Annotated in this window: 52 protein-coding genes, 2 pseudogenes and 2 riboswitches; of the genes and pseudogenes, 27 read left to right on the top strand and 27 right to left on the bottom strand. The window is 68.1% G+C overall.

Annotated elements, in window-relative coordinates; translation table 11 throughout:
• Positions 1-105: 105 nt before the first annotated feature.
• From FHP25_RS36690 to FHP25_RS36705, 4 genes are all read right to left on the bottom strand, one after another.
• Positions 106-798, bottom strand: coding sequence for a PIN domain-containing protein (locus FHP25_RS36690; RefSeq protein WP_178134066.1), 693 nt, complete (start codon positions 796-798; stop codon positions 106-108).
• A gap of 521 nt (positions 799-1319) precedes the next feature.
• Positions 1320-2033 carry a maleate cis-trans isomerase family protein gene (locus tag FHP25_RS36695; RefSeq protein WP_178134067.1) on the bottom strand — a complete coding sequence of 238 codons (714 nt, stop codon included), beginning with the start codon at positions 2031-2033 and terminating at the stop codon, positions 1320-1322.
• Entirely contained in the window at positions 2030-3382 is a 1353-nt protein-coding gene (locus tag FHP25_RS36700; protein WP_147851969.1) for an amidase, read from the bottom strand. Before FHP25_RS36700 ends, FHP25_RS36695 begins: the two co-directional genes overlap by 4 nt.
• Before the next feature lie 18 nt (positions 3383-3400).
• The gene (locus FHP25_RS36705; RefSeq protein WP_218578876.1) at positions 3401-4093 is read right to left on the bottom strand and encodes a GntR family transcriptional regulator; all 693 of its coding nucleotides are present in this window, start codon (positions 4091-4093) and stop codon (positions 3401-3403) included.
• 261 nt (positions 4094-4354) lie between these two features.
• On the opposite strand from FHP25_RS36705, the gene FHP25_RS36710 reads away from it, so the two are divergent.
• The 8 genes from FHP25_RS36710 (at position 4355) to FHP25_RS36745 (ending at position 12948) form a co-directional block, all read left to right on the top strand.
• Positions 4355-5884, top strand: a complete 1530-nt coding sequence (locus FHP25_RS36710; protein ID WP_147851971.1) for an amidohydrolase family protein — start codon at positions 4355-4357, stop codon at positions 5882-5884.
• On the top strand, positions 5881-6990 hold the full coding sequence (locus FHP25_RS36715; protein WP_218578878.1) for an ABC transporter ATP-binding protein: 1110 nt from the start codon (positions 5881-5883) through the stop codon (positions 6988-6990). Before FHP25_RS36710 ends, FHP25_RS36715 begins: the two co-directional genes overlap by 4 nt.
• 71 nt (positions 6991-7061) lie before the next feature.
• Complete coding sequence (locus tag FHP25_RS36720; protein ID WP_218578880.1) at positions 7062-8057, top strand: extracellular solute-binding protein; 996 nt, start codon at positions 7062-7064, stop codon at positions 8055-8057.
• 143 nt (positions 8058-8200) lie between these two features.
• Entirely contained in the window at positions 8201-9055 is an 855-nt protein-coding gene (locus FHP25_RS36725; RefSeq protein WP_218578882.1) for an ABC transporter permease, read from the top strand.
• Entirely contained in the window at positions 9045-9854 is an 810-nt protein-coding gene (locus FHP25_RS36730) for an ABC transporter permease (protein ID WP_147851974.1), read from the top strand. The genes FHP25_RS36725 and FHP25_RS36730 overlap by 11 nt, the downstream gene beginning before the upstream one ends.
• 6 nt (positions 9855-9860) lie before the next feature.
• The gene (locus tag FHP25_RS36735) at positions 9861-10772 is read left to right on the top strand and encodes a polysaccharide deacetylase family protein (RefSeq protein ID WP_147851975.1); all 912 of its coding nucleotides are present in this window, start codon (positions 9861-9863) and stop codon (positions 10770-10772) included.
• Positions 10773-10785: 13 nt separating this feature from the next.
• Positions 10786-12207: a dihydropyrimidinase gene (hydA, locus tag FHP25_RS36740; protein WP_147851976.1), complete on the top strand. Its 1422-nt coding sequence runs from the start codon at positions 10786-10788 to the stop codon at positions 12205-12207.
• A gap of 24 nt (positions 12208-12231) precedes the next feature.
• Complete coding sequence (locus FHP25_RS36745; protein ID WP_147851977.1) at positions 12232-12948, top strand: aspartate/glutamate racemase family protein; 717 nt, start codon at positions 12232-12234, stop codon at positions 12946-12948.
• Here FHP25_RS36745 and FHP25_RS36750 read toward each other — a convergent pair.
• Positions 12914-13978: a tellurite resistance/C4-dicarboxylate transporter family protein gene (locus tag FHP25_RS36750; RefSeq protein ID WP_147851978.1), complete on the bottom strand. Its 1065-nt coding sequence runs from the start codon at positions 13976-13978 to the stop codon at positions 12914-12916. The genes FHP25_RS36745 and FHP25_RS36750 overlap by 35 nt on opposite strands.
• A 148-nt stretch (positions 13979-14126) precedes the next feature.
• On the opposite strand from FHP25_RS36750, the gene FHP25_RS36755 reads away from it, so the two are divergent.
• A complete protein-coding gene (locus tag FHP25_RS36755; RefSeq protein WP_147851979.1) occupies positions 14127-14909 on the top strand; it encodes a hypothetical protein in 783 nt (260 codons plus the stop codon).
• Positions 14910-15066: 157 nt separating this feature from the next.
• Here FHP25_RS36755 and FHP25_RS36760 read toward each other — a convergent pair whose 3' ends face one another.
• The 5 genes from FHP25_RS36760 to FHP25_RS41175 all read right to left on the bottom strand — a co-directional run bounded on the left by FHP25_RS36760 (position 15067) and on the right by FHP25_RS41175 (position 18241).
• Complete coding sequence (locus tag FHP25_RS36760) at positions 15067-15672, bottom strand: hypothetical protein (RefSeq protein ID WP_147851980.1); 606 nt, start codon at positions 15670-15672, stop codon at positions 15067-15069.
• Complete coding sequence (locus tag FHP25_RS42520; RefSeq protein ID WP_273701384.1) at positions 15669-16199, bottom strand: UGSC family (seleno)protein; 531 nt, start codon at positions 16197-16199, stop codon at positions 15669-15671. Before FHP25_RS42520 ends, FHP25_RS36760 begins: the two co-directional genes overlap by 4 nt.
• Positions 16196-17653 (bottom strand): thioredoxin family protein, encoded by a 1458-nt coding sequence (locus tag FHP25_RS36770; RefSeq protein WP_218578885.1) that lies wholly within the window; start codon positions 17651-17653, stop codon positions 16196-16198. The genes FHP25_RS42520 and FHP25_RS36770 overlap by 4 nt, the downstream gene beginning before the upstream one ends.
• 93 nt (positions 17654-17746) lie before the next feature.
• On the bottom strand, positions 17747-18058 hold the full coding sequence (locus tag FHP25_RS36775) for a type II toxin-antitoxin system RelE/ParE family toxin (RefSeq protein ID WP_147851981.1): 312 nt from the start codon (positions 18056-18058) through the stop codon (positions 17747-17749).
• Positions 18059-18064: 6 nt separating this feature from the next.
• Positions 18065-18241 (bottom strand): hypothetical protein, encoded by a 177-nt coding sequence (locus FHP25_RS41175; protein ID WP_178134069.1) that lies wholly within the window; start codon positions 18239-18241, stop codon positions 18065-18067.
• A gap of 285 nt (positions 18242-18526) precedes the next feature.
• Between FHP25_RS41175 and FHP25_RS36780 the strand changes: the two genes are divergently transcribed.
• From FHP25_RS36780 to FHP25_RS36810, 7 genes are all read left to right on the top strand, one after another.
• The gene (locus FHP25_RS36780) at positions 18527-18859 is read left to right on the top strand and encodes an AtpZ/AtpI family protein (RefSeq protein ID WP_147851982.1); all 333 of its coding nucleotides are present in this window, start codon (positions 18527-18529) and stop codon (positions 18857-18859) included.
• Positions 18860-18890: 31 nt separating this feature from the next.
• Entirely contained in the window at positions 18891-19622 is a 732-nt protein-coding gene (locus FHP25_RS36785) for a F0F1 ATP synthase subunit A (RefSeq protein ID WP_147851983.1), read from the top strand.
• A gap of 100 nt (positions 19623-19722) precedes the next feature.
• Complete coding sequence (locus tag FHP25_RS36790) at positions 19723-19926, top strand: ATP synthase subunit C family protein (protein ID WP_408068568.1); 204 nt, start codon at positions 19723-19725, stop codon at positions 19924-19926.
• A 70-nt stretch (positions 19927-19996) separates the two neighbouring features.
• Positions 19997-20488, top strand: coding sequence for a F0F1 ATP synthase subunit B family protein (locus FHP25_RS36795; protein WP_147851985.1), 492 nt, complete (start codon positions 19997-19999; stop codon positions 20486-20488).
• 1 nt (position 20489) lies between these two features.
• Complete coding sequence (locus tag FHP25_RS36800) at positions 20490-21032, top strand: F0F1 ATP synthase subunit B family protein (protein WP_147851986.1); 543 nt, start codon at positions 20490-20492, stop codon at positions 21030-21032.
• 139 nt (positions 21033-21171) lie between these two features.
• Positions 21172-21672, top strand: a complete 501-nt coding sequence (locus FHP25_RS36805; RefSeq protein ID WP_147851987.1) for a paraquat-inducible protein A — start codon at positions 21172-21174, stop codon at positions 21670-21672.
• A gap of 95 nt (positions 21673-21767) precedes the next feature.
• Positions 21768-22106, top strand: a complete 339-nt coding sequence (locus tag FHP25_RS36810) for a hypothetical protein (RefSeq protein WP_147851988.1) — start codon at positions 21768-21770, stop codon at positions 22104-22106.
• 140 nt (positions 22107-22246) lie between these two features.
• Here the strand turns inward: FHP25_RS36810 and FHP25_RS36815 are convergent, their stop codons facing one another.
• On the bottom strand, positions 22247-22807 hold the full coding sequence (locus tag FHP25_RS36815; RefSeq protein ID WP_147851989.1) for a MarR family winged helix-turn-helix transcriptional regulator: 561 nt from the start codon (positions 22805-22807) through the stop codon (positions 22247-22249).
• A gap of 91 nt (positions 22808-22898) precedes the next feature.
• On the opposite strand from FHP25_RS36815, the gene FHP25_RS36820 reads away from it, so the two are divergent.
• The 3 genes from FHP25_RS36820 (at position 22899) to FHP25_RS36830 (ending at position 25069) form a co-directional block, all read left to right on the top strand.
• Positions 22899-23627: a hypothetical protein gene (locus tag FHP25_RS36820; RefSeq protein ID WP_218578887.1), complete on the top strand. Its 729-nt coding sequence runs from the start codon at positions 22899-22901 to the stop codon at positions 23625-23627.
• Positions 23628-23806: 179 nt separating this feature from the next.
• A complete protein-coding gene (locus tag FHP25_RS36825; RefSeq protein ID WP_147851990.1) occupies positions 23807-24280 on the top strand; it encodes a TlpA family protein disulfide reductase in 474 nt (157 codons plus the stop codon).
• 174 nt (positions 24281-24454) lie between these two features.
• Entirely contained in the window at positions 24455-25069 is a 615-nt protein-coding gene (locus FHP25_RS36830) for a hypothetical protein (protein WP_147851991.1), read from the top strand.
• 227 nt (positions 25070-25296) lie between these two features.
• Here FHP25_RS36830 and gcvPB read toward each other — a convergent pair whose 3' ends face one another.
• The 4 genes from gcvPB to gcvT all read right to left on the bottom strand — a co-directional run bounded on the left by gcvPB (position 25297) and on the right by gcvT (position 29999).
• Entirely contained in the window at positions 25297-26892 is a 1596-nt protein-coding gene (gene gcvPB / locus FHP25_RS36835; protein ID WP_147851992.1) for an aminomethyl-transferring glycine dehydrogenase subunit GcvPB, read from the bottom strand.
• Positions 26892-28238 carry an aminomethyl-transferring glycine dehydrogenase subunit GcvPA gene (gcvPA, locus tag FHP25_RS36840; protein WP_147851993.1) on the bottom strand — a complete coding sequence of 449 codons (1347 nt, stop codon included), beginning with the start codon at positions 28236-28238 and terminating at the stop codon, positions 26892-26894. Before gcvPA ends, gcvPB begins: the two co-directional genes overlap by 1 nt.
• A gap of 247 nt (positions 28239-28485) precedes the next feature.
• On the bottom strand, positions 28486-28863 hold the full coding sequence (gcvH, locus tag FHP25_RS36845) for a glycine cleavage system protein GcvH (protein ID WP_147851994.1): 378 nt from the start codon (positions 28861-28863) through the stop codon (positions 28486-28488).
• Between the two features lie 11 nt (positions 28864-28874).
• Positions 28875-29999, bottom strand: a complete 1125-nt coding sequence (gene gcvT, locus FHP25_RS36850; protein ID WP_147851995.1) for a glycine cleavage system aminomethyltransferase GcvT — start codon at positions 29997-29999, stop codon at positions 28875-28877.
• 51 nt (positions 30000-30050) lie between these two features.
• Positions 30051-30156, bottom strand: a riboswitch (glycine riboswitch).
• Position 30157: 1 nt separating this feature from the next.
• Positions 30158-30253, bottom strand: a riboswitch (glycine riboswitch).
• Positions 30254-30502: 249 nt separating this feature from the next.
• Here gcvT and FHP25_RS36855 point away from each other — a divergent pair.
• On the top strand, positions 30503-31078 hold the full coding sequence (locus FHP25_RS36855; protein ID WP_147851996.1) for a TetR/AcrR family transcriptional regulator: 576 nt from the start codon (positions 30503-30505) through the stop codon (positions 31076-31078).
• 89 nt (positions 31079-31167) lie between these two features.
• Here FHP25_RS36855 and FHP25_RS36860 read toward each other — a convergent pair whose 3' ends face one another.
• Both FHP25_RS36860 and FHP25_RS36865 read right to left on the bottom strand, forming a co-directional pair.
• Positions 31168-31707: a hypothetical protein gene (locus FHP25_RS36860; RefSeq protein WP_147851997.1), complete on the bottom strand. Its 540-nt coding sequence runs from the start codon at positions 31705-31707 to the stop codon at positions 31168-31170.
• Positions 31708-31752: 45 nt separating this feature from the next.
• Entirely contained in the window at positions 31753-31992 is a 240-nt protein-coding gene (locus FHP25_RS36865; protein WP_147851998.1) for a CDGSH iron-sulfur domain-containing protein, read from the bottom strand.
• A gap of 105 nt (positions 31993-32097) precedes the next feature.
• Here FHP25_RS36865 and ispH point away from each other — a divergent pair, with 105 nt between their 5' ends.
• The 3 genes from ispH to rnhA are packed head-to-tail and all read left to right on the top strand — an operon-like array spanning position 32098 to position 34495.
• Positions 32098-33051, top strand: a complete 954-nt coding sequence (gene ispH / locus FHP25_RS36870; protein WP_147851999.1) for a 4-hydroxy-3-methylbut-2-enyl diphosphate reductase — start codon at positions 32098-32100, stop codon at positions 33049-33051.
• A complete protein-coding gene (locus FHP25_RS36875) occupies positions 33051-34010 on the top strand; it encodes a homoserine kinase (RefSeq protein ID WP_147852000.1) in 960 nt (319 codons plus the stop codon). Before ispH ends, FHP25_RS36875 begins: the two co-directional genes overlap by 1 nt.
• On the top strand, positions 34007-34495 hold the full coding sequence (gene rnhA / locus FHP25_RS36880) for a ribonuclease HI (protein WP_147852001.1): 489 nt from the start codon (positions 34007-34009) through the stop codon (positions 34493-34495). Before FHP25_RS36875 ends, rnhA begins: the two co-directional genes overlap by 4 nt.
• A 243-nt stretch (positions 34496-34738) precedes the next feature.
• On the opposite strand, the gene FHP25_RS36885 is transcribed toward rnhA, so the two are convergent.
• The 3 genes and pseudogenes from FHP25_RS36885 to FHP25_RS36895 form a co-directional block, all read right to left on the bottom strand.
• Positions 34739-35221, bottom strand: coding sequence for a peroxiredoxin (locus tag FHP25_RS36885; RefSeq protein WP_147852002.1), 483 nt, complete (start codon positions 35219-35221; stop codon positions 34739-34741).
• Between the two features lie 134 nt (positions 35222-35355).
• Positions 35356-35838 (bottom strand): annotated as a pseudogene (locus FHP25_RS36890) (redoxin family protein).
• A 466-nt stretch (positions 35839-36304) separates the two neighbouring features.
• Positions 36305-37657 carry a Rieske 2Fe-2S domain-containing protein gene (locus FHP25_RS36895; RefSeq protein WP_147852003.1) on the bottom strand — a complete coding sequence of 451 codons (1353 nt, stop codon included), beginning with the start codon at positions 37655-37657 and terminating at the stop codon, positions 36305-36307.
• 97 nt (positions 37658-37754) lie between these two features.
• Here FHP25_RS36895 and FHP25_RS36900 point away from each other — a divergent pair, with 97 nt between their 5' ends.
• Both FHP25_RS36900 and FHP25_RS36905 read left to right on the top strand, forming a co-directional pair.
• Entirely contained in the window at positions 37755-38573 is an 819-nt protein-coding gene (locus tag FHP25_RS36900) for an IclR family transcriptional regulator (protein ID WP_147852004.1), read from the top strand.
• A gap of 225 nt (positions 38574-38798) precedes the next feature.
• Positions 38799-39068 carry a hypothetical protein gene (locus FHP25_RS36905; RefSeq protein WP_147852005.1) on the top strand — a complete coding sequence of 90 codons (270 nt, stop codon included), beginning with the start codon at positions 38799-38801 and terminating at the stop codon, positions 39066-39068.
• An 81-nt stretch (positions 39069-39149) separates the two neighbouring features.
• Here the strand turns inward: FHP25_RS36905 and FHP25_RS36910 are convergent, their stop codons facing one another.
• The 3 genes from FHP25_RS36910 to FHP25_RS36920 all read right to left on the bottom strand — a co-directional run bounded on the left by FHP25_RS36910 (position 39150) and on the right by FHP25_RS36920 (position 41966).
• The gene (locus FHP25_RS36910; RefSeq protein WP_147852006.1) at positions 39150-39515 is read right to left on the bottom strand and encodes a type II toxin-antitoxin system VapC family toxin; all 366 of its coding nucleotides are present in this window, start codon (positions 39513-39515) and stop codon (positions 39150-39152) included.
• Positions 39509-39724 carry a ribbon-helix-helix domain-containing protein gene (locus tag FHP25_RS36915; RefSeq protein ID WP_147852007.1) on the bottom strand — a complete coding sequence of 72 codons (216 nt, stop codon included), beginning with the start codon at positions 39722-39724 and terminating at the stop codon, positions 39509-39511. The genes FHP25_RS36910 and FHP25_RS36915 overlap by 7 nt, the downstream gene beginning before the upstream one ends.
• Positions 39725-39836: 112 nt before the next feature.
• The gene (locus tag FHP25_RS36920; protein ID WP_147852017.1) at positions 39837-41966 is read right to left on the bottom strand and encodes a protein-disulfide reductase DsbD family protein; all 2130 of its coding nucleotides are present in this window, start codon (positions 41964-41966) and stop codon (positions 39837-39839) included.
• Between the two features lie 193 nt (positions 41967-42159).
• On the opposite strand from FHP25_RS36920, the gene FHP25_RS36925 reads away from it, so the two are divergent.
• Positions 42160-42750, top strand: coding sequence for a YqgE/AlgH family protein (locus FHP25_RS36925; RefSeq protein WP_147852008.1), 591 nt, complete (start codon positions 42160-42162; stop codon positions 42748-42750).
• A gap of 408 nt (positions 42751-43158) precedes the next feature.
• A complete protein-coding gene (locus FHP25_RS36930; RefSeq protein WP_147852009.1) occupies positions 43159-43902 on the top strand; it encodes a PhoH family protein in 744 nt (247 codons plus the stop codon).
• A gap of 34 nt (positions 43903-43936) precedes the next feature.
• On the opposite strand, the gene FHP25_RS42795 is transcribed toward FHP25_RS36930, so the two are convergent.
• The 4 genes and pseudogenes from FHP25_RS42795 to FHP25_RS36950 all read right to left on the bottom strand — a co-directional run.
• A complete protein-coding gene (locus tag FHP25_RS42795) occupies positions 43937-44077 on the bottom strand; it encodes a DUF3500 domain-containing protein (protein ID WP_147852018.1) in 141 nt (46 codons plus the stop codon).
• Entirely contained in the window at positions 44056-44478 is a 423-nt protein-coding gene (locus FHP25_RS36940) for a DUF3500 domain-containing protein (protein WP_147852010.1), read from the bottom strand. The genes FHP25_RS42795 and FHP25_RS36940 overlap by 22 nt, the downstream gene beginning before the upstream one ends.
• Before the next feature lie 74 nt (positions 44479-44552).
• Positions 44553-45197 (bottom strand): redoxin domain-containing protein, encoded by a 645-nt coding sequence (locus FHP25_RS36945; protein ID WP_147852011.1) that lies wholly within the window; start codon positions 45195-45197, stop codon positions 44553-44555.
• A 61-nt stretch (positions 45198-45258) separates the two neighbouring features.
• Positions 45259-45465 (bottom strand): annotated as a pseudogene (locus tag FHP25_RS36950) (IS630 family transposase); the annotation flags it as partial.

A 45465-nucleotide genomic window follows, 5' to 3' on the forward strand; every position in this document is an offset into this window, starting at 1 on the left:
CAAAAAATCGGTCTGACGATCAACTTGGCGGAAATTACTCATCACAACCACGCTGGCTCGAGCCAATATCAACCCTCGATAATGAATCTCATTCCAGCTCTCGGCTCAAGTCCGACAGGCTGCTAGGTTGTCGAGATCTCCCGCGAACTCTGCTTTCAGCAGGTCTACGAGCGAGATCCAGTACACTGAGCGGGTACCGTCGAACAATGGCTGAAGATCGGGATGGGGGGTGCGCTGGTCGTCCGCAGGATGGCTGAAGTCGCGAGTGTTATGAGTCACAAAGGCGAACCGGCTCCGCTTCGATTTCGCGTCTACGATCTCAGAATAGGTCTCAATCAAGACCGCATCGCCAGCGCTGTTCTTCGAACGATGGTATGGTGCCGTTCCGGTGAGTGCGCGCTCGGTGACCCTCTGCTTGATCGCCTTGGTGGTCGACTTCTTGATTCCGGTGGCCAGCAACTCCTCGATCCATTCGATGGAGTCGTTGACCGCTTCGCCCTTCATCGAAATCCGCTGGTCGACCTCGTTGAGTGACTTCAGGGTCTCCGCCTTGTAGTCATCTTCGGCGAAACGGCCGACAGCCTCACGGACAAGTTTGAAGTGCGCCTGCAAGCTACGCTGCGCGTCCTCGGCAACGCGCGCCTTGTTTCGTGCAAACTCATCCTTGACCACGTCCGGCACGATAAACGCAATCTGATGACTCTTTACCAACTCCAACGCGGCTTGGATGAGCGTTTGCTGCCTGTAATCCTTCGCAAGGTCTAGCCAGACACAGGTATCGACGAGGATGCGGAGCATGGAGTCATTCCTTTTGTATCGCCAAATCCAGCAGGCCATGTATGGCTAACAAAATGACCAAGACACGCAATAATCGTTACGTCCCGTAGTGGTATCAGGGAGGATTCTTTGACTCTATTCGTATCTCGACCTGAGCCCGCATCAGCACACGTTATCGGATGGTCGCGTGGGAACCGCTGTCCGTGCGACGCCTTCATGGTTCGACAGGCTCACCATGAAGGCTATTTTGATGCGGAGTTCGTCCATGCCGGCGGCAGAGCAATTGGCGTCATCAGGACGCACGGTGCGCCGTTCGCGGGAGATCCCTCGCTGGCGCTCGGGATGACGGGAGGGTCGGTGGGCGGCTGCTTCCGTCGTGCGTGTTCGCTGGGGAGGCGCATGACGCGCCACGGAGTGGCGCGCCCCCAGCGTCTGTCCGCTCGGCCGGGTGCTCGATGGGATGCGCCGCTTGCGTTGAAACGTCCCCCATCCGGCGCTTCGCGCCACCTTCCCCCGCAAGCGGGGGAAGGTAGTCGATCAGCTCACAGCGCGAAGATGCGGCCGAATTCGCTGAGGCCGTCCTTCGGCTGGTGCAGACGGTCCAGGGCGCCCCACAAGGTCGCGGCGATCGAGTCGATGACGGGGATGTCCAGGCGGGCTTCCAGGCGTGGGGCCAGCGTCGTTGCGTCCATGTTGGTGCAGACGACGGCGATGGCGTCCGGCTTCTCGGCCGCCACGGCGAGGGTCATCGCCTCGATGTCGGCGAGGGGGACGGCGCAGAAGGAGAAATTGTCCTGCAGGCCGGCGTGGCGTTCGCCGACGCAGGCGAAGCCGGCCCGGGTGTAGTTGTCGACGATGCGCGCCTGGACATCGCTGCGGTACGGCGTCACCAGTCCGATGCGCGTCGCGCCCAGCCGCGCGAGCAGCGTGTTGATCGCCAGGATCGCCGTCGTGGCGCTGATGCGGGTCGTGGCCTCGATCAGGTCGACGAGCTGCCGGTCGCGGTCGAAGCCCAGCCAGCTGGCGGACGTGCCGTTCCAGGCGATGGCGTCGACCTTGGCGTGGGAGAGCAGCTCGGCCGCCTGCAGGATCGGGGCGGTGTCGAACTGGCCCAGCGCTTTAGGCGACAAGGCGATCTCGGTCACCGGGAAGCGCGCGAAATGCGCGCGCACATCGGCCAGGTGCGCCAGCATGCCGTAGGTCGCCGGCTCCAGCGCGGTGTTGGACGACGGCGTCAGCATCCCGATCCGGATCATGGGAAGTTCTCCCGGAACGCCGCCGGCGGCCGGAAGCCGAATCCCTGCCGCCGTTCGAGCGCCGATGCAAAGGCCAGAAGATCATGGTCGCGCCCCGGCGCGGCGATCAGCTGGATGCCGATCGGCAGCCGATCGCCTTGCGGCCAGTAGGGCAGCGACAGCGCCGGGCAGCCGGTCAGGGTTATGATGGCGGTGATCGCCAGGTAGTCGATCAGGCTCTCGAGCGGCCGGCCATCGATCTCCGTCACCTCGCCGGAGTTGACGCCGAACGGCATCACGGCGGCGGCCGGCGTGACAAGGACGTCGTGACGCTCGAAGAAGGCGACGAAGCGGCGGAACAATGCCGATCGCTCCGCCTCGGCGGCGAGAAAGGCCGATGCGGCCAGGCCCTCGCCGCGGGCGATGTTCCAGCGCACGGTGGCCGCCAGCTTATCGCCATGCTTGCGGGCGAGCGGGCTGAGGTTGTGGTGGATATGCCCGGCGCGCAGCGTCGCGAAAGCGGCCATGGCGCCGGCGCAATCCGGATGATCCTCGACAAGGCCGCAGCTGCCGGCGCTCAGCGCCGCGGCGGCCTCGTCGAAGCGCATGCGGACATCGCGCGCAACAGGCGCGACACCGAGATCGCGCGACACGGCGATCCGCGTCAGCGCCGCCGGAGCGGACGAAGCGGCGCGCCATGACATCGGATCGCGGGCATCGGGCCCGGCGAGCGCGTCGAGAAGCCGGCCGGCAGCGGCGGCGTCGCGGGTCAGCAGGCCGGCGGTCGGCAGGCTGTCCCAGGCGATGGCGCGCGTGGGGCTGGGCAGCAGGCCCGCGGTCGGCCGCAAGCCCACGACGCCGCAGAAGGCCGCCGGGGTGCGCACGGAGCCGCCGAAATCCGTCCCGATCGCCGCCGGCACGAGGCCGGCCGCGACCGCCGCCGCCGAGCCGCCGCTCGAGCCGCCGGAGCTGAGCGAGAGGTCGTAGGGATTGGCGGTCGAAGGACAGATGGCATTCGCGCACAGCGCGCCGAAGCCGAACTCGGGCGTGTTGGTCTTGCCGATGATGACCGCGCCGGCCGCTTTCGCGCGCGCGACCAGAACGTCGTCCTTCTCCGGGACATGATCGCGGAACGCGGCCGAGCCGCAGGTCGTTCGAAGCCCCGCCGTGTCGAGAAGGTCCTTGACGCCCAGCGCCAGGCCGAACAGCGGCCGCCCGCGCGCGCCCTCGGCGTCGAGCGCCTTGGCCTCGTCCAGCGCCGTCGGCGAGAGCGAGATGAAGCTGTGAAGCTGGTGGTCCTGGGTCCGGCACCGAAGCTGCGCCGTCGCGACGGCCTCCTGGGCCGATGCCGGGCGTTGCGCGTTTCGCATCAGCGTGCCTCCACCGGCTCAGCCGGCGCTGCGATTGACGGGAACGACGCCGATATCCTGGAAGATGGCGACGATGTCGTCCGGGTCGGGCGCCGAGCTGCCGAGCTGAAGCCGCAGCTCGATCTCGTCGAGGTGCCTGTTCATGGCCGCCAGCGCGCCCGCCTTGTCGCCGGCAAGAATCAGGTCGGCGATTCCGGGGTGCGCATCCGGCGAGCAGTCGGGCGAGCCGGGCACCTCGAAGGTCGCGATCGCCAGCGACGTGCGCAGCATCAGCTCCTTGGCGAAATCGAGCAGGACGCCGTTGCCGGCGAGCTCGGCGATGAGGACGTGGAAATCCGCGGTCAATGTCAGCGACGCCCAGCGGTCGTTGCGGTCATGGCCGGTCTCGCGCGCGATGTGCCGGCGCAACCTGCCGCGCGCGTCGTCGTCCAGGTTGTCGATCACCGCCGACAGGGTGGCGGTCTCGAGCATGCGCCGCGCGGCAAAGATGTCGCGCGCCTCCTGGACCGACGGCCGATAGATGAAGGCGCCACGATTGGGGTAGTGCGTCACGATGTGGCGCGACACCAGGTGGCCCAGCACCTGCCTGATGTGGATACGCGTGGTTGAGAAGACCTGGGCCAGCGCATCCTCGCCCAGCTTGGTGCCGGGCTTCAGCCGTTTCTGCGTGATGGCCTTGAGAATCCCCTGAACGACCGGATCGTCGTCCATCGTGCGCGGCTCCGGGCCGACCTCGCCATCGCGGTCTTTTCGGGGGGCTTTCATTTTTTCTTATTTAACCAATCGGCCTCGAAATTGGAAGATATCTGACTGCCTAGTTAGTGACCATTTGAGCAGTTTTTAGTCCACAATATTGGCCTTGATTGGCGCCAAAATTTTACACAAGATAAAACAACTGAGATTCAAGGCGTTTAGTCCGACCCGCGGCTTGGCACGCGGGTTGCCTTGCAAAGAGGGACTACGGGGAGGGGCATGGCAAAGCTGCTGCTGAACGGCGCCTTGATCATGCGCGACGGCCAGACGGCCTTCGCGCCGGACCCTGTCGACATCCTGATCGACGGTCAGATGATCTCGGCGATCGCACCGGCCGGAACGATCGCGGATGCCGATCGCCGACTGAATGTCAGCGGCCTGCTTGCAGCGCCCGGCCTCATCAACGGCCATCTCCATTCGTGGGACCATTTCATCAAGGGCCGGGTCGAGAACCTGCCGATGGAATTGATGATGGCGCATCTGCGGCCGGCGGTGCCGCTGCCGCTGACGGCCGACGACATCTACCTGCGCACCATGATGGCCGCGGTGGAATCGCTGCGGACCGGGGCGACGACGATCATCGACGATCTCAGCCTGGGACAGACGTTCGACCGCAGCCATGTCGATGCCGCCTTGCAGGCCTACAAGGACGCCGGCATCCGCACCTATGTCGGCTTCTCCATGATCGACAAGGCCGTGGTCGACAGCTGGCCCTTCGTCGAGGAGAGCTTCCCGCCCGAGACGCTGGCCTGGCTCAGGTCCCTGCCGCGCCCGCGCGGCGATGCGCTGCTGGGCCTGGTGCGCGACCTGGCGAAGGAGCATCATCCCTCGAGCGCGCGCGTGGGCGTGCTGGTCGCGCCGTCGGCACCGCAGCGCTGCACCGACGACTTCCTGCGCGACTGCCGCCGGCTGGCCGACGAGCTGGACCTGCCGGTCATCATCCATGTGCTCGAGACGCGGCTGCAGGCCGTGACGGCCGAGATCTTCTGGGGCCGCAGCATGGTCGAGCACCTTGCCGCGGTCGGCTTCCTGAAGGAGCGGACGGCGCTGGTGCATGGCGTATGGCTCACGCCGCGCGACCGCGCCCTGATCGCCGATAGAGGCGCCAGCGTGCAGTACAATCCCTGGAGCAATGCGGCGATCGGATCGGGCGCCGCCGACTTCCGCGCGCTGCGCGATGCCGGCATCAATGTCAGCATGGGCTCCGACGGCTGCGGCGTCACCTTCAACTGCTCGATGCTGCTGGCCCTGAAGTTCGGCACCGGCATCGGCCGCATCCGCAGCACCGACCATCGACGCTGGCCCACCGCCGCCGAATTGTGGGAAGCCGCCACGGTCGGCGGCGCCCGCGCGCTGGGCCGCGCCCATGAGCTGGGCAGGCTGGCGCCGGGGCAGCGGGCCGACATCGTGCTCTACCGCCAGACCAGCATCGGGCTGGTGCCGCTCAACGCCCCGGTGCGCCAGCTGGTGCATGCCGAGAGCGGCGGCGGCATCGACACCGTCATCGTCGACGGCGAGCCCGTCATGCAGGCGGGCCGGCTCACCAGGATCGACGAAAGCAGGCTGGTCGCAGATTTCCAGCGGGCCCACGCCCGGCTGCTCGATCGCATCCAGGCATCCGAAGAAGCTGCCGGCCCGGTCCTGGAAGGCCTGGACAGGCTCTATCGACAGTCGCTGCGCCACAAGATCGCTGCCGACACGACACGCGGCGTGATCGATCTGCCCTCGGCGGAGGAGGTCTGGCAGTGACCGACAAGCGCGGCAACGACCTGGCGCTGAGCGGCGTCAACCATTGGTTCGGGCCGACGCAGGCGCTCGACGGGGTGAGCCTGCGCATCGACCCGGGCGAGATGGTGGCCCTGCTGGGTCCGTCCGGCTGCGGCAAGACCACCCTGCTGCAGATCATCGCCGGCTTCCTGCAGCCGACCGAGGGCGAGGTCCTGCTCGATGGCGGCCGCGTCGACCATATTCCCGCCAATCGCCGCCGCGTCGGCATGGTCTTCCAGAACTATGCGCTGTTCCCGCATCTCAGCGTCTTCGAGAACGTCGCCTACGGCCTGAGGGCCCGCAAGATGCCGGGCGCGGCGATCAAGGCGAAGGTGGCCGAGATGCTGGCGCTGGTGAAGATGGGGCATCTCGCCGACCGGCTGCCGAGCCAGCTCTCCGGCGGCCAGCAGCAGCGCGTGGCGCTGGCCCGGGCGCTGGCGATCGAGCCGGGCATCGTGCTGCTCGACGAGCCGTTCTCGGCATTGGACAAGAATCTCCGGCTCGACATGCAGATCGAGATCAAGGGCCTCCTGAAAGGCTACGGCGTCACGTCGATCATCGTCACGCACGACCAGGAAGAGGCCCTGTCGATGGCCGACCGGATCGTCGTGATGAACCGCGGCCGGATCGAGCAGGTCGGCACGCCCGACATCCTGTACGACCGGCCGGCCACCCTGTTCGTGAACCAGTTCATCGGCCACGCGAACTTCCTGCAGGCGGCCCTGGTCGCGCCCCGGCGCGTGAAGCTCGAGGCCGGCATCGAAATCGATCTCGCGGAACCTGCCCCGCAGCCGGTGGGCAGCGCGGTGCTGGTCTCCATCCGGCCCGAGAACATCGCCATCTCGGGCACCAGCGCCGGACCGACCATTCCCGTCAAGGTCCGCATCACCATGCCGCTGGGCGCGGCGGACGTCATCGAGGCGGTCACGCCCAACGGCGAGACCGTCAAGATCCACAAGACCCGCTCCCCGGCATCCAAGCCCATCGCTTCCGGCACGGCGCTGGCGCTGAGCGTCGTCGATCCCACCGGCATCGGGATCTTCGCGGCACCGGCGGGTGATCCCGCCTCAACGTTGCACGGACCATAAGGAGAAGCACCATGCGGCTTTCACGTCGATCGATACTGGCTGCTGGCTCTGCTGCAACGGCGGCCGCGGCCATGGGCGGCCTTCCCCGGCTCGCGCACGCCGCCGGCTCGATCGTGGCCACCACCTATCCCGGCAGCTTCGACGAGGCCTTCAAGGCCGTCGTCGGGCCGGCACTGACCCGGAACAGCGGCGGCGGCAAGGTCACCTTCTCGCCGCTGTTGAATGTCGACCAGATCGGCAAGATCCAGGCCTCGCGCAGCGCCCCGCCCTTCGACGTCGTCCTGTTCGACGAAGGGCCGCTGATCCCGGCCATCGAGGCGGACGTCCTGGAGAAATTCCCGGTCGAGAAGTCGAAGAACTTCGCCAGCATCCCGGAGGCCTTTCGCCATCCGCAGGGCTATGCGCCGGTCATCACGGTCCAGCTGATCGGCATCGCCTACAACCCGAAGCGGGTCAAGACGCCGCCGACATCCTGGGAAGACCTGTGGAAGCCCGAGTACAAGGGCCGCGTCGGCCTGACCGGGATGGGCTCCAGCCTCGGCACGGCGTTCATGGTCGAGATCGCGAAGATGCACGGCGGATCGGAGACGAGCATCGAGCCGGCATTCGACGCGATCAAGAAGCTGCTGCCGAATGTCGGGGCTCTGGCGGCGTCGCCCGGCGCCCTGGCGGCGCTGTTCCAGCAGGGCGAGATCGATATCGCCTTCAACTACTTCAACAATGTCGCGCTGCTGGCGGCCAAGGGGGTCGATATCGCCTTCGCCAAGCCCAAGTCCGGCGCCGTGGCGGTGCGGACCAGCGCCCAGATCGTCAAGAACAACCAGGACCCGAAGCTGGTCCTCGACTACCTCGATACCGCGATGTCGCTTGAGGTCCAGAAGGGGCTCGAGGCGTCACCCTGGGTGATGATGCCGACCAACAAGAACGTGACGCTGACCGGCGCCAACCTCACGGTCGCCAAGAGCGTCGATGACCTGGTGTCGCACAGCGTGCTGCTCGACTGGACGAAGTTCCAGAAGATGCGCGGCGAATGGATCACCCGGTTCAACAAGGACGTGAAGATCTGAGCGCCTGGCGGGAATATTCCTGTCATCCCGAGCGCAGCGAGGGATCTCCTGCGAAAGACGCACGGTGCGTCATGCGCGGGAGATCCCTCGCTGCGCTCGGGATGACGGATGTGTCTACTCGTTCTGAATAGGCGGGCGTGCACATGCGGATGCGATCGGAAGCGATGACGGGAATGCTGCCGGCGATGCCGCTGGCGGTCCTGTTCCTGTTCTCGTTCGTGGTGCCCCTGCTGGTCCTCATCTTCCTCAGCCTGTTCCGCACGCCGCAATTCACCGAGATGGGCTTCGACCAGTACGCCCGGTTCGTGGGCGACGGCTACAACCTCAAGGTCCTGTTCGACACGCTGCTGCTGGGGGTGGAAGTCGCCCTGATCGCGCTGGTCCTGGCCTACCCTCTGGGGCTCGCCTATGTCGCGGCGCCGCCGCTGGGCCGCACCATCATCACCTTCCTGATCCTGCTGCCCCTGCTGACCAGCTCGGTGGTGCGCACGTTCGCCTGGATCGTCATCCTGGGGCGGGAAGGCATCGTCAACTCGGCCATGCTGGCGTTCGGCCTCTGGGACCAGCCGGCCCGGCTGCTCTACACCTGGGGCGGCATGGTGCTGGCGCTGGCCCAGATCCAGCTGCCGCTCATGGCGCTGCCCATCATCAACAGCCTGATGCGGATCGACGGCAACCTGACGCGGGCCGCGGAAGGCCTCGGCGCCAGCCGGTTCCGGATCCTCTTCACGGTGATCCTGCCGCTGACGCTGCCGGGCGCGATCGCCGGCTGGCTGCTGGTGTTCGCCGCTGCGGTCACCGCCTTCATCACCCAGACGCTGGTGGGCGGCGGGCGCATCATCCTGATGCCGCTCTACATCTACCAGCAGGCGATGGGCGTGCAGGAATGGCCGTTCTCGGCAGCGCTGTCGCTCATCTTCACGGTCGCGGTCATCGGCATCGTCGCCGCAGTCGGCGCCGTGTCCCGCCGCTACATGCGAGGCGTCGATGCAGCGTAGCCCCCAGGACCGGCTCTATGCCGCGACGATCGGCACCCTTGCCGGCTTCACCATGCTGCTGCTGCTAGCGCCGACCGCCGTGGTCGTGATCATCTCCTTCACCGGCGGCATCACCCTGAAGTTCCCGCCGCCCAGCTGGTCGATGCGCTGGTATGCGGAGCTGCTGGTGTCCGACGAGATCATCCAGCCGGCGCTCACCAGCCTGAAGGTCGCGGTCATGGCGACGATCGGATCCGGCATCCTGGGGACGGCGGCGGCGCTCGGCATCGCCCGCAGCCGGTCGCGGCTGGCGCGCATCCTCGATGCGCTCTTCATGTCCCCGATGGTGCTGCCGGCGATGGCGTTCGGCCTGTCGCTGCTGCTGGTCTTCAACATGCTGGCGATCCGCCTGTCGACGGCGACGCTGGTGCTGGGCCACATCATCATCTGCATTCCCTACGTGATCAGGATGGTCGGCGCCTCGCTGCAGCAATTGAACCCGGTGCTGATCACCTGCTCGCTCAGCCTGGGCGCAAGCCGCTGGTACACGTTCAGGCGCGTGACCTTGCCGCTGATCCGCCGCGGCATCATCGCCAGCGGCTTCGTGGCCTTCCTGTCCTCCTTCGACAACGTGCCGGTATCGCTGTTCCTGGCCGATGCCCGCACCGAGGTGCTGCCCATCAAGCTGTGGGCGATCCTCGAAGGCAGCCTCGATGTCCGCGTCGCGGCCGTGTCGGGCGTGGTGGTGATCGCGACCCTGCTGGGGCTGATCGCCGCCGAGCGCTTTGGCGGCTTCGCCCGCCAGGCCGCGAGAAGCTGATCCGCCATGACGATAAGGCGTGACCTCCGCGGCTATGGCCGCAACCGGCCGACGATCATATGGCCCAACGGCGCCAGGGTCGCGGTCTCGCTGGCCGTGAATTTCGAGGAAGGCGGCGAACGCTCGATCGAGGACGGCGATGCGGAGAACGAACCCTTCGGCGAGGTCATCTCCGTCCAGCCACCCGGCATCCGCGACCTGGTGCAGGAGCAGGTCTTCGACTACGGCATGCGGGCCGGGCTGTGGCGCTTCCTGGACGCCCTGGAGGCGCGGCGGTTCGGCGCCACCTTCATGATGTGCGGGCGCACCGTCGAGCGGGTTCCCGACCTCGCACGCGCCGTGACCGACGCGGGGCACGAGCCGGCCGTCCATGGCTGGCGCTGGGTGGCGCATTCAAGATACACGGACCCGCAGACCGAGAAGGCGGACATCATCCGCACGCGCGACACCATCGCGGCCGCGACGCAGGTGAAGCCGGTCGGTTTCATGTCGCGCGGCGGCCAGAGCGCCTGGACCCGGTCCCTGCTGGCCGAGCTCGGCTTCGCCTACGATTCGAACGCCCTGAACGACGACCTGCCGTACTGGGATGTCCTGGACACGGGACAGCGCATGCTCGTGCTGCCCTACGGGTTCGACACCAACGACATGAAGTTCTTCCACCCCAACGGCTTTGTGGAACCGGACCAGTTCTCGCGCTATGTCGGGGCGGCGCTGGACGTCCTCGCGGAGGAGGCGGCGGCGGGGCGGTCGTCCATGCTGTCCGTCGGCTTCCATCTTCGCATCTGCGGCCGGCCGGCGCGGTTTGCCGCCGTGCAGGCGATCCTGCGCAAGCTGGCGGCCATGGGCGACAGCATCTGGGTCGCGCGGCGAACCGAAATCGCCGCGCATTTCCGCAAGATGCATCCGATGGACACGTGATTGGGAAAAGGCCATGCCGCAGTTCGACCTCGTCATCCGCCACGGAACCCTGGCCACCGCCGCCGACGTCTTCGCCGCGGACCTGGGCATCGTCGACGGCAAGATCGCTGCGATCGGCAGCCATCTTGCGGCCGGCCGGCGTGAGATCGACGCGAGCGGCCGGCTGGTCCTGCCCGGCGGCGTCGACGGGCACTGCCATTTCGACCAGCCCACCAGCGACGGCTCGGTCATGGCCGACGATTTCTACACCGGCTCGCGTTCGGCCGCCTGCGGCGGCACCACGACCATCATCCCGTTCGCCTGCCAGTTCCGCGGACAGTCGCTGCGCGCCGCCGTCGAGGACTACCACAACCGGGCGCGCGGGCGGTCGTTCATCGACTACGCCTTCCACCTGATCATCAGCGACCCGACCGAGCAGCTGGTCGGCCAGGACCTGCCGGCGCTGATCCGCGACGGCTACACGTCGTTCAAGATCTACATGACCTACGACGACATGAAGCTGAACGATCGTCAGGTCCTGGATCTGCTGACCGTCGCCCGCCGCGACGGCGCGATGGCCATGATCCATGCCGAGAATTCGGATTTCATCGGCTGGCTGACCGACAGGCTGCTCGCTAGCGGCCATGCCGAGCCCCACTATCACGCCGCGTCGCGTCCGATGGCGGTCGAGCGGGAGGCCACGCACCGGGCCATCACGATGGCCGAGCTCGCCGACGTGCCGATCCTGATCGTGCATGTCTCCGGGCGCGAGGCGGTCGAGCAGATCCACTGGGCCCAGGGAAGAGGCCTGAAGATCTTTGCCGAAACCTGCCCGCAATACATGGTGCTGACGGAAGCCGACCTGCATGGCCACGGCTTCGAGGGCGCGAAATGCATCTGCAGCCCGCCGCCGCGGGACAAGGCCAACCAGGCCGCGATCTGGGACGGGCTGGCCGGCGGCGTCTTCCACATCGTGTCCTCCGATCATGCCGCGTTCCGCTACGCCGATCCCAAGGGCAAGATGGTGCGCGGCGAGAAGGCACCGTTCAACTGGGTGCCCAACGGCATCCCGGGCGTGGAGACGCGCCTGCCGATCCTGTTCTCCGAGGGCGTCGGCAAGGGCCGCATCAGCCTGTCGCGGTTCGTCGAGCTGGCCGCGACCAATCCAGCGAAGATGTACGGCCTCTATCCGCGCAAGGGCACGCTCGCCATCGGCGCCGATGCCGACATCGTCGTCTTCGATCCCGACCGCAAGGTCACGATCACCAATGCCCTGCTGCACCACAATGTCGACTACACGCCCTATGAGGGCCTGGAGGTCACGGGCTGGCCGCAGACAGTGCTGTCGCGCGGCGACATCCTGGTCGACGCGGGAAGCTTCGTCGCGGCCGAGGGCAGAGGGCAGTTCCTGCACTGCGACAAGCCGGCGCTCGCCAGGCCCAGGGCCGCCGCCTGAGCCGGCCGCCGCGGCCGATCGACGATGACCCGTGACGGCACCAGGCCGGCGCTGCTGCTCGTCAATCCCAACAGCTCGCAGGCGGTGAGCGGACGCATCGCCGCGTTCGCCGCGCCCCGGCTGGACGGCCGCGCCGAATTCGACGTGATCACGTGCGCCGGCGGCCCGGACTATCTTGGGGACATCAAGACGCTGCGGGCCGGGGAAGCGGCCGCCGTCGCGGCCGTCACCGAACGGATGCGGCAGGGACGGCGCTTCGATGCCGTCCTCATGGCCTGCTTCGCCGATATCGGCCATCCGATACGGACGCTTTCGGGCAGGCCGGTCTGCAGCCTGCTGTCGGCGTCCCTGGCCGCGGTCGAGGCCGAGGGCCGGCCGTTCGCCATCGTCACGGCCGGCGCGCAATGGCAGGACCTGCTGCCGCCGATGGTCGGCCAGGCCTTGCCGGCAGGGGCCAAGGCGGCGCTCGCCGCGGTCCGCACGTTCGAATCCACCGGCACGGCGGTCGCGGCCGACCCCGCCGCCGCCCTGCCGGCGCTGGAGCGAGCGGTCCTGGCCTGCATCGCGCTCGACAAGGTCGATGTCGTTGTCGTCGGCGGCGCCGGCCTGGCAGGCCTTGCCGCGCGCATCCGGCGACCGCCCGGCGTGAAGATCATCGACTGCCTCGAAGCGGGCCTTGCCACCGCGCTGTTGCTGGCGATGGAAATCAGTCGGAGGCCTGCACCCGGGGCAGGCGGTTGAGGCGGCTGTCGAGCAGCCCGACAAAAGCCGCGGCCCAGGCGACGAGCGCCAGGACCAGGAACACCTGCGACAGCGGCACCAGGAACGGCACGTCCAGGATCCGGGTCAGGTGATAGGTCGCCACGCAATACATGCCCAGGGGAAAGACGCCGCCCCAGTAGAGGGGATCGTACGAGAACGGCACGCCGCGGATCAGGTAGCGCCAGACGCCCAGGACCAGCAGCATGGGGATCCACAGCGTGGCGATGGCCCAGAAGAACAGCGCCCCCTCCTTCACGAACAGCACGATCTCGCTGATCACCGGCGAGACGCCGGCATGCTCCGCCAGCGTCGCGCCGGCCAGCGTTGAGATCGCCACCGCGCCCATGTTGATCCAGTACGGCGGCGTCAGATCCTCCGGCGCCATGCTCGCGAACATGTAGCGCAAGAGGATCAGCGTCATGATCCCGAGATACAGCGCCGCGCCGCCCAGCCACAGCACCAGGGCGACGAACATCAGCAGCGCCCGCTGCTCGGCCGCGATGGCGGCGGCGGACGACACCAGCACGGTCAGGATGGCGACCGACTGGGCCGCCACGACGATGACCAGCCAGCCGCCATTCAGGCCTTCGGCAAGGGCGGGCTTGTCCGGCTTGACCATGAGCGCGGCGAGCACCCCGTAGGTGATCACGACCCACAGCGCCATGGCCGCGACCCAGAACACGAAGGCCGCGCCGGTGGCGCCCAGCAGCAGGCATTGCGTGCCGAACACGGCGATGGCCGCCACCATGGTGAAGAAGCCGACGCCGCGGCTGTGGCTGCGGATGTCGGCAGCGACCGCGTCGGGAAAGCGCAGGATGCGCACGCCCGTCGCCGACACGAGCCCGGCAAGGAAGACGGCGTTGAGCCAGAACAGCGCGGTCGGCACCAGCGCCATGCCATGCAGGCGGGCGGCGATCGACACGATGCCGGTGGCCATGACGAGGGCGAAATAGGCCGGGTGCAGGGTTTGCAGATCGTCGCGTCGTCCGCGCGCGAAACGGAGTCTCATGAACCTATGTCCTGAAGGGGCTGGGCCGGGCTGTCGCATGCGGGCACGAGTTTGTGCCTTAAAGCCGGGACTGTCATCCCGCACCGCGGGATGCCGTGCGCAAGAGGCACGACGGCACTGGACAGGCGCCGCCGGTGGGCGATGATCGATGCCGAAAACCGCCCGCATCCCGGAGAACATGGCCATGGCGCACGCCACCGAAGCAGCCGGACGCAGCCGCTGGGCCAGGATCGGCGCCACGCTGGCGCACGAGTTCCGCGAGGTGCTGCCGCCGACGATCTTCTTCTTCGTCGGCTTCAATCTCGTCCTGTTCACCAAGCGGCTGATGCTGGCCGACTACCTGATCCAGGTCAGCGGCTTCCTGGTGGCCACGACCGGCGCGCTGATCGTGGGCAAGGTGGTGCTGGTCGCCGACAAGATGCCGTTCCTGCGGCGCTATGACGATGCGCCGCTGATCCGCCCCATCCTGTTCAAGACGATCGTCTACACGATGCTGGTCTTGGCGGCGCGCTTGCTGGAGGCCTTCGTCCACTACGTGGCTGAGGGTGGCGCGGTCGGCGGCGGCGGCTTCATCGACGACGCCCTGGGCAGCTTCAGCTGGTATCGCTTCAGCGCGACGCAGCTGTGGATCTTCGTGCTGTTCCTGATCTACGTGACCGCGGTCGAGCTCAACACGCTGCTGGGCGACGGCGAGCTGTTCAAGATCTTCTTCACGCGCCGCTCCTCGACGCTGAAATCGACGCGGCGGGCGCGCATCCGGCTGCTGGTGCGCCTGTCGCGCCTGATCGACGCCCACCCGATCGAGGCCCTGGGCACCGCCGGCACGAAGCCGCACGCCGAGCTGACCGCGATCCTGCGCGCCATGGCGCAGGGCGACCGCGACCGCAGCACCAGCCTGCGACCGGCCACGGCGCCCGGCACCGGGACATGACGCAAATCCGGCGGGGCCTGCTCCCTGCTGAAAGAATTCACCACCGAGGCACAGAGGACACGGAGGGACACAGAGAAGGTAGAAGCGCGCCTTCGGCGCGCCGTCTCTTCTTCCTCTGTGCGCCTCCGTGATCTCCGTGTCTCTGGGGTGAATCTTTCTAGCGCGGCGGCAACAGCGCGCCGATGAAGGTGTAGGCGGCGTCCGGCCCGGCGGCGACCAGCGTCCACTCGGTGAAGTCCTCGGCGCTGGTGCAGCTGTTGCCGCCGCCTTGAAGGATCAGGGTGATCCGGGTGCCATCGCCGTTGCCGGGCTCGAAGATGCCGGTGCCGGCGATCCTTCCCGTCACGCTCCATTCCTTGTAGAGCCGCGGGCCCAGGCCGCCGGGACTCTTCTCCTGCCGCGGGTCGACCTCGAAGATCGCGATCATTTCGGGCCAGGCCAGCGACAGGGTCCCTGCCCGCCTGTCCCTGTCGCGGAACTCGAAGGTGATGCCGTCGGCCGTGCGCTGGACGTCGAGGCCATAGGCGCTCATCGTCGCGTGGAGACCCTTGAGATCGCCGGGCTCGGCGTTCCCGGTGACGAGCTCGGCCGTGGGCGCAAACCGCAGGCGGCCGATCTCGCCGCGCTTGTACGCATCGAGCTTGTCGGTCGCCACATGGCGCTGGCCGACATCCGTGCAGCAGGCACAGGCATGCGCGCTGTCCGGGGCCATCATCGCCGCCGCGATCCAGGCCGCGACGGCGATCGGCGATCTCGACATCATGCGGTCGTCTTCCCACCCTCCAGCAGGCTCACGATGCGATCGACGGTGGCGTCGGCGAGCGCGTGCAGCTCGGCCGTGGTGCGGTTCTGGATCGGATGCGGCAGGTAGATCAGCGCCGGGTCGAGGCCCAGCGAATCGCATTGCACCGCGGCGGCATCCGCGAACACTTCGGTCGTGACGTTGACGGCGGCGATGCCGCGTCCGTCCAGATCAGCGATGTCGTGCAGACTGCACGATATGCAGGAGCCTCAATCGGCCAGCGCGACGACGGCGACCTGCGCCTCCGCCGCGATCTGCTGCAGCAGCGCCGTCGATGCCACGCGCGAGGGCGTCGGCTTGCGATAGCGTCTGGACGCGATGCCGCGCTCGTCGAGCCGCGCCTGCAGGCGGTCGATGTACTCGCTGCCGCGCAGCTTGCCGATGTCGAGCAGCGCCACGGTGGCGCCCTCAAGCGACGCCGGCGGCGGCGTGCGCGGCCGGCGCTGGCTGCCGGTCTCGGCGGTGGGATCACGCATAGAAAGGCTCATGGCTTGATCTCCCTGGTCACGGGTTGGGTCTGATCGCGAATGCCGGTGCCGGGCCAGCCGGCCAGGATGCCCGAGAACAGCCCGGCCGGACCGCCGGCGCGCACGACCAGCAGGCCACCGCGCCAGAACTTGGGCACCATCATGTCGGCGAACTTGGCCGGCATGCCCTCGGCGATGCCCTGGGCGCCGGCCACGAGATCCTTGCCTGGGCGCGTCGAATTAGCCAGCAGGCTGTCCTCGATGCGGGCGCGGTCCCAGCCGGCGGCGCGGAAGATCGCGTAGTGCTCGGGCGACAGCACCAGCATCGCCGCCGTCGCGCTGTAGAGCTTGGGGTGCATCACCGCCGATAGCGACAGCGCCAGCGAGCGCGACAGCTCCTCGGCCGTGCGCGAGCGCTGGTCCATGCAGGCCTGCAGGCCGTAGCCCTGGAACAGGGTCACCGCATTCCTGCCCGGCGCGATGCCGCGCGCCACCGACAGCGGCTGCCAGGCGGGATCGGTCTCGTCCTCGGCGAAGCAGCAGCTGATCTTGCCCGGCGAGCCGATGGTGGAGCGATCGATCTCGCCCGGCCGGCCGCCGCCGACATTGCGGATGATCAGCTGCAGCGCGCGACCGATGGTGAGGTTGGCGCGGTTGCCCTGGCCCAGCGCATTGATGCCCCAGTTCATGCCGATGGCGCGCGTGATGGGCCCGTTGACCACGATCACCGGGCCGGAGAAGCAGGTGGTGCACAAGAGCCCGTGCATGGTGAAGACCGGATCGAGCGCCGCTTCCACCACCGCCAGCACCACCGGCATGTATTCCGGCTTGCAGCCGGCCATCACGGCGTTGATCGCCACCTTCTCGACCGTGCACGGCGCCAGGTTGGGCGGGATCAGGCCGACGACCTCGTCGGGCTTGCGCGACGTGCCGGCCAGCATGCGCAGGATGCGCGCGTCGGTCGGCGCCACCACCGGCAGGCCGTCGGTCCAGCCGCGATCGAAGCAGGCCTCGGCCTCGTCATCGAACTCGCCCAGGGTGACCTTGCGCGCGCCCAGGCCGGGGTTGCCGAAGCGGGCCACGAGATGCTCATGCACGCCCGGCTCGCGGCTCCGGGAACCACAGCCGGGCTGGAACCCCGGCAAGCCCTCGCCCAGCCCCTGCAGGCCGGTGATGCGCTCCCATTCGGCGCGATCCCAGCCCACGGTGCGCGCCACCTCGCAGCCGGCGCTGAAGCGGATCAAGGTCGGCACGGTCTCGATGTCGTGGTGAAACGACTGCTCCAGCGCCGTGTCGTCGATGACCGCGAGGCCGGCCGGAAAGGCCGGATCGTCCTGCGTGTAGATGGCCAGCTTCTGGTCGCTGCGCGACAGCGCCCGCAGCACCGGCGTCACCAGCTGGCAGGTGTGACACTCCTCCTTGGCGAAGACGACGAAGCCGTCGGCAGGAGGGGCATTCATGGACACGGTGCCCATCGAAACATCCTTTTCGGATCTGGTCGAGCGTACCGAAACCGGCCGAGCAACGGAAGCGCGGCAGGGCCCTGGGATTAAAGCACCACCCGTGCGCTAAAGCTCGAACGATTCAGGATCTGCATTCCAGAAGCTGAGGATGTCGACCGTGCGCGTTCCTTCGTCGACAGTATAGACAATCCAATACTGGGTTCTCCGACCGACGCGAAACAAATAGGCACGGTAAGGAGCGCCGATCAGCGGGAAGAATCCCCATGTCCGCGGCGCCTCTCCGAGATTGAGCCGCAAGATGCGATCGAGGCGTTCAGTCTGCTCGGCAGCGAACACTTCGCTGTAGCTGCGAAGATAAGTGGCAAACTGATCAATCTGACGAAGGGCAGCTGGATCTATCCGTACACGGAAAAGCACGAGGCACTACGGTTTGCCGCCCCGGTAGATATTGATCAAACGATCCCTGAAGGTCTTTGGATCGTAGTCGATGCCTTTGCCCGCTATGATGCGAGCCTCAGCCTTCTTCAAGGACGCCAGCAAGGCTGCGCGCTCTCTTTCGGAGAGCACGGGAATTTCCTCCATCGTCGTGACTGGCGCCATAGTCGTCTGCCGACGCCCAGCCTTGGCGTGGTCCTACTTGCCATATTGCAAATGTAGCACGCTCGATGGCCCGTTGCAGGCCTGTTCGCGCATCGATGCCCCGACGCGGGTGGGAAGAAAGCCCCAATCGGCTGATCCTGCGGCATTTTCAACGCCTTAAGCGTGCCGCAATGACGCTTGACACCCCCCAGGCCTTTCCCTAGGTTCCGCGCGGCTTTGCGCCGGCTTGACGCATGTGTGTCTGGCTGCGGGTAAGGCTTGGCGTTGCTGTTCGGAAGCCCTGCCATGGCCGATGAGCACAAGCCGACCTCGCTTGAGGATCTCGACGCGCGGGTAAATGCAGCGCGCGCGGCCCACGAGCAACGGTCCGGCACCCGCAATTCGGCCGCTGGCGGCAAGCCGCCGTTGACCGGCTTCGGGCTGGCCATGCGGATCGGCACCGAGCTGGTGGCGGCCCTCGCGGTCGGCGTCGGCATCGGGTACGTGCTGGACCTCTGGCTCGGCACCCGGCCGTGGCTGATGGTGGTGTTCTTCTTTCTCGGCAGCGCCGCCGGCATGTTGAACGTCTATCGCGCCACGGCTTTCATGGGCCGACGCGGGGACAGCGACGGGGCCTGACGGCGCCGCGCGGATTTTGTTGGGGGATGGCGTGGCAGGCCCACTCGAGCAGTTCAAGATCAAGCCGTTGATCGAGCTCCCCAAGCTGGGCGGCATCGACATCTCCTACACCAATTCCGCTCTGTGGATGACGATCGCCGTCGCGGTCGTGATGCTGTTCCTGGTGCTGGGCAGCCGGCAGCGGGCGCTGGTGCCAGGAAGATGGCAATCGATGGCGGAGATGTCCTATGAGTTTGTCAGCAACATGCTGACCGACCAGACGGGCGCCGCCGGCAAGCCGTTCTTCCCGTTCGTCTTCACGCTGTTCATGTTCATCCTGGCGGGCAACCTGCTGGGCATGGTGCCTTACAGCTTCACCTTCACCAGCCACATCATCGTCACCTTCGGCCTGGCGTTCGTCGTCTTCCTCGGCGTGACGGTGATCGCCTTCATCAAGCACGGCGTGCACTTCTTCTCGTTCTTCGTGCCCAAGGGCGTGCCGGCGGTGATGCTCATCCTGCTGGTGCCGATCGAGATCCTGTCCTACCTGATCCGCCCGGTCAGCCTGTCGATCCGACTGTTCGCCAACATGATGGCGGGCCACACCATGCTGAAGGTGTTCGCCGGCTTCGTGATCGGGCTGGGCGTGCTGGGCGGCTGGGCGCCGATGGCGCTCAACGTCGTGCTCACCGGCTTCGAGGTGCTGGTCGCCTTGCTGCAGACCTACGTCTTCGCGGTACTGACCTGCATCTACCTCAACGACGCCCTCCATCTGGAGCACTGATCAGCCGTTTCGCGCGGCGCCGGGGTCGGGCGCCGTGACGTCAGTCAACGACCAGGGTTAACGAGAAAGGACAAGGATCATGGATCTCGCTAGCGCAAAGATGATCGGCGCCGGCATCGCGGTGATCGCCCTCGCGGGCGTCGGCGCGGGCATCGGCAACATTTTCGCGTCGCTCATCGGTGCCATCGGCCGCAATCCGGCGGCGCGGGGCCAGGTGTTCGGCCTGGGCATGCTGGGCTTCGCGCTCACCGAAGCGGTGGCGCTGTTCGCGCTGCTGATCTCGTTCCTGATCCTGTTCACCTGAGAACGGACGCCGCGGTCAACCCGGCGGCCATTGCGGCCTCCGGGCGTCGCGGCAGTTCGCGGGAACGGTCATGCCGCAACTTGATCCGACTTTTTTCGGCACCCAGCTGTTCTGGCTGGCGGTCTGCTTCATCGTCCTCTACGTGCTGATGGCGCGTGTCGCGATCCCTCAACTCGGCGGCATCCTCAAGCAGCGCGAGGACAAGATCCAGGGCGACCTGGAGTCGGCGCAGAAGCTGAAGGAAGAGACCAAGTCGGTGATCGCGGCGTACGAGAAGGCGCTGGCCGACGCACGCAGCCAGGCACAGGCCCTGTCGCGTGAGACGGCAGACGCCGCCAGCGCCGAGTCGTCGCGCCGCCAGCAGGAAGTCGCCACCCGCATCGCGGGCGAGCTGGCCGCCGCCGAGCGGCGCATCGCCGAGGCGCGCGCCACGGCCATGGCCGGCGTGCGCAACATGGCGGCCGAGGTGGCCGGATCGGCTTTCGCCCGGCTCACGGGCGCGCCGGCCGACCAGACCAAGGTGACGGCCGCGGTCGATGCGGCCCTGAAGGGAGGCGCCTGACATGTTCGGCACCGCCTACGCAGCCGACCCCAAGGGCGAGGCCGGCGGCCATCACGGGCCGTTCTACCACGAGCCGGAGTTCTGGGTCGCGATCGCGTTCGTGATCTTCGTGGTCCTGATGGTCTGGAAGGCGCGCAAGGCCTTCACCGATCCGCTGGACCAGAGGGCCGCGGCGATCCGCAAGCAGATCGACGACGCCGAGACGCTGCGCCGCGAGGCGCAGGCGATGCTGGCCGACTACCAGAAGCGCCAGTCCGAGGCCTACAAGGAAGCCGAGGGCATCATCGCCCAGGCCAAGGCCGAGGCCGAGCGCATGAAGGTGAAGGCCCAGGCCGAGCTCGAGACAGCCATCAAGCTGCGCGAGCGCCAGGCGCTGGACCGCATCGCCCATGTCGAGGCCCAGGCCGCCGCCGACGTCCGCAATGCCGCGGTCGATGCCGCCATCAGCGCCACGCACCAGCTGCTGAAGGAGCGGCTGGCCGCCGGCCAGGGCGCCGAGCTGGTCGACCAGGCGATCGCCGAGCTGCCCAAGCGCCTGCACTGACACGCCACACACCGACACTGTTCTCGAAAGCCCCGTGCGGCACCCGCACGGGGCTTTCTTCTTGTTGGGTGAGGCTGGCGGCGCTTCGCGCCCGTGCGGCGCTGGAGCGCCACGTCCCGATCTGAACTAAAGTCAACGGATGAGCTCGCTGGCCGAACGCTTTCCACGCCGCACCATCGGGCTGGCCGTGCTCTGGGCCGCGGCGGCGCTGACCTTGGCGGCCGGACTGGTGCTGCCGGCGGTGCGCGTGACGCGGCTGCGGCTGGTCGACGAGACGCTGTCGGTCCTGTCGGGCATCGGTGCGCTGTGGCAGGACGGCGCCTGGCCGCTGGCGATCGTGATCGCGCTGTTCTCGGTGGCCTTCCCGGTGGCCAAGCTCGTCCTGGCGGCCGGGCTGTGGTTCGCGCCGCAGCGCCAGCGCGGACTGCTTCATCCCCTCGTCGCCGGCGCCGGCAAATGGTCGATGCTCGACGTGCTGGTGGTGGCGATCGTGGTCGCCTCGATGCAGGGTGGCTTCCTGGTACGCCTGCAGCCCGCGATCGGCATCTACCTGTTCGCCGCCTCGACGCTGCTGGCAACCCTGCTCACACGGCTGATCGACCGCTGGCAGCACCAAGCCGAAACGGATCGCACGCCCTGACTCCATCGGCCGATGGAAGGACTCTTGGCGGGCGCTTGACGCGGATAACGCGCATCGCCATCTTCCCTTTCTACTGTCCGAGGGAGCCGCTGCTCGTGAAGATCCCGGTCAAGACCGAATCGATTACACGGCATTTGGGACGGGCGTTGGGTGCTGTCGGCAAGATGGATGGGGTTCCGGGGGCTACGGCGCGCGTCGCCATGAGCCTTTTGAGCATGGACGAGAAGTCCCCCGAAGACCGGATCATGATCGCCTTGCGACCCGGTCCACAGAAGATATCCGATCTGGTTACGCCCGCGGGCGGCGCTGCCGCGCTCCCGCTGGCAATCGAGAACCTCCACAAGCTGCGCCTGATCACAACCGAGGATATCGAAGGCGACCTGATCGTGTCCTTGACCCAAAGCGGCACGCAGGTCGCCGATACCCTGAAATAGAGGATCACGCCGGGCGCCGATATCATGGCGCCGGCGAGACTCGGGCCGGGCCAGCGACGCTCATGATCCGGCGCCGGCGGCGACACCGACGCTGCCGCCTGAGGTGCGCCGCAGGAGCGGCGCGGCCCGACCGTCATCTGCTACGCCGCCGCTTCGTGCTCGCGGCACAGCAGCAGCGTATGGTCGGGCTCGAGCGGATCACGGGTCAGCCCACAGGTGAACGTGTTTCCGACATGCTGCAGGAAGCGGCAGCCACGGCATTGCCCGAAGGTGCGCCGGCCATTGGCCTGTTGCAGCGCCGACAGCAGCCCCGTCAAGCCGGCCTCCAGTCTGGCGGTGTCCGCACCGCTCGCCGCCATCGCCGCCCGCCACCCCGGCGGCGGCGACAAGGCGGCCAGCAGCGCCTGCGCCTTGGCCGTCGGCGCCAGGTGCACGACCCGCGCATCATCGCGATCGGGCCGGCGCAACAGCATGCCGGCCTTCTCCAGGGCGATCAGGCGCTGCGAGACATTGCCCTTGGTGAGCCCGAGGAACTCGGCGACCGCAATCGGCGTGTCGCTGTAGCGGTTGGCACGGGCGAGATAGGCCAGGGCCTGCAAGTGCACAGGCTCCAGGCCGTGCGGCGCGCCCAGACGGCGCAGCTCGCTGCGCAGCAGCGCCCCTAGGCGCTCGATCAGATCGAAGACCCGGTCACCAGCCATGGCGTATTGGTATCGCCAATAAACTATCTTGACAAGCGGCTGCCCGCCATATTGTATCGCAGCGATACCAATTACTGTTGCGGGAGGAGAGATGATGAAGGGCGTCGCGCTGTTGGCCATCGCTGCCGGTGCCGCGCTGCCGGCGCTGGCCCATGATCCGATCAAGGCCGCCCCCAGCGCCAAGGTCGCGCCGGCATTCGACCTGGTGCGCACGGAGGTCGGCGTCGACGGCGACGCGCTGGTCTTCGCGCACGCGACCAGCGGCATGCCGGGGGCGCTGGTCCCCGACCGCAACGGCAGGCTCGCGGGCGCGCCGGTGTACAGCTACGTGTGGTCGACCTCGCTCGACAGCGCCGCCGTGGGCTTCGAGCCGGCGCAGGGCATCCTGGCGCTGGCGGCGGCGATCCATCCCGACTTCGACGACACGCCGCTGGATGACGAGAACGGCGACGGCAACCCGAAGAACGACGGCAAGATGTGGCACAGCCACTGGGTGGTGCTGGTCAAGGACGCGGCGTGCGGCCCCGCCGGCCTGAAGGTCAAGGACATCCCCAAGGGCGCCACGCCGAAGCTGCCCAGGACCTGGCCCGGCCTGCCGCTGCTGATCGACAGCCCGGGCTACCGCCCCGGCTTCGGCACCAGCACGGTCGAGATCCGCGTGCCGCTGAGGGACATCGGCGCGCCCAAGGACTTCAAGTACGACGGCGTCACCGCCGGCCTGCGCGTCAACGCCAACGTGCATGATCCGCTGCTATGCGTGGAGAACGTCTTCAAGGTAGCGTCGGGCGATCTCAGCCTGCCGGGCCAGGTGAAGCGGTGAGCGGCCAGATGAAGCGGCGCAACGGTGGCCAGGCGAGCGGCCAGGTTTGGGTCGGGCCGCGTCGCTCCAGCGACGCACCTCAGGCGGCAGCTTCGCTGACGCCTGAGCACAACGCCGGATCATGAGCGCCGCTGGAGCGGCGCGGCCCGACCGTCGTCATACCCGGGGAACAAGCAGCCATGACACAGATCGGCAGCCCGGCGCCCGAATGGCGCATCAGCGAATGGCTCAACAGCGACGAGATGCTGACGCTCGAAGCGTTGCGCGGCAAGGTGGTCGTGGCCTTCGCCTTCCAGATGCTGTGCCCGGGCTGCGTGCAGGAGTCGATCCCGCAGGCCAAGCGCGTGCACGAGACGTTCGACGGCAATGCCGTCGCCACCATCGGTCTGCACACCGTGTTCGAGCATCACGAGGCGATGCGCCCGGTCTCGCTGCGAGCCTTCCTGCACGAGAACCGCATCCGCTTCCCGGTCGGCGTCGATGCGCATGAGGGCGACGACCCGCTGCCGGTCACGATGCGGGCCTATCGCATGCAGGGCACGCCGACCCTGCTGCTGATCGACGGCGCCGGCCGGCTGCGGCGCCAGGCCTTCGGCCACGTGCCAGATCTCGCGCTGGGGGCCGAGATCATGGCGCTGATCGCGCAGCGCTGATCGTCACGGCCTGTCTCCAGCGCCGACAACTCCTTGTCGACGGCGCCGTCAAACCCGGGCCCCGGGCCGCCTGACGGCGGCGCTCTCCTGCCGGCTTCTTGCTTGCCGGCGCACAGCAACGCTTGACTTTCATCGTCGCTAAGGTATGATTACTCACTCACATTGGAGTGGGCCATGATCACCATCAAGTCGCCCCACATGGGCCTGAACGATGCGCGTGCTCCAGTACGAGTTCGGATGTGGAATACCTGGGAAGTTTCAGCCACCGACACCAAGCGTCACATCATCGATTGGACCGCCACGGTGGCGCGCGGCGCCCCGGGCGGCAAGCTCAGTGAAATCGTGATCTCCTGCCATGGCGCGCCCGCCTACCTGCAGCTTGGCGAGGGCTTCGGCGCTGCCGACGCCGACCTGTTCCGGGGCTGGCGCGGGCTGGTGGACAAGATCTGGATCCGGGCCTGCCTGGTCGGCCGCATCGTCGGCCCTGAGACAGCGGGCCAGGGCGACGGCGCCTTCATCACGGCGCTGGGGATGACGGGCAACGGCGATACGTTCATTCGCGCCGTGGCCGCGGCTGCGCAGGCCTATGTCGTGGTCGGCACCGAGCTGCAATCGTCCGGCAAATACACCCGCGACGCCCCCTGCCCCTTTGGCCAGCTCGACCAGTATGAGGGCCTGGTGCTGAGCTACCCGTCCGATGGTGGCCCCGCCAACTGGACGCATCGGTACCCGTCGGTCTACAACGCCAATCCGACCACGCTCACGGCCACCCATCCCAACAGCGAGTAGGCGCAGCGGCGCCGATCGCTTATCGGTCAAGGGATTGGCCTTCGGCCAATCCCCGGTGGCCGTCTCGCGCAGTTTTGCAGGCCTGCCCCCAGCCCGCGGGCGAACGGCGAACGACGAGGTTCCGGTCGGACCGCGTCGCTCCAGCGACGTGCATGATCCGGCGCCGCGCTTCGGCGGCAGCTGCCGCCTGAGATGCGCCGCTGGAGCGGCGCGGCCCGGCCATCGTCCTATTCCGCCGCCTGCTTCAGGGGGCCGTCGCCCGGGCCCTGGTTGGTGGGGCGCCAGCGCAGGATCGGCTTGCGGGCGGCCAGGGTCTCGTCGAGGCGCCGGCGCGGCGCCAGCAGCGGCGCCGCCTTGAAGGCCTCGGCGGCGGTGCCGGACTTCGCCTTGCGTGCCAGATGCAGCATGGTGTCGCAGAACTCGTCGAGCGCGTGCTTGCTCTGGGTCTCGGTGGGCTCGATCAGCATCGCGCCATGCACCACCAGCGGGAAGTACATGGTCATCGGGTGATAGCCCTCGTCGATCATCGCCTTGGCGAAGTCGAGCGTGCTGATGCCGGTGTCCTTGAGGAAGTCGTCGTCGAACAGGCACTCGTGCATGCACGGCCCGTCGAAGGCCGGCGTCAGCTCGGCCTTCAGCCGCGCCATCACGTAATTGGCGTTCAGCACCGCGTCCTCGGCGACCTGGCGCAGGCCGTCGGCGCCGTGGCTCAGCATATAAGCCAGCGCCCGCACGAACATGCCCATCTGGCCGTGGAAGGCCTTCAGCCGGCCCAGCGCCTGATCGTCGCCGGCAGCGCCGTCCTCCTCGGCCAGGCGCCAGCCGGCGTCGTCACGCACCACCCAGGGGCGCGGCGCGTAGGGCGCCAGCCGCGCCGACAGCACCACCGGCCCCGAGCCTGGACCACCGCCGCCGTGCGGCGTCGAGAAGGTCTTGTGCAGGTTGATGTGCATGCAGTCGATGCCGAGATCGCCCGGCCGCACGCGGCCGACGATGGCGTTGTAGTTGGCGCCGTCGCAATAGAAGTAGGCGCCGGCCGCGCGCACGGCGTCGGCGACCTCCCGGATGTCGCGCTCGAACAGGCCGCAGGTGTTGGGGTTGGTCAGCATGATCGCCGCCACGTCCGACCCCAGCGCCGCCTTCAGGGCCGCGACATCGACGCGGCCGTCCGCGGTGGCCGCGATCGGCTTGACGCTGAAGCCCAGCGCCGCCGCCGTGGCCGGATTGGTGCCGTGCGCCGATTCCGGCACCAGAACAGTCTTGCGATGGCCCTCGCCGCTGGCCGCCAGGGCGGCGGCGATCGCCATCATGCCGCACATCTCGCCATGCGCGCCGGCGGCCGGTGACATCGCCACGGCCGGCATGCCGGTGAGCGTGGTGAGCCAGCCGGCGAGCGCGCCGATCAGCTCGATGGCGCCCTGCACCGTCGATTGCGGCTGCAAGGGGTGCACGTCGCCGAAGCCGGGCAGGCGGGCCATGCGCTCGTTCAGCCGCGGGTTGTGCTTCATCGTGCACGAGCCCAGCGGATAGAGGCCGCTGTCGATGGCGTAGTTCTTCTGGCTCAGCCGCGTGTAGTGCTGCACCACCTGCGGCTCGGCCAGGCCGGGCAGGCCGATGGCGCCGCGCCGGCGCAGGCCGCCCAGCCGGTCCTTGACCTTGGGCGGCTCGGGCAGGTCGACGCCGCTGCGGTCGGCATGCGCGTACTCGAAGATCAGCCGCTCCTCGAGCTGCAGGCCGCGGTTGCCGGTGAACGTCTCGACCGCGGCCACGGGCGCGGTGGCGGCGGCGCGGCGGCCTTGCGAGAGATCGGTCGACTGGACCATCACAGCACCTCCTCAAGACCAGCGGCGAGCGCCTCGATATCGTCGTCGCTCACCGTCTCGGTGACGGCGACGAGCAGCAGATCGGCGCAGAGCGGCGCGTGCGGCAGCAACCGCGAGACGGGCACGCCGGCCAGGATGCGCCGCTCGGCCAGCGCCTCGACCACCGGCGCCGCCGGCTTGGGCAGCATCACGGTGAACTCGTTGAAGAACGAGTCGTTCAGCACCTTCACGCCCGGCACCCGCGCCAGCCGCTCGGCGGCGCGCACCGCCGTGGCATGGTTGAGCTCGGCCAGGCGCGTGAAGCCGCGCTCGCCCAGCAGCGTGAGGTGGATGGTGAAGGCCAGCGCGCAGAGGCCGGCATTGGTGCAGATGTTCGACGTCGCCTTCTCACGCCTGATGTGCTGCTCGCGCGTGCTGAGCGTCAGCACGAAGCCGCGCTTGCCGTCGGCATCGACGGTCTCGCCCACCAGCCGGCCCGGCATCTGGCGCATCAGCTTCTCGCGCGTGGCGAACAGCCCGACATAGGGGCCGCCGAAGTTGAGGCCGACGCCCAGCGACTGGCCTTCGCACACCACGATATCGGCGCCCATGTCCCCCGGCGGCGTGAGCAGGCCCAGCGACACGACCTCGGTCACCACCACCACCAGCAGCGCGCCGGCGGCGTGGCAGGCCTGCGCCAGCGGTGCGAGGTCGCGCACATGGCCGAACACGCTGGGGTTCTGCACCACGACGCAGGAGACCTCTTTGTCGACCAGGGCGGCGAGATCCTCGATGCCGTCGGCGTCGACCGGCGCACCGGCGACGCGGAAGCCCTGCCAGCGCGCCGTGGTCTCGATCACGGCGCGGTAGTGCGGATGCAGGCCGCCCGACAGCACCGCCTTGTTGCGGCGCGTGACGCGGTTGGCCATCAGCACGGCCTCGGAGGCACCGGTGCTGCCGTCGTACATCGAGGCGTTGGCCACCTCCATGCCGGTCAGCATCGTGACCTGGGTCTGGAACTCGAACAGGTACTGCAGCGTGCCCTGCGTGATCTCGGGCTGGTAGGGGGTGTAGGAGGTCAGGAACTCGCCGCGCTGGATCAGATGATCGACGCTGGCCGGCACATGGTGCTTGTAGGCGCCGGCGCCGACGAAGAACGGCGCATCCGACGCCGCGAGGTTGCGCGCCGCCATGCGGCCCAGACGGCGCTCGACCTCCATCTCGCCCATATGGCTGGAAAGGCCGGCGATCGGTCCCGGCAGGCGCACCGATGTCGGCACGTCGCGGAACAGATCATCGATCGAGCGCACGCCGATGGTCGCAAGCATCTCGCGGCGGTCGGCATCGGTGAGTGGCAGATAGCGCATCCAGGGACTCCGTCGACCTCTTGTCCTTTCCCGCGCAGGGGCCGCGGAGCGGACACTTCTTCGGTACTGCGGGCGAACCCTCCCCCAACGCAGTTGGGGGAGGTGGCCGAAGGCCGGAGGGGGAGCCGACGAGGTCTATGCAGCTGAGACCACGTCGGCTCCCCTCCGTCCCTTCAGGGCACCTCCCCAGCACAGCTGGGGAGGAAAAATATGTCCGCTCCGTAGCGTGCACGCGGGAAGAAGGGAACTACGCCAGGCTCTTCACGAAGGCGTCGTACTTGGCCTGGTCCATCAGGCCGTCGAGCTCCGACGGGTCGGCGAGCCGGACCATGAAGAACCAGCCCTTGCCGGTCGGCTCCAGGTTCACGTCGCCCGGCGCGTCGGCCAGCGCTGAATTCGCGGCAACGACCTCGCCCGACACCGGCGTATAGATGTCGCTCGCCGCCTTCACCGACTCCACGACCGCCACGGCCTCGCCCTTGGCGATGGTGCGGCCGACCTCGGGCACCTCGACGAAGACCACGTCGCCCAGCTGCTCCTGGGCATAGTCGGTGATGCCGACGGTGCCGACGCCGTTCTCGATGCGGATCCACTCGTGCTCTTCGGTGTATTTCACTGTCGTCATGCTCTCCCCCTTCAACCCCGCCAATAGGTGTGCTTCACGAACGGCATGGGCACGATCTCGGCCGTCACCGGCTTGCCGCGCACGCGCAACGCAAGCTTCGTGCCCGACGCGGCCTGCGCCCGATCGACGTAGCCCATCGCCAGCGGGCCGTTGAGCGACGGGCCGAAGCCGCCGCTGGTCACCTTGCCCACCACGGCGCCGGCCGCATCGATGATCTCGGTGCCCTCGCGCGCGATGGTGCGGCCTTCCGGCCGCAGCCCGACCCGCCGTCGCGGCGCGCCCGAGGCGATCTGGCGGATGATGATCTCGTCGCCCGGAAAGCCGCCCTTGGCGCGGCGCTCCTTGCCGATGCTCCACACCAGGCCGGCCTCGACCGGCGTGGTGGCGGTGTCGATGTCGTGGCCGTAGAGGCAGAGGCCGGCCTCCAGGCGCAGCGAGTCGCGCGCGCCCAGGCCGATCGGCTTGACGCGGTCGTCGGCCAGCAGCAGGCGCGCGATGCGCTCGGCGGCCTCGGCCGGCGTCGAGATCTCATAGCCGTCGCAGCCGGTGTAGCCCGATCGGGTGACGTAGCACTCCACGCCGTCGATCATCACGAAGCTGCCGGTCATGAAGGTCATGGCCCGCACCTGCGGCGCCTGCCGGCCCAGCACATCGGCCGCATCCGGGCCCTGCAGGGCCAGCAGGCCGCGCGCGAACATCGGCTCGATCTCGACATCGTCCGACAGGTGCTGGCGGATATGCGCGAGGTCGGCGTCCTTGCAGGCGGCGTTGACCACCAGCAGGAGATGATCGCCGGTGCTGGTCACCATCAGGTCGTCGAGGATGCCGCCCGCGGCGTTGGTGAGCTGGGTGTAGCGCATCTGGCCGGGCTGCAGGCCGGCGATGTCGCCCGGCACCAGCCGCTCGACGGCAGCGGCGGCGTTCTTGCCCGGCTTCGCCGTGAGCCGGATCTGACCCATATGCGAGACGTCGAACAGGCCGGCGGCGCGGCGGGTGTGCAGGTGCTCGTTCAGGATCCCCATCGGGAACTGCACCGGCATGTCATAGCCGGCGAACGGCACGAGCTTGGCGCCCAGCGCCACATGCAGCGCATGAAGCGGCGTGCGTTTCAGGGAGTCGGACGCAGGATCGGCCACCGGTCACCTCGACACATAGAGACGCGCCAGCGGACATGCGCCGGCCACGCCCCCTCTGTCCGGTGACCTGAAAGATTGGTCGGCCGCGCAAGCGCGCCCGACTTACCTCGTCGGTGGATCGCGCCGGCCAACCCGGTCGCGACCGCTTTCCAGAGTGCCATCCCCCCGCGGTCCGGTGGCCTGAGAGTTTCCGGGGCGGTTGCTCCTTCGGCGGCACGAAGCGGTGGCAACGTGCGCTCTCCCACGGGGATCATCTGGCGGCCGCGACCATAGACGCGGCGTCCGATCGGCGCAACGGGCCGGGCTGCCGGCGCGTCCGGTTTGTCCGTGGAAAAGCCGGCGCGGCGCGCGAGTCACGAGGCGTTTCCTGCATAATACCTCCAAACGTGAACGCCCGGCCGGCATGCGCGATTCCGGCTATGCTACAAAATCGTCACGATTTCCGGGGCTTGGCGTAAAATCGGGCCTTCCCTAAGCGGCCGCTCACCAGTAATAATCTTGCCATGGGCAAGGCGGATGACACCAAGAAGCGCGTTGAGCGCGCGGCATTGACGCTCTTCATGGCGCGCGGGGTCGCCGAGACGACGACGCGCGAGATCGCAATGGCGGCGTCGGTCGCTGAAGGTACCATCTACCGGTACTTTCCAAGCAAGGACGCGTTGGCGCTGGAGTTGTTCACGCGCCACCACGTGGCGTTGGCGGAAGCGCTGATCGAGGCTCATCGGCCGCACAAGAAGCTGCGGCAGAAGGCCGAGGCGATCGTGCGCTGCTACTGCGACTGGGCCGACCGCGACTGGACAACTTTCGCATACCATCTGCTGACACAGCACCACTTCCTGGCGAGCCTGTCGGAAGACCTGCCTAATCCAGTGGATGTGGTGCGCGATGTCATCGCCCAGGCCATCGCCGCCAGCGAGATCCCCAAGCGCGATGTCGATGCGCTGACGGCGTCGGTCGTCGGCGTCGTGCTGCAGGCAGCGACATTCAAGGTCTATGGCCGCATCACCGGCGCGCTCACCGACCATGCGCCGACCTTCGTCGAAGCCGCCTGGGCCGTGCTCAACGCCAAGCCGGGCTGAACGGTCGGGCCGCGCCGCTCCAGCGGCGCTCCGGCCCGAAGGGCCGGATCATGATCATGAGCGCCGCTGGAGCGGCGCGGCCCGACCACCTACCGCCGGCCGCCGGTGCGGTTGTACTCGAGCTCCTCGTGTGTCGGCAGCAGGCCGACGGCCACGGTGTAGGCGCCGCCCGACTGGCCCTGGGCCAGCGGGATGTTGAGCGACAGCTGCTCGGACGAGCCCTCGCGCGTGCGGTTGCCGGCAAACTTGTAGTCGGCCGCGAAATTGCGCCCCTGCACGATGGTGCCGGAAGGGTTCAGGATGCGCACGAAATAGCCGACATTGGCGGTGCGGTCGGTGAGCGCCGGCCCCTGCGAGACCACGATGTTCAGCGTCAGCTCGACGTAGACCGCGTTCTTGCGCAGATCGCACGCAATATCGACCTTGCCGAGCTCGGCCTGGAACAGCACATCCGTCCGGTCACGCCCGCCGCCGGGCTTGAACCGGGTCAGGTTGGCGGCGTCCTGCACCCGCATGGCTTGCGGGCATCCGGCACGCAGGTCGGAGATCTCCTGGGTCGAGGGGCCGCAGCCGGCCAGCACACTCACGAGAATCCCCGGCGCCACCAGGGGAAGCAGGCGCAATGTCATCGATGATCCTTTCCGGGGGCCGGACGGCCTGTGGGCGGCGAGGTTCTATACCGTCTTGTGGGTGCCGTCACACATGGGCGCCTTGCCGCTGTGCTTGCAGGCGCAGAACCAGACGTCGCCCGAGGTCGCGGGCGTGAACTTCACCGGCGAGAATTCGGAACCTTTGTGGCTGCCGTCACAGAACGGTTGCTTGCCACTCTTGCCACAGGCACACCACCAATAGTCCTTGCCGGCCTCGACGGCCATCTTGATGGGTGCCTTGGCCGCGACAACAGGACTGGCCATGGGTTGCTTCCTCACGATTAGGCGGTCTGATAGGGTGCGATGCGCCGCCGATGCGCATCGATCCTAGAGGATCGCGCGCAACCGGTACAAGCGAACCTTCCGTCGATGCCACCCGTCGCCACGCCGAAACTGACCATCCTGCTCGCCAGTCCACGCGGCTTCTGCGCCGGCGTCGACCGGGCGATTCAGATTGTGGAACGAGCCCTGGAGAAGCACGGCGCCCCGGTCTATGTGCGCCACGAGATCGTCCACAACCGTTTCGTGGTGCAGAGCCTGGAGGCCAGGGGCGCGATCTTCGTCGAGGATCTGGCTGACGTCCCCGATGACCGGCCGGTGGTGTTCAGCGCCCATGGCGTGCCCAAGTCGGTGCCGGCCGAGGCGACGCGGCGCCACATGCTCTACATCGACGCCACCTGCCCCCTGGTCTCCAAGGTGCATCGCGAGACGGAGCACCACCACGCCGGCGGCCGCACGGTGATCCTGATCGGCCACCGCGGCCATCCCGAGGTGATCGGGACCATGGGCCAGCTGCCGCAGGGCGCGGTGCTCCTGGTCGAGGATGTCGACCAGGCCGAGCGCGTGCAGGTGGACGATCCCGACAACCTCGCCTTCGCCACCCAGACGACGCTGTCGATCGACGACACGGCCCAGATCGTGGCCGTGCTGCAGCGACGCTTTCCGCGCATGCAGGGGCCGCGGCGCGAGGATATCTGCTACGCCACGACCAACCGCCAGGCGGCGGTCAAGGCGATCGCCGCGGCCTGCGATGCGATGATCGTGGTCGGAGCCCCAAATTCATCGAACTCGATGCGGCTGGTCGAGGTGGCGCGCAGCTATGGCTGCCCCAAGGCGATCCTGGTCCAGCGCGCCGCCGAGCTGGACTGGCGCTGGCTGCAGGGCGTGTCACGGCTGGGCATCACCGCCGGCGCATCGGCGCCCGAGACCCTGGTCGAGGAGTTGATCACCGCCTGCCGCGCCCGCTATGACGTCACCATCGAGGAGACGCGGGTGACGAACGAGAACACGGTGTTCAAGCTGCCGCGCGCACTGGTGGCTTGATGGCTGTCTACACTGAAGTTGCCGACGACCAGCTCGATGCCTTCCTGGCCGAATACGACATCGGCGAGCCGCAATCGTGCAAGGGCATCGCCGAGGGCGTCGAGAATTCGAACTACATGCTGGCGACGACTCGCGGCACCTATTTCCTGACGCTCTACGAGAAGCGTGTCGATCCGCGCGACCTGCCGTTCTTCCTCGGCCTGATGGACCATCTGGCGGCGCGCGGCATCCCCTGCCCGACGCCGCTGCACGGCCGCGACGGCCGCGCGCTGCGCACGCTGGCCGACCGGCCGGCGGCGATCATCACCTTTCTGCCCGGCCTGTGGCCGCGGCGCATCCTGGTCGACCATTGCGGTCCCGTCGGCACGGCGCTGGCGCGACTGCACCTGGCGGCGTCTGATTTCGCGCAGAAGCGCCCCAACGCGCTGTCGGTCGCCGGCTGGCGGCCGCTGATGGACGCATCGCGGGAGCGGGCGCACGAGGTGGCGCCCGGCCTGGCCGACGAGCTGCGCACCGATCTCGCGGCCCTGGAGCGCGACTGGCCCGCCGACCTGCCGGCCGGCGTGATCCATGCCGACCTGTTCCAGGACAACGTGCTCTTCCTGCACGACAAGCTGAGCGGCCTGATCGACTTCTATTTCGCCTGCAACGACCTGCTGGCCTACGACATCGCCGTGTGCCTGAACGCCTGGTGCTTCGAGCCCGACCGCAGCTTCAACGTCACCAAGGCGCGGGCGCTGGTGGGCGGCTACCAGCAGGTGCGGCCGCTGTCGGCAGCCGAGCGCGCCGCCCTGCCTCTGCTGGCCCGCGGCGCGGCCATGCGCTTCCTGCTGACGCGCCTGTACGACTGGCTGCACACGCCGCCCGGCGCCATGGTCAAGCGCAAGGACCCGATGGAGTGTCTCGCCTGGCTGCGCTTCCACCGCAGCATCGCCAGCGCCGACGGCTACGGCCTATGACCGGCGCCGCGCCGCAACGTCCGGCCGTCGAGATCTTCACCGACGGCGCCTGCAGCGGCAATCCCGGCCCGGGCGGCTGGGGCGCGCTGCTGCGCTTCGGCGACGTCGAGCGCGAGCTGTCGGGCGGCGAGGCCGCCACGACCAACAACCGCATGGAGATGATGGCGGCGATCATGGCGCTGGAGGCGCTCAAGCGGCCCTGCGCCGTGCGCCTCTTCACCGACAGCATCTATCTGCGCGACGGCATCACGAAGTGGATCCACGGCTGGAAGCGCAACGGCTGGAAGACGGCCGACAAGAAGCCGGTGAAGAACGTCGACCTGTGGCAGCGGCTGAACACGGCGCTGGGCACCCACGGCATCGAGTGGCACTGGGTGAAGGGCCACGCCGGCCATCCCGAGAACGAGCGCGCCGACGCCCTGGCACGGGCCGAGATCAAGAAGCTGCGCCAGGCGCAGGCGAAGAGCCGGCCGTTGACGGGCTGACGCCGCCGGGACCGATCGAACGAGTAACTGCAATCGCCGTTCGCCGAGACATCTGTCATCCCGAGCGCAGCGAGGGATCTCCTGCGAAAGACGCACGGCGCGCCATTCCCGGGAGATCCCTCGCTGCGCTCGGGATGACAGTCACAACGGTCGGGCCGCGGCGCTGGAGCGCCGCGGCCCGACCCAAAAAGACGAACGGGGCGGCCGCGTGGCCGCCCCGTCGCTCGAAGGATCGTGCGCGGCTCACAGGGCCTTGAGGATGGCCTCGCCGCTCGACACGTCGTAGGCGCCGGGCGCCTCGACGTTCAGGGTCTTGATGACGCCGCCATCGACGATCATGGCGTAGCGCTGCGAGCGCTTGCCCATGCCGAACTTCGAGCCGTCCATCACCAGGCCCATCTTCTCGGCGAACTCGCCGTTGCCGTCGGCCAGCATCATCACCTTGTCGTCGCTCTTCTGGTCCTTGCCCCAGGCGTCCATCACGAAGGCATCGTTGACCGAAACGCAGGCGATGGTGTCGACGCCCTTGGCCTTGATGGCATCGAAGTTGGCCACGAAGCTGGGCACGTGCTTGGCCGAGCAGGTCGGCGTGAAGGCGCCGGGGACCGCGAACAGCACCACTTTCTTGCCCGGGCCGAACAGCTCGTCCGTCGGCACCGGCTTGATGCCGTCGGCGCCCTTGTGCATGAGGGTTGCGCTGGGAACCTTGTCGCCTACCTTGGCCATGACGTCCTCCATGGGATGAACTGGGGCCGCAGATCAGCACGGATCGCGCCAAAACAAAAGACGGGATCACGCGGATCCCGCCTTGTCATGTCGACGTCAAGCGGGGCCCGACCGGCCGCCGCGTCACAACGACGTCACAGTCCCTTGAGCACAGCCTCGGCGGCAGAGACCTCGAACATGCCCGGCTTCTCGACGTAGAGGCCCTTGATGACGCCGTCCTCGACGACCATGGCATAGCGCTGCGAGCGCCGGCCCAGCCCGTTGCGGGTGGCGTCCAGCACCAGCCCCATCGCCTCAGTGAACTCGCCGTTGCCGTCGCCCAGCATCATCACCTTGTCGCCGGTGCCCTGGTCCTTGGCCCAGGCCCCCATCACGAAGGGGTCGTTCACCGAAATGCAGGCGATCGTGTCGACGCCCTTGGCCTTGATCGCATCGTGGTTGGCCAGAAAACCTGGCACATGCTTGGCGCTTCAAGTCGGGGTGAATGCCCCCGGCAGCGCGAACGCCACGACCTTCTTGCCCGGCGCGAACAGCTCCCCGGTGGTGATTGCCTTGGGCCCTTCCGGACCCAGGAACCGGAGCGTCGCCGCCGGGACCTTGTCTCCTTCTTTCGCCATGTCAACCTGTCCCTTCGCGGTGCGCGCACGGCCCTCCGCACGCTGCACATCGCCAACGTAGTAACGCACCTGGCGATTGTCCATCGCGTGGCATTTGGCACCGGCGGCGGCGGCGTAGGCTCGCATGGGCAATATCCTTTCCATGCGGTGCGGTGACGGTGGACGGAATCTCAACCTCAGCGAAGGCGGCACCGGCGGCGTCTTCGACGCCGTGCAGACATCCCCGTCAGCATCGCCGGCTGTCGGCTGTGCGATCCCGAGCTGCCGCCCATCGACTGAGCCGGGCGGGCCGCACGGCGATCGCATAGGGCGTAACCGCCGCGCTGCCGCCCTTCCCGTCATCCCGAGCGCAGCGAGGGATCTCCCGCGAATGGCGCACCGTGCGACTTGCCGCAGGAGATCCCTCGCTGCGCTCGGGATGACGGGAAGGGTCATAGGCGGCCGCCTCGCCCGCGAGGACAGCTGGTCAACCCGCGCGTCGCAGCAGTGCCTGGTCCCGGTAGAGCGCATTGGCATCGCCCAGCGGATCGCCGAAGCGCTCGGTCATCACCTCTGCCAGCTTCTTGTCGCGATGCGCCACCCAGCCACCGGATCGCACGGTGTAGGCGTCGGGCCGTGCCGCTTCCGGCGGCTCGCGTCCGTCAAGCAGGCCCTTGGCGCCCTCGAGCATCAGGCGGCGGAAGCGCATGATGGCGAGATCGGTCGGGCCCAGGATCTCGCGCGTGCGGTCATGGATCAGCCCCTGGCTGTCCTGGATGCAGGCATCTTGCTCCGACACGCCCTGGATACCGCTGTAGCTGCGATAGCGCTGCTCCTCGCGATCGATCAGGTACTCGTTCGACCGGTTGCGCAGCGGCACGTAGCTCGCATCGACCGCCGCGTGCACGCCGTGCCCGGCAGCGAACTGCGCCCGTTCCTGCCCGGTCAAGGGGCGATCGGGATTCCATGAGTAGGTGTAGATCCAGCAGCTCGTGTCGCTGATCGGCACCCAGGTCTGGCCATAATGCGTCTCGCCCGGAAAGGCTGCCGGCGCGAACGAATGGTTGGGCACCAGGAACTGCGTGATGCGCCAATAGAGCTGGTCGTCGTCGGCCGTGCGCGCCGCGCCGATCAACAGCCCGGCGGCATGCTGCGTCACCTCGAACCGCGGCATGGGATCGTCGCGCACCCAGCGCACGCGGTCGTTCCTCACCGCCTGGTCGCCCATCGCGGCGCCCTTCATGAAGCGCTCGGCATCGGCCGACGCCTGCGGCACCACCATGTGCAGGAACGAGAAATGCGCCGTGTCGATGCCGCCCTCGACCGACTGCGCCCAGTTGCACTCCTGCAGCTTCTTGCTGACATAGCGGTGCGCCGGCGGCAGCAGCGCGAACTCCAGATGCGGCAGCTCGGGCATCTGCGCCGCCGGCCCCATATAGGCCCAGACCAGCTCGCCGAACTCGCGGGTCGGGTAGGCCCTGATCGACACCTTGTCGCGGAAATTCGACTCGCGCGGCAGGGTCGGCGTCTCGAGGCACTTGCCGTCGACGTCGAACTTCCAGCCGTGGAAGACGCAGCGCAGGCCGCATTCGCCGTTGCGCCCGAAATAGAGATCGGCGCCGCGATGCGGGCAGCGTGGCTCGACCAGGCCGACGCGGCCGCTGCTGTCGCGGAACGCCAGCAGGCTCTCGCCCATGACCTGCACGCGCCTGGGCGCGCCATCCGGCTCGGCCAGCTCGCGCGACAGCAGCACCGGCTGCCAGAAGCGGCGGAAATAGGCGCCCATCGCGGTGTCTTGATCGGTGCGGGTGAGCAGCTCGTTGTCCTGTCGGCTCAGCATCGGGCTTCCTCCGGTCTCAGCTTTGTCTGGATCGTCACACGCCGGTGTTTCAATATTCCAGACACCGTTCGACTATGCGGAACGCCAGGAGCGCCTCATGCCGCGACGCAGCGCCGTGCCACGGCGGGTGCCGGCCGCCTTCGCCGAGCACGCCGGCGATCGCCAGTTCGCCACCACGCTGGCGCGCGGGCTGGAGATCCTGCGCTGCTTCACGCCGCAGCAGCCGGTGCTGAGCACGGCCGAGCTGGCGCAGCGCACCGGCCTGCCCAAGCCGACCGTGTCGCGCTTCACCTACACGCTGTCGGGCATGGGCTATCTGCAGCCCGACCTGCCGGCCGGCCGCTACCGGCTGGGGCCGGCAGTGCTGTCGCTGGGCTACCCGCTGATCGCATCCTTCGCGTTCCGCCAGGTCGTGCGCCCGGCGATGGAAGCGCTGGCACGCCAGGTCAGCGGCTCGGTGTCGCTGGGCCTGCGCGACCGCACCAACATGGTCTACGTCGAGACCTGCCGCAGCGCCGCCACGTCGTCGTTCCAGCTCTCCGATATCGGCATGACGCACCCGATCGCGGCGACGGCGATCGGCCGCGCCCACATCGCCGGCTGTTCGCCGGCCGAGCGCGCCGCGCTGCTCAACGAGCTGCGTGTCAAGACGCCCGAGCTGTGGCGCCAGCACGCGGCTTCGGTCACCCAGGCGCTCGCCGCCTTCCGCGACAAGGGATACTGCGTGTCATACGGCGACCTGCGGCCCGGCATCTATGCGCTGGCCACGCCGATCGGCCGGCTGCCGAGCCGCGAGCTTCTGGTGCTCAACGCCGTCTCGCCGTCATGGACGCGGCGCGCGGCACAGTTCGAGCCGACGCTGGCGCCGCTGCTGCTGCGCTGCGCCCACGCGATCGCGGCGCAATTCACCGCCTGAAACGGCCGGCAACAACACCGCGACCGGCGCGTTGAGCGGACGGCCCCGCCAGACTTCGAATCCCCTGCAGGCGGGATCAGGCCGGGCGCGTGCTTCCGGATATCCGGACATGCGTCCGGCGACCTCCGCCGGATTAAGGAGATTGTGAGGCAGCCGGAACAGCCGGCGGCGTGCTGCCGTTGACGCGGCATGCCGCCGCCACGGACGGGCCGGAGACCTGCCGCCATGAGCAACCGAACAGACAGCCTGTGGGGCGATTTCCATCAGGCGACGCTCGACACGCAGACGTGTCGCGCGCAGCTACGCGCCTTGCACCGGCTGCGGTCCGATGCGCGCGCCACCGGCAGCGACATGCTGGACGTCGAGCGCCTGCTCGCCGCCAAGCGCGTCGAGCTCGACATGCTGGAAGCCGTGCGCAACCGCAGCTTCGCGGAGATCATCGATTTCCTGTCCGGCGAATGCAATCGCACCCCGCAGCGAACGCCATCCCTTTGAGGACATTGATCGGCAGCGGCCTTGTCCACGACCGGCACTGTCAAGACGTCGACGGCGGCGGCACGCCAGGACAGTAGGCGACTACAGTCTGTATGGCGTGCGGACACCCGGATCGTCCTCCGGGAAATCCTTGACGTTGCGGGTGACGAGCAACATGGCGTGAGCCTGCGCGGTGGCCCAGATCACCGCGTCGGGCAATTTGATCCGATGATCGCGGCGAAGGCTGACCGCACGCTCGGCAATCCGCTCGCCGATGCCAACGATTTCGAACCCGCCCAGAAAATGACGCGTCGCAGCCTCAAGGTCTGCGCTGGCGCCGACCATGACCTCCATCCACGTGATGACGCTGATGGCCTTCTGCGAGTAGCGCCGAAGCTCGGCACGCGCTTCGGGAACGGCATTGAGGTAGTCGACCAGGATATTGGTGTCGAACAGCGCCTTCACCATTCCTGACGCACCTTCTCCTGATAGGCCAGACCGTCCATCTTGCGTCTGCCCCAGAGGCCGAACGCATCACCCTCGACCTTCTTTCGGCGCTTGGCGAGATAGTCGTCGATCGCCTCCCTTATAAGGGCGGCACGCGAGCGCTTCTCTTCTTTCGACAGCTCGTCGAGTTCCCGGATCTGGCTGTCGCCGACATCGATCAGTGTCCGCATGGGAATCCATTTCGATATATGATATCGGCAGTATATATATTACATCCCCACAAGGCAACAGGGCCGCGCCCATGCCGGCACCCGGCCCTCGTGCCCGCTGGCGGGAATGGCCTCAGCGGCCGGCGGCCTTGTCGAGCGCCTGCATCACGGCGTCGATGCTCAGCAGCTCGGGCAAGGCGATGCCCTGCGGCGCGCCCGGGCCGTAGACGATGTTGAACGGAATGCCGTAGCGTCCGTTGGCCGCGAGGTATTGCGCGATCGCATCGCTGGGGCGGGTCCAGTCGATCTTCAGCGACACCGCCTTGGCATCGGCGAGGCGCTGCACGACGGTGTCGGCGTTCAGCACCAGCCGCTTGTTCACCTGGCAGGTGACACACCAGTCGGCCGTGACGTCGACCAGCACCAGTTTGCCGCCCTCGGCCGCCTGGCGCACCTGGGCGGCGATGTCGCGCGTCGCGTCGAGCCGGGTCCAGCGTCCGTCGACGGCAGCCGCGGCCGGCACCGTGGTCGACGCCAGCATCGCCGGCAGCACCGTGGCTGCCAGCGCCGCCAGGACGGCGGCCGGAACGGCGGCACGGCCGACCCGGCGACGCGCCACGAGCAGCGCCGACATCAACGCCGCCGCCGCCACCGCCGCGATCACGGCCTGGGTGCCGGCAGCCCCCATCAGCACCGACAGCAGCCACACCGCGGTGGCGAACAGCGCCAGCGACAGCAGCTTCTTCAGCGTCGCCATCCAGGCGCCCGGCCTGGGCAGGCGCGCGGCCAGGCGCGGGAACGCCGCCAGCAGCAGGTAAGGCGCCGCCAGCCCGATGCCCAGCGCCAGGAACACCGCCACGATCTCCAGGGCGCCGCGCGACAGGGCGAAGGACAGGGCGGTGCCCACGAAGGGCGCCGAGCAGGGCGTCGCCAGCAGCGTGGCGAAGGCGCCGGCGACGAAATGACCCGCAAGCTCGGAACGGCCGGCACGCTGCTCGCCGGCCACCGCGGTCTCTGCCAGCCAGCTCGGCAAGGGGATCTCGAAGACCCCGGTGAGGTTCAAGGCGAACAGCAGGACCACCACCACCATGAAGGCGATGAAGGCAGGCTGCTGGAACTGGATGCCCCAGCCGACGGCAAGGCCCGCCTGCTTGAGCGCCACCGCGGCCCCGGCCAGCACCAGGAACGACGTGATCACGCCGGCCGCCGAGGCCAGGAAGCCGGCCCGCACGCGTGCCGGCGCGCTGCCGCCATGGCCGATGGCGCCGAGGACCTTCAGCGACAGCACCGGCAGCACGCAGGGCATCAGGTTGAGGACCAGGCCGCCCAGCAGGGCGACCAACAGGATCGACCACAGGCCATCATCCGGCGCGCGACCGCCGCCGGCTGCGGACGCCGCCGGCATGGCGCCCGTCGCGGCGCGCACCGTGCCTTCGACCGACTGGTCGGCATCGACCAGGGTGAGCACCATGTCGCCCGCCGTGAGGTCGGCCGCCTTCAGCTTGTCGCCGACCAGCACCGACGTGATCACGGCGCGGCGTCCGCCGTCCTCGAGCTGCACCGATGCCTCTTCGGCGACGATGACCTTGGGATGCTCGACGAACAGGTCCGGTTTCTTCAGCGGCTGCGTCGCGTGCACGACAACCGACAGCAGCACCGCCTGCTCGCCCACCTTGCCGCCCGGCGCATCGATCTCCGAGACGGTCGGTGTCGCGAACGTGGCGCTGTCGGCGCCGGTTGCGCGCGGCAGCGCCGCCATCGCGGCAGCGATCAGCGGCGCTTCGGCGCTGGGCGTCGCGGCCGATGCCGGCAGGTCGAGCGCGAACGTGGCGGTGTACGGAATGCAGACATCGTCGCAGGTGAGGTAGTCGACCTTTGCCTTGACCGACAGAGGCTTGCCCGGATCGGCCAGCGTCGCCTGGATCGGCAGCACGACCTCGTGCTTGTAGCCGATGGTCGAGAGGCCGGAGACGTCGAACCGCAGCGGCGCCGGCCACAGCGTCCGGGTGCCGCCGAGATTGGCCGAACCGCCCCAGTCGACGCTGGGCGGAAAGCCGGCGTCGCCCGGTGCCCGCCAGTAGACCTTCCAGCCCGGCTTCATCCGGAACTGCAGGCCCAGGGTGACGCTGCGGGAATCGCCCACGCCGTCGACGGCCGAGATCAGGCGGACCTGGGTCTGGTCGGTCCGCGCCCAGTCCGAGCCGGCCGCTTGCACCGTCCCCGGCAGGAGCGCCATCGCCGCGATCGCGACAGCCGTGAACATCCTTATACGCAGAAGCGATGCCACATCCGTACTCCGACGCGGCCACCGCCGCGCATCTTCACCCCGCCTGCAGCGGCAGCCTTGACCATGACAATACACACCGTAGATATGCCGAAGGCGCAATCGCGAAGCTTCACAAGCGCGTGTCGACAGCGGCATTGCGCTGCGGCCCGGAAAGCGGTAGCGAAGCCATATGCCCAAACCCGCAGCCACATCGGGCTACATCGCCGGGCAGTTGCTGGTGGCGACCCCGGCGATGCCCGACCCACGTTTCAAGCAGGCCGTGATCTACATGTGCCTGCACGACGACAAGGGTGCGCTGGGCCTCGTGCTCAACAAGGCGCTGGCCTCGCCGACCCCGGCCGAGCTGTTCCAGCAGCTCGACATCGATCCGCCCACCGAGGGCGACCTGCGCTACACCATCTGGGGCGGTCCGGTGGAGCCGGAGCGCGGCTTCGTGCTGCACAGCCTGGACTACAAGCGCGAGGACACGGTCTCGGTCGGCGTCGAGCGTCTGGGGCTGACCGCGTCGCTGGAGATCCTGCGCGACATGGCCCGCGGCGCCGGCCCCGCCAAGTCGATCCTGGCGCTGGGCCATAGCGGATGGGGGCCGGGGCAGCTTGACCAGGAGCTGCAGGAGAACGGCTGGTTCGTGGTGCCGCCCGACGACGCGCTGATCTTCGACGAGGACTACGACGGCAAGTGGACACGCTCGCTGGCCAAGCTGGGCGGCAAGCTGGGCACCGACCCCGGGATGTACTCGTCCACGTTCGGCCGCGCCTGAAGGTCTTTTCTACCCAGGACTGCCATCTTGAGCGCGGCGCATGATCTGCCGCGCAAGCCGCGCCGCGCGCCATTCGCGATATTGCGGCGCAGCGAAGAGGCTGGGCCTTAATCCGCAGTCAAATCAATATCTTGTATTAAATTTCTGAAACAATTCCCAAAATCAGGTGACAGCCCTGCCCGGACAGCGTACCGTTTGTGCGTTGCGAAGGGAGGCGGGCAATCCTCCAGCGGGCTCCGATCCCTCTCGGATCTACCGGCGACGACGGCGTCAGCGCCGCCAGTACCGGGTGCCGCCCCGCAACCTTCGCCGCCGCTCGGAATGCCCTGTCGACGCCTCCCCCTCGGGAGGCGTTTGTCGTTTGGCGTCCCCGGCGACCCGTAGCCCAAACCTGTAGCGGAGTGGTTCATGGCCAAGCGCACCGCGCGTCGCAGCCGTCCTGAAACCGACGAAACCGGGAGAGTGCACAGCCTTTTCTTCGATTCACCCCGCACGGTCGTGCCCTTCGAGGCACCTGAAAGAGAACAGAGCTACATCCGCCATGTCCGCCCGCGCAGCGACAACCAGCGCCACCTGATCGAGGCCATCAGCAGCAAGCCACTCACCGTCGCGCTCGGCCCCGCCGGCACCGGCAAGACCTACCTCGCCATCACCGCCGCGGTGGAAGCGCTGGAGCGCAAGCGCATCGGCCGCATCGTGCTGTCGCGCCCTGCCGTCGAGGCGGGCGAAAGCCTGGGCTACCTGCCCGGCGACATGCGCGAGAAGCTCGACCCCTACCTGCGCCCGCTGTTCGACGCGCTGAACGACCGGCTGGGACCGAAGCGGCTGCGCGCCTGGCTCGACGACGGCAGCATCGAGATCGCGCCGGTGGCGTTCATGCGTGGGCGCACGCTGAACAACGCGTTCGTGCTGATCGACGAGGCGCAGAACTGCACCTACGGCCAGCTCAAGATGCTGCTGACGCGGCTGGGCTGGCACTCCACCATGGTGCTGACCGGCGATCCCGACCAGACCGATCTGCTGCCCGAGCTGTCGGGCCTGAACGAGGTCGCGCGCCGCCTCGAAGGCCAGGAGGAAATCGCGGTGGTGCGGCTCACCCAGGCCGATGTGGTGCGCCACCCGCTGGTGGGACGCATGCTGGGGGTGCTTTAGATTTTTCCTCTCCCGCCTGCGGGAGAGGTGAAGATCAGCGATGCGGCTGGCGGCGGTAATGGTCCGCCAGCGCGTCGCGGCCGAAATCGGCAGCCAGATCGCGCCACACGGAATGGACATGGTTGGCGTCGTTCTGGCTGTTGCCGACCTCGATCAGCGTCGCGGTGCCGTGCAGGCGGAAATAGTAGGCCCGGCCATGCCGCCGCGGCCGAGGCCGCTTTCCAGCACGGTCATCGCCCGCGCGCGCTGGCTTTCGGACATGTCACGCAACGCCAGCCCGCGCCGCGATCGCGGCACATAGTGCCAGTTCTCGCGCTCGGCATCGGCGAAGGCGATGACCGCCTGCGCCCGCCGCTTCTCATCGAGCATCGCCAGCCAATCGATCGCCGCCCGCGCCATCCGCTCCACGACCTGCGCCTCGGCCACCACCGGCACCTGCGATGCCAGCAGGCCGGCGCCAGCCGCCAGCACCGCTCGCCGCGTCGGGGCATGGCGAGGCGATGCCGTGTCATCGTGGCGATGATGGTGATGGTGGTGCGCGTGCGGATGCGGCCCGATCACCCCGTCATGCGGCATGACATGCCTCCCGGGATTTTCCGCACGCGCCAGCAGGGAGCGCCTCCCTCGCTGGTCCGCGCTCCCGGCCGCGGCTAGGCCGTCGGCTTGTACTTGATGGTGCAGCCGTAGGCCTGCGTCACCGTGTGCGCGATCGGCTGGCCTGCCCCCAGCTGCTGCAGCGCGTCCTTCACGTAGGGCGTCGCCTTGGGCACGTCGCCGATGCTGGTCGAGCGGATGCTGTCGATGCCGCCCATGTAGGCGAGCGTGCCCTTGGGATCGATGACGAACATGTGCGGCGTCACGCGCGCATCATAGGCGCGGCCGATGATGCCGTCGGGGTCGAGCAGCACGGCGGCCGGCACCGCATTGCGCGCCTTGGTGAGATCGTTGGCCTGGGCAGCGCTGACATAGCCTTGCGAATCCGGCATCGAGGAGATGATGCTCAGCCACACGATGCCCTTCGCCGCCGCGTCCTTCTGCAGCGCCTGCATGTTGCCGGAGCGGTAGTGCTTGCCGACATATGGGCACTCGTGGTTGGTCCACTCCAGCACCACGGTCTTGCCGCGGTAGTCGGCCAGCTTGCAGGGCTTGCCGTCGCTGCCGACGCCGCTGAAGGCCGGCGCCGCCACCCCGACCTGCGGCCGGGCCAGCGCCAGGCGCGGCAATGCCAGGGAAGCCGCCGCGCCGCCCAGGGCGGCGAGCGACGCACGACGGCTGAAACGTGCTGAGCTGAGCATGAGATTCGCCTCCTGTTGATGTCCGATACCGTCCGGAGCGCCTAGTACCTGTGCCCAGAGATTATGACTCTTTGGCTGCGTCTGGATAGGCGCGAGCGAGCTTTGTGCGAGCGCGTTGGGTGGTGAACATCCATTTGATGGGAGCGGCTGTCGCGTTTCGCTGGCGCTCCCAGGCGGCGATTTCGGCGTTGAGCGTGTGGCGGTCTGCGATGCGGCGGTCGAGGCACTGGCCGCGCAGCACGCCGATCTCGATCTCGACCATGTTGAG

Origin of the sequence: Vineibacter terrae (assembly GCF_008039615.1) — a bacterium.
GTDB lineage: Bacteria > Pseudomonadota > Alphaproteobacteria > Reyranellales > Reyranellaceae > Vineibacter > Vineibacter terrae.

What these genes read in the sequence shown, in the direction of transcription:
- rnhA (WP_147852001.1), top strand. Translation starts at nt 34,007, where the DNA reads ATGACCGGCGCCGCGCCGCAACGTCCGGCCGTCGAGATCTTCACCGAC.
- FHP25_RS41175 (WP_178134069.1), bottom strand. Translation starts at nt 18,241, where the DNA reads ATGGCGCCAGTCACGACGATGGAGGAAATTCCCGTGCTCTCCGAAAGA.
- FHP25_RS36945 (WP_147852011.1), bottom strand. Translation starts at nt 45,197, where the DNA reads ATGCTCAGCTCAGCACGTTTCAGCCGTCGTGCGTCGCTCGCCGCCCTG.
- FHP25_RS36690 (WP_178134066.1), bottom strand. Translation starts at nt 798, where the DNA reads ATGCTCCGCATCCTCGTCGATACCTGTGTCTGGCTAGACCTTGCGAAG.
- FHP25_RS36830 (WP_147851991.1), top strand. Translation starts at nt 24,455, where the DNA reads ATGATCACCATCAAGTCGCCCCACATGGGCCTGAACGATGCGCGTGCT.
- FHP25_RS36750 (WP_147851978.1), bottom strand. Translation starts at nt 13,978, where the DNA reads ATGAGACTCCGTTTCGCGCGCGGACGACGCGACGATCTGCAAACCCTG.
- FHP25_RS36735 (WP_147851975.1), top strand. Translation starts at nt 9,861, where the DNA reads ATGACGATAAGGCGTGACCTCCGCGGCTATGGCCGCAACCGGCCGACG.
- FHP25_RS36865 (WP_147851998.1), bottom strand. Translation starts at nt 31,992, where the DNA reads ATGGCCAGTCCTGTTGTCGCGGCCAAGGCACCCATCAAGATGGCCGTC.
- FHP25_RS36770 (WP_218578885.1), bottom strand. Translation starts at nt 17,653, where the DNA reads ATGGGCACCGTGTCCATGAATGCCCCTCCTGCCGACGGCTTCGTCGTC.
- FHP25_RS36940 (WP_147852010.1), bottom strand. Translation starts at nt 44,478, where the DNA reads ATGCCGCATGACGGGGTGATCGGGCCGCATCCGCACGCGCACCACCAT.
- FHP25_RS36860 (WP_147851997.1), bottom strand. Translation starts at nt 31,707, where the DNA reads ATGACATTGCGCCTGCTTCCCCTGGTGGCGCCGGGGATTCTCGTGAGT.
- FHP25_RS36885 (WP_147852002.1), bottom strand. Translation starts at nt 35,221, where the DNA reads ATGGCCAAGGTAGGCGACAAGGTTCCCAGCGCAACCCTCATGCACAAG.
- FHP25_RS36745 (WP_147851977.1), top strand. Translation starts at nt 12,232, where the DNA reads ATGACCCGTGACGGCACCAGGCCGGCGCTGCTGCTCGTCAATCCCAAC.
- FHP25_RS36900 (WP_147852004.1), top strand. Translation starts at nt 37,755, where the DNA reads ATGCCGCGACGCAGCGCCGTGCCACGGCGGGTGCCGGCCGCCTTCGCC.
- gcvPB (WP_147851992.1), bottom strand. Translation starts at nt 26,892, where the DNA reads ATGGTCCAGTCGACCGATCTCTCGCAAGGCCGCCGCGCCGCCGCCACC.
- FHP25_RS36755 (WP_147851979.1), top strand. Translation starts at nt 14,127, where the DNA reads ATGCCGAAAACCGCCCGCATCCCGGAGAACATGGCCATGGCGCACGCC.
- FHP25_RS36905 (WP_147852005.1), top strand. Translation starts at nt 38,799, where the DNA reads ATGAGCAACCGAACAGACAGCCTGTGGGGCGATTTCCATCAGGCGACG.
- FHP25_RS36730 (WP_147851974.1), top strand. Translation starts at nt 9,045, where the DNA reads ATGCAGCGTAGCCCCCAGGACCGGCTCTATGCCGCGACGATCGGCACC.
- FHP25_RS36915 (WP_147852007.1), bottom strand. Translation starts at nt 39,724, where the DNA reads ATGCGGACACTGATCGATGTCGGCGACAGCCAGATCCGGGAACTCGAC.
- FHP25_RS36875 (WP_147852000.1), top strand. Translation starts at nt 33,051, where the DNA reads ATGGCTGTCTACACTGAAGTTGCCGACGACCAGCTCGATGCCTTCCTG.
- hydA (WP_147851976.1), top strand. Translation starts at nt 10,786, where the DNA reads ATGCCGCAGTTCGACCTCGTCATCCGCCACGGAACCCTGGCCACCGCC.
- FHP25_RS36855 (WP_147851996.1), top strand. Translation starts at nt 30,503, where the DNA reads ATGGGCAAGGCGGATGACACCAAGAAGCGCGTTGAGCGCGCGGCATTG.
- FHP25_RS36895 (WP_147852003.1), bottom strand. Translation starts at nt 37,657, where the DNA reads ATGCTGAGCCGACAGGACAACGAGCTGCTCACCCGCACCGATCAAGAC.
- gcvH (WP_147851994.1), bottom strand. Translation starts at nt 28,863, where the DNA reads ATGACGACAGTGAAATACACCGAAGAGCACGAGTGGATCCGCATCGAG.
- FHP25_RS36700 (WP_147851969.1), bottom strand. Translation starts at nt 3,382, where the DNA reads ATGCGAAACGCGCAACGCCCGGCATCGGCCCAGGAGGCCGTCGCGACG.
- FHP25_RS36800 (WP_147851986.1), top strand. Translation starts at nt 20,490, where the DNA reads ATGTTCGGCACCGCCTACGCAGCCGACCCCAAGGGCGAGGCCGGCGGC.
- FHP25_RS36815 (WP_147851989.1), bottom strand. Translation starts at nt 22,807, where the DNA reads ATGGCTGGTGACCGGGTCTTCGATCTGATCGAGCGCCTAGGGGCGCTG.
- ispH (WP_147851999.1), top strand. Translation starts at nt 32,098, where the DNA reads ATGCCACCCGTCGCCACGCCGAAACTGACCATCCTGCTCGCCAGTCCA.
- FHP25_RS36930 (WP_147852009.1), top strand. Translation starts at nt 43,159, where the DNA reads ATGGCCAAGCGCACCGCGCGTCGCAGCCGTCCTGAAACCGACGAAACC.
- FHP25_RS36720 (WP_218578880.1), top strand. Translation starts at nt 7,062, where the DNA reads ATGGGCGGCCTTCCCCGGCTCGCGCACGCCGCCGGCTCGATCGTGGCC.
- FHP25_RS36925 (WP_147852008.1), top strand. Translation starts at nt 42,160, where the DNA reads ATGCCCAAACCCGCAGCCACATCGGGCTACATCGCCGGGCAGTTGCTG.
- FHP25_RS36795 (WP_147851985.1), top strand. Translation starts at nt 19,997, where the DNA reads ATGCCGCAACTTGATCCGACTTTTTTCGGCACCCAGCTGTTCTGGCTG.
- FHP25_RS36920 (WP_147852017.1), bottom strand. Translation starts at nt 41,966, where the DNA reads ATGTTCACGGCTGTCGCGATCGCGGCGATGGCGCTCCTGCCGGGGACG.
- FHP25_RS36710 (WP_147851971.1), top strand. Translation starts at nt 4,355, where the DNA reads ATGGCAAAGCTGCTGCTGAACGGCGCCTTGATCATGCGCGACGGCCAG.
- FHP25_RS36780 (WP_147851982.1), top strand. Translation starts at nt 18,527, where the DNA reads ATGGCCGATGAGCACAAGCCGACCTCGCTTGAGGATCTCGACGCGCGG.
- FHP25_RS36805 (WP_147851987.1), top strand. Translation starts at nt 21,172, where the DNA reads ATGAGCTCGCTGGCCGAACGCTTTCCACGCCGCACCATCGGGCTGGCC.
- FHP25_RS36760 (WP_147851980.1), bottom strand. Translation starts at nt 15,672, where the DNA reads ATGATGTCGAGATCGCCGATCGCCGTCGCGGCCTGGATCGCGGCGGCG.
- FHP25_RS36695 (WP_178134067.1), bottom strand. Translation starts at nt 2,033, where the DNA reads ATGATCCGGATCGGGATGCTGACGCCGTCGTCCAACACCGCGCTGGAG.
- FHP25_RS36910 (WP_147852006.1), bottom strand. Translation starts at nt 39,515, where the DNA reads ATGGTGAAGGCGCTGTTCGACACCAATATCCTGGTCGACTACCTCAAT.
- FHP25_RS36705 (WP_218578876.1), bottom strand. Translation starts at nt 4,093, where the DNA reads ATGGACGACGATCCGGTCGTTCAGGGGATTCTCAAGGCCATCACGCAG.
- FHP25_RS36725 (WP_218578882.1), top strand. Translation starts at nt 8,201, where the DNA reads ATGCGGATGCGATCGGAAGCGATGACGGGAATGCTGCCGGCGATGCCG.
- FHP25_RS36820 (WP_218578887.1), top strand. Translation starts at nt 22,899, where the DNA reads ATGATGAAGGGCGTCGCGCTGTTGGCCATCGCTGCCGGTGCCGCGCTG.
- gcvPA (WP_147851993.1), bottom strand. Translation starts at nt 28,238, where the DNA reads ATGCGCTATCTGCCACTCACCGATGCCGACCGCCGCGAGATGCTTGCG.
- FHP25_RS36825 (WP_147851990.1), top strand. Translation starts at nt 23,807, where the DNA reads ATGACACAGATCGGCAGCCCGGCGCCCGAATGGCGCATCAGCGAATGG.
- FHP25_RS36790 (WP_408068568.1), top strand. Translation starts at nt 19,723, where the DNA reads ATGATCGGCGCCGGCATCGCGGTGATCGCCCTCGCGGGCGTCGGCGCG.